This window comes from Archangium sp. (assembly GCF_036277355.1).
Taxonomy (GTDB): domain Bacteria; phylum Myxococcota; class Myxococcia; order Myxococcales; family Myxococcaceae; genus Archangium.
The window spans coordinates 1-55283 of sequence record NZ_DASUNC010000119.1; the positions used below are offsets into that span (position 1 = coordinate 1).

Sequence of the window (55283 nt, forward strand, 5' to 3'; positions counted from 1 at the left end):
GTCTCCCCGGCACCACGCAAGACTCGCTTCCGGCTGGCGGCCTCCTTTGCCGGGCGGGGTTTGAACCCGCAGGGTCCCTTCGTGAAGTTTCCGCTCCTACATCGCTTCCTCCTCACCCAGGCTTCGCCTGGCGCACTCCAACTGTTGGACAGGTTCGTGAAGAACGCGCCCAGGAGGCGCACAACTCCGCTCCAGCGCCCCCCTCTCAGTCGCGCATCTTCCGGTAACAGCTCCGGCACAGCGGCTTGTTCATGGTGGCCGGGAAGTCATCGCCACAACCATGACAGTAGCTGTCTTCGTAGTCCGCGTTCCCGTACTCGGCCCACTTCTGGTAGTGGTCCCAGCAGTATGGCTTCTCGGGGTCGAGTTCGATCTCCACGGCGCACCGGATGCAGAACCCCTGCACCACTGCGGGAGCGCGAGAACGCTCCGCCTGCCTGGCACTCCTGGGAGCGCGGGTGTCTCCGTCAGCCTTGATGCCAAAGCGCCTCTGGATGTCTTCGCGAGAGAGCAGGTGCGGCTCGATCTCCTTGCGAATGAACTCCCGCACCTCGGAGACATCCGCTGGCTCCTGAGACCAGAGCCCCACCTCGATGCTGGAGAGGAACGAGGAAGAGAGCAGGTTCAACGAGGAGATGATGACCTCGGACTCCGACCAGTACAGCTTCGCATGAAGCTTGGGGAGGAGGCGGATCTGAAGGCCCCGCTCCTTGAGCTCCTGGAGATACTCACTGAACGTCCGGGCAAAAGCCTGGAGATCGTCATCGAGCCGGAAGATCAGGGTGACGGAGACCTTGTTGCTCAGCGCCGCCCGGATGGCCTGTCCGATCCGGTCCTCCTTCCCCAGCGTGACGTAGGGGGAGACGAGAACCACGTGCTTGCGCGCGTTCTTGATGAGCGAGACGAGCTTGCTGATGGTCTCGTCGGTGTTCAGGAGGGTCAGGTTCATGGTGTCACTCGATGTTTTCGATGGAGGCCACGGACTGCCCAAGACCCTTCATTCGATCCACACGCCGGTGTCCTCGGCGTGCACCTTCTCGATGCGGATGCCCATCATCTCGTCCAGCAGCTCCTTGGCCAGCTCGCGCGACTCCCTCATCAGGTCCGAGCGCCCCTTGTCTCGCCCCTCGTTGTAGAGCCCGAGGATGATGCTGCCCGAGAGCACCACCGACTCGTACAGCTCCTGCTTGTCCCGGTCCGACATGCGCCGGTCCTTGAGCCCCATGCCGATGGCCGCGTTGATCTGCTCCAGCATGGACTGCTGCTGCACGCCCGTCAGCTCCTGGCCATTGCGGAGCGCGCAGAACGAGGACGTGAAGAGGAAGTTGAAGGCCCCCGCGAGGTTGTTCTTCAGCTGCGGTTGATCCTGTTGATCCAACGTCTGCTCATACCCCTTGTACAGCTGCAGCAGGGCGCCCTCGAGCCCCGCGCGCTCCTCCGGGCCGAGCGACTTCACGCTCTCGGCGAGCCGCTTGGGCAGGACGGGGTCGGTCACCTTGCGGAACGAGGACACCGCGAGCGGCAGCATCACCGCTCCCTCGGACGGAGGGTTCTTCAGACGCTCGGCACTGGCCTTCCACTGCTTCTGGAAGGAGGGTTTGAAGTTGCCGTGGATGAAGGTGTTGCTGTCGTAGTGCCTGTAGGGGCTGAGGGATGGTGCGCCCTCCGGCCTCGCGGCACCGAGCAGGAGGAGCCCCGCCACCATGACGGGAATCATCCTCAAGAAGCTATTCATCTCCCCCTCCACAAGAATGACGGGAACGTCGAGCCCACCGGATGCGCCTGCCTCTTCCCTCCGGCCCCTGCTCCCGGTCGGCCGCGGAGCATCATCGGAAAGGATGGGAGCGGGCAAGCAAGTCTGCTAGCAGCATCACCATGCGGCTCACCCTCCACCGTGGCGTCAGCCTCGCCGTCCTCGCCTCCGCTCGTACGGAGGCCGAGCACCACGAGGACCTGGGGTGCAGCATCCAGGGCCCCACCGCACGGCCCGTGCGGCACGCCCATGTCCCTCTCAAGCAACGCCTCGCCGAGCTGGGACCCGAGCGCTCGCTTCGGGAAGCGAAGGCGCTCGTGCGTTGGCTGGAGGAGACGCCCGGCTATGCCGCGCTCTGCGACGAGGGCCGGCGGCGCGGAGGCCGGCGCCCGCTGCGCCACGAGGTGCTCTTCCCCGACGCGACGCGGCACAAGCCCCGCATCCTCCACCTGCGCCAGGAGGAGCAGGGGCTCGACTTCCCCGTGAAGGCCCGCGAGTGGCCCGCCCTCGCCGAGCTCTTCGCCTCGCTCGCGCGCGGTGCCACCCGCGCCGAGCTGCGCACCCTCTCGGCCGTGCCCGCCGTGGGCGAGCTGCTCGCGGACATGTCCAGCGCGGGCTGGCTCGTGCGCCACGACGGCCCCATGGACGTGCCCGCGCCCGGCGCCCTCTTCGTGGGCCACAACACCGTGCTGGTATCGAGCGCCCAGGCGCGCGTCCTGGTGGACCCGTACTTCCGCCCCGCGAGCCGGCTCGACCGGCCGGACTATCCGCCCATGCAGCCGAGGGACCTCGGGCAGGTGGACGCCGTCGTCATCACCCACTCGCACGGAGATCACTTCCACCTGGGCTCGCTGCTGCAGCTGCCGCGCGACACACGCATCTTCGTCCCCGCGGTGGAGCGCGAGAGCCTCTTCTCCACCGACTGCGTGCTGCGGCTGCAACAGCTCGGCTACACCCGCGTCGAGGCGCTGCGCTGGGGCGAAGAGCGGCTCGTGGGCGACATCACCGTGCGCGCCCTGCCCTTCCACGGCGAGCAGCCCACCGACGGCGAGGGCCTCTACCCGGAGCTCTTCAACGAGGGAAACACCTGGCTGGTGCGTGCGCCGGGCTTCTCCGCCGCCTTCTTCGCCGATGCCGGGCACGACGTGCGCGGAGACATGCGCACCGTCTGCCGCGCCCTGCGGAAGGAAGCGCCCGTGGACGTGCTCTTCTGCGGCGTGCGCGGCTTCCGGCTCGAGCCCCTCTTCTTCGGCTACACCACGCTGGACGCCTATCTCGTGGACGTGCCCGTGGAGGCGCTCGGGAAGCCACAGCAGCTCATGGCCGGGCCGGAGGAGGCGCTGCACTATGGCGAGCTGCTCGGCGCGCGCTACGTGGTGCCCTGCGCGGACGGAGGCGCGCCCTGGTACTGGCGCGAGGGCATGGGGCCGCGCTACCCGGGCTACCCGGGCGAGCCGGTGAGTGGCGCCAGCACGATGGACGAGAATCCCGACGCGGACCCGTACCCCGAGCGGTTGAAGCAGGTGCGCCGGCAGGTGGGGCACGGACCCCAGGCGCTGCTGATGCGCCCCGGCGAGGCGTTCGCATGGCAAAGCCGCAAGGCACCGGAGCTCGTCCGGTACCCCGGTTTCGAGTGGCCCTTCGGCGGCATGCCGGCGCGGCGCGGAGCGTGACGCGGCTCGCTCAGCTGCCGGGTGTCATCGGCTGCTGGGGCTCCAGGTCCTGCACGGGATTCTCCGGGAAGGACTGCAGCTTGAGCAGACCCGAGAGCACGTGCAGCTTCTCGTGGACGGACTCGTTGCTGAACTCGTGCAGGTCCATCAACGCCTGCGCGTAGTCCGTGAGTGCGTTCAACCACTCGCGCAGACTCTCCGGGCTCGTCGGTTTCGCGCGAGCGTCCTCGATGCGTGCGAAGGCTTCGTGCAGCCGGTCGGCCGCGTCGTCCAGGTGCTTGGGCAGTGCCATGGTCGTCTCCTCCGTCCCCTTCACCATGGGACTCCCCTGTCCCCGGGTGCCAGGGCCGCCACCCGTGCTGGAGGGCCCGGCGGACACGCCACGAGGCGCTCCCCTCCGGCGCCCCGTGGGAACCTGGCGGCCATCCACCCCCGCGCGCCGGGCCGATGGGCGGGCATCCGAGCTTGAAACCCCGGGAACGGCATGCAGCCGCGCCGGAGCGGACGAATCCTCCACCTTCGTGACGCGGCCCGTCATGGCCGCGACAAAAAGGACAAGGAGAGGGCCATGAAGGGACGCGAGCGCGTGTGCAAGAAGCACATCAAGCAGGCGGGCTGGAGCATCGCCAACGAGGGCCAGCGGGAGCAGGGCTACCACCTGGAGCTCCAGGGCCCTCGCGGCGAGCAGATGAAGGTGGATGCGCCGAGCAAGGCGCGCGCCTACCGCCACGCGGAGCGGCAGGTGAATGGCTCGGAGCCGGGGACGGCGCTCTGGGCGAGCCCGAGCTGACACCCCCTGCCTGGGGAGCGGCCGGGCGGGCAGGAGCCCCCGAGGGTCCTCCTGCCCCCGGAAATCCGCATCCCTAACCTACCTGCCAGGACACCGAGAGCGTGCCATGACCGTTCAACAGACCGACAATCCGACTGTGGGGCAGGACAGCAGCCAGGACTCCTCCAGGCCGTTGAGCAAGCCCAGCAAGGCGCCGCCCCCGATGCAGGCGGACCAGCGTCCTCCCATCGAGCGTGGCGCGCACCTGCTGGCGCTCAGCACGCTCAAGAACGCGGAGATTCCCTTCGTGGTCGCGGGCGCCTACGCGCTGCACCTCTACACGGGCATCTACCGCGACACCAAGGACCTGGACCTCTTCCTCAAGCGCGAGCACGTGGAGCGCGCCATGGAGGCCCTGGGCTCCATGGGCTTCCAGACGAAGATGCACGACCCCGTATGGATCGCGAAGGCCTACGCCAACGACGAGTACTTCGCCGATCTCATCTTCAGCTCGGGCAACGGCGTGGCCATCGTGGATGACCATTGGATCGACGAGGCCCACCCGGGCGTCATCCACGGGCTGCCCATCCTGGTGGCGCCGCCCGAGGACATCATCTGGTCCAAGGCCTTCGTGTGCGAGCGCGAGCGCTTCGACGGCACGGACATCAGCCACCTCATCCTCGCGCGCGGCAAGCAGATGGACTGGAAGCACCTGATGCGGCGGTTCGACCCGCATTGGGAGGTGCTCCTGGCCCATCTCACCTTCTACCGCTTCAGCTACCCGGGCCAGAGAGACCATGTGCCCCGCTGGGTCTGGGACGAGCTGCTCGAGCGGGCCCGCAACCAGCACAACGAGCCCGAGAAGAAGAAGCTCTGCCGGGGAATGTTGATCGCCAAGGGGCAGTACAACGTGGATGTCGAGCACTGGGGTTACGCCGACGCCCGCCTCGAGGAGGTCGCGACGTTCCGCGACTACGTCGAGCCCAAGAAGGGCTGAGGCACACGACGAGCCCCTTGCCTGGCAGGCCGTTCACCCCTAGCAAGGGGGCTCCTCGCTCCCCGGAAGCCGTGCCCCGATGTCCCTCTCCACGCTGTGCCTGCGCTGTGGCCTGTGCTGCGACGGCACCCTCTTCACCCATGTCCCGCTCCGGCGCACCGAGGCCGGCCCCCTCAAGGCCCTGGGGCTGCCCGTGAAGGAGCGCGAGGACGGCACGCCCCTCCTCCCGCAGCGCTGCGCCGCCCTGGACGGGAAGACGTGCACCGCCTACGCCCAGCGCCCCGAGGGCTGCCGCCGCTACCACTGCCACCTCTTCAGCGCGCTCTCCGAGGGCGAGGTGTCCCTCGAGGAGGCACTCGCGGTGGTGGATGGGGCACACGCCCTGCTCGCCGCCGCCGGTGGAGAGAAGGGCCCCGGGCTGGAGGACTACCTCGACAAGCACTTCCGCGGCCGGCACCGGCGCTACACCGCGCAGTAGCCCGCCGCCCCGGGCCCGCTCACCCCTTCGGGTTGGCCACCAGGTCGAAGTCCGGAATGTGCTCGCGCATGTACTCGCGCATCCGGTTGATGAGCGCCGCTTCGATCTGCCGGGCCCGCTCGCGGCTCACCCCGTACTTGTCGCCGATGTCCTGGAGCGTCAACGGCTCGTCGGCGATCAGCCGGTTCTCGAAGATGTAGCGCTCCTTGCCCTCGAGCGACTTCGCGAACTCCTGCATCTTCTCGCGGAACAGCGCCTTGAGCTGCTCGTTGCCCAGCCGCTCCTCCGCCCCCACCGACGAGGACGGCAGGAACCGGTCCATCCGCGTCGCCGACGAATCGTCTCCTCCCACCGGCGCGTCCAGCGACATCTCGTCGTGGCCCAGCCGCTGGTCCATCTCCACCACGTCCTGCTCGGTGACGTTGAGGCGCTCGGCCAGCATCTTCGGCGTCACATCGAAGCCCTGCGCCATCAACTTGTCCTGCTCCTGGCGCAGCTTGAAGAAGAGCTTCCGCTGGGCTTCCGTCGTCCCCAGCTTCACCATCTTCCAGTTGTCCATGATGTAACGCAGGATGTAGGCGCGTATCCACCATGCGGCGTAGGAGCTGAGCTTCACCCCGCGCTCGGGGTCGTACTTCTTCACCGCCTGCATCAGCCCGATGTTGCCCTCCTGCACCAGGTCCAGCAGGGACAGGGGGTTGCGGTGGTACTCGTGGGCCAGCTTCACCACCAGTCTCAGGTTGGACGCCACCAGGCGGTAGGCCGCCTGCACGTCCCCCGTGTCCCGGTAGCGCCTGGCCAGTGCCGTCTCCTCCTCGCGGGAGAGCAGGGGGTGGCGCAGCACCTCGTTCATGTAGGCCTGGAGGGGGTCGGTCCGGGCCAGCCCCGTCTCGCCCGCCTTCACCAGGGCCGCCCGGGGGGGGGCGGCGACCTCCTCCACCTCGGCCTCCACCTCCTCCAGCTCCTCGGGGGCGGGCTCCAGGGCGTCCGGTTCCGGCTCGGCGGATTCGGCCTCCACCGCCTCGGCCTCCTCGGGGGGCGGGGCAGCGGAGGGCTTCTTCGCCCGGCTCCGGGTCCCCGTTCCTCCCGTCTTCTTCCTCCCAATCGCCATGAGGGGTTCCTTAAGCAAAGTGAGCCGATTGTTGCCAGAGCCTAATGCAGGGGTTATGCCCCAAGCTTGATGAGCGACAACCAATCTCCGGAGCAGCCGGAAACCACTGCCGAAGCCCCGTCGCGCCCCGCCGAGTACGTCGCGGACGTCAGCTTCGATGACCTGAACCTGTCCGAGCCCCTCCGTCGCGGCATCACGGACCGTGGCTATACCAACCCCACCCCTGTCCAGGCCAAGGCCTTTGGCCCCGTCATGGCGGGCAGGGATCTCATCGTGCGCAGCAAGACCGGCACGGGCAAGACGGCCGCCTTCGGCCTCCCCCTGCTGGAGAAGATTTCCGCCGAGGACAAGCGGGTGCGCGCCCTCATCCTCTGCCCCACCCGCGAGCTGGCGCTCCAGGTGTCCGAGGAGCTGGCCGCCCTGGGCAAGCACAAGGGCGTCAAGGTGGCCGCCATCTACGGCGGTGCCTCCATGAAGCAGCAGGAGGACGCCCTCGAGGAGGGCACGCAGATCATCGTGGGCACGCCCGGCCGGGTGTTCGACCACATCAACCGCGGCAACCTCAAGCTCGAGGGCTGCAGCCACGCCGTCCTGGATGAAGCCGACGAGATGCTCAACCAGGGCTTCTACGAGGAAGTCACCCGCATCCTCGACCGCCTCCCGAAGGACCGCCAGGTGCTGCTCTTCAGCGCCACGGTGCCCACGGACATCCAGAACCTCATTGCCCGCTACACGACGAACGCGGAGACGCTGCTGCTCTCCGGCGACGTCTTCACCGTCGAGCACATCCACCACATCCGCTACGACGTGTCGGACGCGCTGCCCAAGCCGCGCAACCTCATCTACGTGCTGGAGGCGGAGGAGCCGCAGAACGCCATCATCTTCTGCAACACCCGCGACGACACGGCGCTGGTGACGGCGGTGCTCAACCGCAACGGCTTCGACGCGGACCTGCTCAACGGGGACCTGCCGCAGAAGGAGCGCGAGCGGGTGATGGGCAAGGTGAAGCGCGGGGAAGTGGCCTTCATGGTGGCCACGGACATCGCGGCGCGCGGCATCGACATCTCCGGCCTCGAGTACGTCATCAACTACTCGCTGCCCGAGGACCCCGCCGTGTACCTGCACCGGGTGGGCCGCACCGGCCGCATCGGCAACAAGGGCACCGCCATCAACCTCTTCTCCGGCCGCGAGCTGGCCACGTACACCACGCTGGAGAAGAAGTACGGCATCAAGTTCGAGAAGCGCGAGATGCCCGCCCCCGAGGAGGCCATGCGCCTGTGGGCCGAGCGCCACGTGCGCGAAATCCGCGAGGCCGCCTCCGACTCCATCTTCGAGGGCTTCCTGCCCCTGGCCGCGCAGCTCAAGGCGCGGCCGGACGCGGATGACCTGATGGCCTTCCTGCTGAAGTACTTCTTCAGCCACCTGCGCATGGAGAAGGCCCAGGCCGCCCAGCAGGGCGAGCGCCCCGAGCCGCAGGAGGCCAGGCACGAGGGCCGCCGCAAGGACCGCGAGCGCGACCGCGAGCGTCCCCGGGACCGCGAGCGGGATCGGGACAGGCCGCCGCGCCGCGAGGAGCGCCGGGAGTCCCGTGGGGAGCCGTCCGGCGAGTCGCGTGAGCGTGGCGAGCGCGGAGCGCGTGGCGACAGGCGCCGTGACCGTCCCGAGCGGGGCGAGCGCGGCCCCGCGTCCTTCGAGGCCGGCCCCGGCGAGGTGAAGCTGTGGGTGAACCTGGGCACCGAGGATGGCCTGGGGCCCGGCAGCATCGTCACCGCCCTGGAGGAGTCCGGCGCCCCCGCCAACAAGGTGGTGCGTGCGGACCTCAAGCCCGGCTTCTCCTACGTCTTCATCGCCGAGGAGGACCTGGCGGGCTTCGAGGCCCTCACCGGCAAGACGTACAAGGAGAAGACGCTCAAGGTGGAGAAGAGCCGGCCGCGCGGCGAGCGGGATCCGAACCGGCCGCCGCCCTCTCCGGACGCCGGCCCTGGCGAGGTGAAGCTGAAGTTCAACCTCGGCATGGACGATGGCCTGGACGAGGCGAAGTTCATCGCCGCCCTGGAGGCCGCTGGCGCTCCCGCGGGCAAGGTGAACAAGGCGGTGCTCCGCCCCGCGTACGGCTACGCCTACGTGCCCGAGTCCGAGTCCGGGGCCTTCGAGGCGCTCAACGGCAAGCAGCACGGCGAGAAGGCGCTGAAGGTGGACAAGCACCGGCCGCGTGGCATGCGCGAGCGTCCGCCGCGCCGTGAGCGCACCGAGCGTCCCGAGTCCACGCCCGAGGTGCCCGGCCAGGCGCGCCTGTGGGTGGGCCTGGGCCGCGACACGGCGCAGGACGAGGCCGCCGTCACCAGCACCCTGGAGTCCCTGGGCGCCCCGGCGGGCAAGGTGCAGCGCGTGGAGCTCAAGCCCACGTACTCGTACGTCTTCGTCGCCGACGAGGACGTGCCCGCCTTCGAGGCCCTCAACGGCAAGCAGCACGGCGAGAAGACGCTCAAGCTGGAGCGGGCCCGGCGCCGGTAACTCCCTCTCCCCTCGGGAGAGGGCGGGGGTGAGGGTATCCGCCCCCGTTCTCCAGCCCGTGGCACACGGTGTGGGCCACGGGTTCAACCCGGGGTCCGTGGCACCCTCACCCCGTCCCTCTCCCGGAGGGCGAGGGGAAATGGGCGCGGGCGAGGGGAAATGGGCGCGGGCGAGCGGAAATGGGCTCGAGTCGGCGCCTGGGTCTGGGGCATCCTTCGCGGACCCGCCCGAGGGCGATTAGACTCGCCCCGCCGTGTCCGACGACAGCGCCTCCCCTCCTCCCGACCATCAAGCCACCCTGCTGACCCTCGAGCGTCGGCCGGAGGCCGCTGCTTCCCCGGCACCGAAGTCCTCCCAGGAGCTCTTCGCCGGGCGCTACGTCCTCGAGGCGCTCGTGGGCCGCGGCGGCATGGGTCACGTCTACCGGGCGCGCGACGTGCTCGTCGGTGACGTGGTGGCCCTCAAGACGCTGGAGCTGGGCAAGGAGCCCGGCACGGACGCCCTCGAGCGCTTCCGCCGCGAGGTCCGCCTGGCCCGCCGCATCGCCCACCCCCATGTGGCGCGCATGCACGACCTCGGCGAGCACGCCGGGCAGAACTACCTCACCATGGAGTACGTGGAGGGCCAGGACCTGCGCTCGCTCATCGCGCGCGAGGGGCCACTGGCGCCCGTGCGGGCCGCGCGCATCGCCCTCGCGGTGTGCGAGGGCCTGGCCGCCGCCCACGCCGCCGGTGTGGTGCACCGCGACCTCAAGCCCGCCAATGTCCTCGTGGAGAAGGGCGGACGCGTCGTCCTCACCGACTTCGGCATCGCCCGGGCCCTCGTGGACGAGGCCGCCCGGAGCACCCAGGGCACCGCCGGGACTCCCATGTACATGGCGCCCGAGCAGCTCACCGGCGGCGAGATGGACGCCCGCGCCGACCTCTACGCCGTGGGGCTCATGCTCTACGAGATGCTCACCGCGGCCCCGCCCTTCTCCGGGGACTCGCCCATGGCCGTGGCCTTCGCCCGCCTGCGCCAGCCCCCGCCGGACCCGCGCGCCAAGACGGCCGTGCCGGACGCCCTCGCCGAGCGCGTGCTGCACTGCCTCGCCCGCGACCCCGAGGAGCGCCCCGCCAGTGCCCTCCAGCTCGCACAGTCGTTGCGCGCATGGCTGGAGGAGCTCGGCGAGCAGCCGCCCACGCTCTCGGTGGCCCCCACGCTGGCCCCGCTTCCAGTACCACCCCGGGAAGACCCCACCGTCGTGCGCTCCCTCTCCGGGACGCTCACGGCCACCGGTGAGCTGGGCCTGGCCATCCTCCCCTTCCGCTTCCAGGGCGCCCAGGAGCTGGAACACCTCGGCGAGGGACTCACCGACGCGCTCATCGACGTGCTGTCACGCACCCGGGGCGTCCGCGTGTCCGGCAGCGGTGCCACCGCGCGCTTCCGCAATGAGCGCGAGCCCCGCACCGTGGGCCGCGAGCTGGGCGTGGGCTTCCTCGTCGACGGCACGGTGCAGTCCTCGGGTCCCACGGCCCGCGTCTCCATCCGCCTCGTGGAGACGGCCCACGGCACCCAGCTGTGGAGCGGCCGCTTCGAGGACGCCTCCCCGGACGCCTTCGAGCTGCAGGACCGGTTGAGCCCGCGCATCGCCGAGGCGCTGCGCCTCGAGCTGCGGCTCGCCATGCACCGGGACGCCCTGCCGCCGGAGGCGCTCGCCCTCTACCAGCAGTCCTTCCGCCAGGGCTACACGCCCAGCTACGCCCCGGACGTCACGCTCGGCTGGCTGGAGCAGTGCATCGAGCTCGCGCCGGACTTCCACCCCGCGCTGGCGCTCCATGCCATCTTCTCCCTGAGGGCCTGGTACGTGGGCGGCTCGAGTCCCCAGCACAACTGGGAGGCCCTGGCCCGCGCCAGCGTCGCGCGCCTGGAGCAGCGCTCGCCGCAGTCCGCCGAGGCGCACCTGACCCGGGCCATGATGGCCTCACAGGACGGAGACTGGCGCAAGGCCGTGCTCGCCGCGCGGGCCTCGCTGGAGGCCGCCCCCACCTTCCCCCTGGCGCTGCAATTCCTCGGCAGCCTCCAGTGCGAGGCCGGCCGCGCCGACGAGGGGCTCGTCCACCTGCGGCGCGCCTATGAGCTCGACACGCGGTTGGGCTTCAGCCTGTTCGAGTTCGCCCGCTGCAATGCGCTCCGCGGAAACATGGAGGACTACCGCCTGGCCAGCGAGCGGCTCGCCACGTTCGGCACCTACCGCGTTCCCTGGCTGATGCTCCGCCTGCGCGTCTGCGCCTGGACGGGAGACCTGGAGGGCGTCCGGCAGCTCCGGCGCGCGCTGGAGGACGAGTCGCTCGGTCCCTCGAAGTTCGGGGTCCGCTACGCCGCCGCCGTGCTCGGAGAGGTGGACTCCCTCGCCTCACTCGCCCCCCTGGATGAGTTCCTCGCCAGGTCCCCGAGCCCCCGGTTCGCCTCGTTCCAGCGCCAGCTCGCCACCGAGCAGCTCTGCCTCACCGGCCACCCGGAGAAGGCCCTGGAGTACTTCCTGCGCGCGGCCGAGACGGCCCTCATCGACCTGGAGTGGATCGACCGCTGCCCGGCGCTCGCCCCCCTGCGTGCCCTGCCGGGCTTCGCCGAGGGCCGCCGGCTCGTGCGCGCCCGCGTGGAAGCCATCTGGAACGGGTGAGTGAAAAATAATCGAAAATCCCGTGTCGATCTCCGCGGTCCTCGTTCGACGTCAGGGTAAGAGCCCGGGAGAAACCCCGGCAGCCACCCACGAAGGAGAGACGGCGATGAAGGTCATGGTTCTGGTCAAGGCCACGAAGGACAGCGAAGCGGGCGTCATGCCGAGCACGGAGATGCTGACCGCCATGGGGAAGTACAACGAGGAGCTGGTGAAGGCCGGCATCATGCTCGCGGGCGAGGGGCTCCATCCCAGCTCGAAGGGCGCGCGCGTCCGGTTCTCCGGCACCAGGCGGACGGTGATCGACGGGCCCTTCACCGAGACCAAGGAGTTGGTCGCCGGCTTCTGGATGTGGCAGGTGAAGTCGATGGAAGAGGCGATCGAGTGGGTCAAGCGCTGCCCCAATCCCATGCTCACGGACAGCGAGATCGAGATCCGCCGGGTGTTCGAGGCGGACGACTTCGGTCCCGAGCTCACACCCGAGCTCCGGGAGGCCGAGGAGCGCCTGGCCGCGGAGCTGGCCGCGAAGGCCGCGAAGGCGTAGCCGGGCTCCTTCCCGCTCTTGCACGGGCGGCCGAAGCTGTTCTGATCGGCCGCCATGACGGCCACCGAGACGCAACGCGCCATCCACGCGGTCTGGAGAATCGAGTCGGCCCGGCTCATCGCGGGACTCACGCGGTTCGTGCGGGACGTCGGGCTGGCCGAGGAGCTCGCGCAGGACGCGCTCGTGGCCGCGCTCGAGCAGTGGCCCACGTCGGGTGTGCCGGACAAGCCGGGCGCCTGGCTCATGGCCACCGCGAAGCGCCGGGCGATCGACCAGTTCCGCCGGAACAAGCTGCTCGAGCGCAAGCACGAGGAGCTCGGCCACGAGCTGGAGACCGAGCGGACACCGGACCTCGAGACGGCGATCGACAATGACGTGGGCGATGATCTCCTGCGCCTGATGCTCATCGCGTGTCATCCGGTGATCTCGACCGAGGCGCGCGTGGCGCTCACGTTGCGCCTGCTCGGAGGCCTGACCACCGAGGAGATCGCCCGGGCCTTCCTGGTCCCGGAGCCGACGGTGGCCCAGCGCATCGTGCGGGCCAAGCGGACCCTCTCCGAGGCGCGCGTCCCCTTCGAGGTGCCACGCGGAGACGAGCTCACCGCGCGGCTGTCATCGGTGCTGGAGGTCCTCTACCTCATCTTCAACGAGGGCTACTCGGCGACGGCCGGGGACGACTGGGTCCGGCCCGCGCTCTGCGAGGACGCGCTTCGTCTGGGCCGCATCCTGGCCGGGCTCGTTCCCGAGGAGCCGGAGGTCCACGGATTGGTCGCACTGATGGAGCTCCAGGCCTCGCGGCTGAGGGCGCGGGTGGGGCCCTCGGGAGAGCCCGTCCTGTTGATGGAGCAGAACCGCTCGCGGTGGGATCGCATCCTCATCCACCGCGGTCTCGCGGCGCTGGAGCGGGCCGAGAAGCTCGGGGACGAACGAGGCCCCTACGTGTTGCAGGCCGCGATCGCCGCCTGTCACGCGCGCGCCCTCACGCCGCAACAGACGGACTGGGCGAGAATCGCGGCGCTCTACGCGGAGCTCGCCGAGCTCACGTCCTCGCCCGTGGTGGAGCTGAATCGCGCGGTCGCCGTGTCGATGGCGTCCGGGCCCGCGGCGGGGCTCGAGATCGTGGATGCGCTGAGCTCGGAGCGTGCGCTCGAGGGCTACCACCTCCTGCCGAGCGTGCGCGGGGACCTGCTCGCCAAGCTCGGACGGCTCGACGAGGCCCGTGCGGAGTTCGAGCGCGCGGCGTCGCTCACGCGCAACGCACGCGAGCGCCAGTTGCTGCTCGAGCGCGCGGCGGCGTGCAGGACCCCCCACTAGGACGACGCATTCCCCGGCTTCGCCCGGCGCGCCCGGTGGTAGTGCGCGACACACAGCTCCTTGGCCAGCACCGGCTTGCCACAGTCCGGCTCCTTGCAGCGCGGCGTCTCCTCGGCGGGTCGCCCTTCAGGCGCCCGCACGGCGAACATCGCCTCGGCCACGGCCAGCAGCCGGTCCACCTCCGTGCGCGTCAGCTCGTGCGCCCGGGCGAACTCCACCAACCGGTGCGCCCCCGCCGCCTCGTCCTCCTCCACCCGGAAGAGCTCCGCCAGGGGGACGCCCAGCGCCCCGGCCACCTGCACCAGCGTCTCGTAGCTGGGGCTGCGCTCGCCCCGCTCCAGCAGGGAAGCGAAGCTCACCGAGATGCCGCTGCGCTCGGCGAACTCCTCCTGGGTCAGGCCCCGCCGCTCGCGCAGGCCGCGAATCCGCCGCGCGAGCCCCTGCAGGTGCCCGCTCGCATCCTGGGCTGGCGGGGAACTGGAGCGCATCGCCAACCCATGCTAGCGCACCCCATCTGTTAAGGTCTCGCGCCGTCGTCGGTCCTCCCCACGGGAGCCGACCCAGGAGAGCACTCCGGACATGCACGCCCTCGAAGGGATTCACTACTACTTCCGCAAGGCCGCGCGCATCATGGACGTGGGCGAGCGCATCGAGACGCTGCTCGCCACCCCCCTGCGCGAGGTCAAGGTCCAGGTCTCCATCGAGCTGGACAACGGAGAAATCCGAACCTTCATCGGCTACCGCACCCAGCACGACAACAGCCGCGGCCCCATGAAGGGCGGCCTGCGCTACCACCCCACCATCACCCAGGACGAGTGCGTGGCGCTCGCCTCTCTGATGACGTGGAAGACGGCGGTGGTGAACCTGCCCTACGGCGGCGCCAAGGGCGGCATCGCGGTGGACCCCACCCAGCTCTCCATGAAGGAGATGGAGCGGCTCACCCGCAAGTACGTGGACCAGATTCAAGACGTCATCGGTCCCACCCGCGACATCGCCGCCCCCGACGTCAACACCAACCCCCAGGTGATGGCGTGGATCATGGACCAGTACTCGCGCTACCACGGGCACTCGCCGGCCATCGTCACCGGCAAGCCCGCCGAGCTCTACGGCACCAAGGGGCGTGACTCGGCCACCGGGCGCGGCCTGCTCTACATCACCCGCGAAATCCTCCGCGACGCGGGCATGCCCATGAAGGGCACGCGCTTCGCCATCCAGGGCTTCGGCAACGTGGGCAGCCACACCGCGCAACTGCTGTGGCAGGACGGGGGCGTGGTGGTGGCCGTGTCGGACGTGTACGGCGGCGTCTACAACCCGCAGGGCCTGGACATCCCCGGCCTCTTCGAGCACGTGAAGCGCACCGGCACCGTCACCGGCTTCGGCGGCGGCCAGGCCTGCGCCAGCGGCGACGTGCTCGTCTCCGACTGCGACGTGCTCATCCCCGCCGCGCTCGGCCATGCGCTCCACCGCAACAACGCCAACGCGGTGCGCGCGCGGCTCGTCATCGAGGGCGCCAACGGCCCCACGGACCCCGAGGCGGACGAGATTCTCGACAAGCGCGGCGTGCTGGTGGTGCCGGACATCCTCGCCAACGCGGGCGGTGTGACGGTCAGCTACTACGAGTGGGTGCAGAACCTGCAGCACCTCTCGTGGGAGGAGGACCGGGTGAACGCCGAGCTCGAGCGGACGATGAAGGAGGCGTACGACCGGGTGGCGCAGCTGGCGCGCTCGCGCAAGGTGTCGTTGCGCACCGCGGCATTCATCCTGGCCATCGGCCGCGTGGGCAAGGCCACGGTGCTGCGCGGCATCTGACAGGGCGGCCGGGCAACCGGTGGCCCGAGGCGCCCTCCCCTTTCGTCCCGGCGGCGCATCGGTTATCAGCGCGTCACACGCCCATGGTCACGCTCCAGCAAATCGAAGACGCCCAGCAGCGCATCGGTGAAGCCGTCTACCGCTCGCCCTGCCCCCGGTCGGAGCAGTTCAAGGAGCTCACGGACTGCGCGACGCTGAACTGCAAGATGGAGAATCTGCAGCGCACCGGCGCCTTCAAGGAGCGGGGAGCGCTCAACAAGCTGCTCACGCTGTCGCCGGACGAGCGGGCCCGCGGTGTCATCGCCGCCTCGGCGGGCAATCACGCGCAGGGGCTCGCCTACCACGCGGGCCGGCAGGGCGTGAACACCACCATCGTCATGCCCGAGCGCACCCCGCTCATCAAGGTGACGCGCACGCGCGCGTACGGCGCCAGGGTGGTGCTGCACGGGGCCAACTTCGACGAGGCCTACGCCGAGGCCCTGCGCATCCAGGACAAGGAGAACCGCGTCTTCGTCCACCCCTTCAATGATCCGCTCATCATCGCGGGGCAGGGCACCATCGGCCTGGAGCTGCTCGAGCAGTGCCCGTACATGGACATGGTGGTGGTGCCCATCGGCGGCGGCGGGCTCATCTCCGGCGTGGCGTGCGCGCTCAAGGAGACCAACCCGCGCATCAAGGTGATTGGCGTGCAGGCCTCGGCCATCGCGAGCATGAAGGTCTCGATGGACGCGGGGAAGGTGGTGGAGCTGCCGGCGGGGACCACCATCGCGGACGGCATCTCGGTGAAGCGCCCGGGCGACTACACCTTCGAGATGATCCGCCGCTACGTGGACGACATCGTCACGGTGGACGAGGAGGAGATCGCCAACGCCATCCTCCTGCTGCTGGAGCGGGAGAAGTCGGTGGTGGAGGGCGCGGGCGCGGTGGGCCTGGCGGCGCTCATCAACGGGAAGATTCCCTCGGCGCGCGGGCGCAAGGTGGTGATGCTGCTGTCCGGCGGCAACATCGACGTCAACCTCGTCAGCCGCATCATCGAGCGCGGCCTGGTGAAGGACGGGCGGCTGGTGCGGCTGGTGGTGCGCATGCCGGACCGGCCGGGGATGCTCGCGCGGCTCACGGCGGAGATCGCCCAGGCGGGCGCCAACGTGGTGGAGATCTACCACAACCGCGCCTTCTCGAAGGCGGGCCTGGGCGAGGTGGCCGTGGAGGTGACGCTGGAGACGCGCGGCCGCGGCCACATCGAGGAGCTGATGGGCGGCCTGGGACAGAAGGGCTGGCAGGTCTCGGAAGAGACCTGATTTCATTCCGGGGCACGGGCTCGGCGATACTGCGGGGCCATGCGCGCCCTGCTCCTCCTCGCCCTGCTGTCCTCCAATCCGCCCACGCCCGCGCAGGCCCAGAAGCTCGCGGCCCAGCGTTCCTGGGAGGACCTCTACCTCGCCTGGTCCTCCGTGGACCCCAAGGGCTACTCCCCGCCCGATCGCCGCACCATCGCCGCCTCGCTCCTCAAGGGCTGCGAGGCCCTCGCCACCTCCGATGCCGTGATGGCGTACTCGCTCGGCGAGCGCGCCGTCCTCTACGACGAGACGGCCCCGGGCCTGCGCTGCCTCGCCCGCACCTCGCTCGCCACCGACCAGCGCGGCACCGCCGAGGACGCCCTGCGCCGCGGCCTCGAGCACTTCCCCAAGGACGGCTACTTCGGCCTGGAGCTGGGCAAGCTCCTGCTCGAGGACAAGGATCCCCAGGGCGCCGCCGCGGCGCTCGGCAAGGTGCCGCCGCGCTCGCCCGAGGCCGCCAGGGCCCGCGCGCTCCTGCAGAAGGCCCGCAGCGCCTCCAGCGAGGAGAGCGCCGCCCTGGCCCAGGCCCGCGCCATCGAGCGGCGCTTCACCGGCGAGACCGACGACACGAAGGGCTCCGTCCAACCCGCCTCCGGCTCCACCTCCACCGGCCTGTCCTATGAGTCCGGCGTGGCCTCGGACGGGATGCGAACCCGCTCCAACAGCCGCTTCGTCGTGAAGTACTTCAACAACGCACGCGACTTCGGCCAGCGCGCCGAGTACGAGGGCCGCATCGTCGCCGCGCTCGACGAGGCCCACTTCCACACCCGCGACGTGCTGGGCGAGACGCGCGAGGCGCCCGTGGACGTCATCCTCTACACCCGCGAGGAGTTCCGCACCCACCAGGGCGCGGCCCTGGCGCGCATGGCGGCCGGGCTGTACTCGGACGGCGCCATCCGCATCAACGACGCCGCCGAGCTCACCCAGCAGACCAAGGCCACGCTCGTCCACGAGTACGTGCATGCCGTGGTGGATGACCTGGTGCGCGCCGCCGAGGGCGGACAGCGCGTCCCCATCTGGCTCAACGAGGGCCTTGCCGAGTACGTGGAATGGCGCTACCTGGGCAGCGACAAGCCGCCCCACGCGCTGGCCACCCGCATGCGCGGCGCCGCCCAGACGGGGCAGCTCCCGCGTCTCTCGGACATGGCGGGCGGGGCCCTCATCCAGCAGCGCGACCCGGCCCTGGCCTATGGGACGTCGGCCGTGGCCGTCCGTGAGCTGCTGAACGAGGGAGGGCCCGCCCGGCTGCTCGAGCTCATCCGCGAGGTGGGCCAGGGCGCTCCCTTCGAGGAGGCCCTCCGGCAGCGCTACGGCCGCGGCGTCGCGGAGCTGGAGGCGTCCGTCCAGGCCACTCTCTCGCGGAGGTAGCGAGCGGGCGGATTCCGTGTTCGCGAAGTTTACCCCTCCCCTCGAGTCCCCTACACTCGCCCACGGAAATTTCTTGATATGGCGCTGCGGCAGGAGTCCCGGCCCCGGGTCCGCAGCGAGGTGACGATGTCCGACACGCGCGCGGCGATGAGGGAGTTTCGCTTCCTGGACGAGAAGCGGACGCGGGGGAATCTTTCCCCCTCGGAGGAGGCTCGTTTGAACGAGCTGCGAGGGCACCTGGGCGACCCGGGCCTGCTCGCGCAGGAGCAGTCCGTCCAGGACCCCGCGCAGCAGCCCCAGGGCTACTACGGCGCCGATGGCCAGTGGTACGCCTACCCCGCCGGTTACGACCCCAATCAGGGCTACGACCCGAACCAGGGCTACGCGGGCTACGACCCCAACCAGGGCTACGCGCAGCAGCCCCAGGGCTACTACGGCGAGGACGGCCAGTGGTACGCCTACCCCGCCGGCTACGACCCCAATCAGGGTTACGACCCCAACCAGGGCTACGCGGGCTACGACCCCAACCAGGGCTACGCGCAGCAGCCCCAGGGCTACTACGGCGCCGATGGCCAGTGGTACGCCTACCCCGCCGGCTACGACCCCAACCAGGGTTACGATCCCAACCAGGGCTACGCGGGCCAGTCCGCCCAGGGTTACGACCCCAACCAGGGCTACGCCGGCTACGACCCGAACCAGGGTTACGACCCGAACCAGGGCTACGCCGCCCCGCACGCCGAGACCTCCGCGGCCGAGGAGCCCCAGGCCTACGCGGCCGATGCCGCCCCGCAGCAGGAGCCCGCCCACGCCTCTCCGGTGCCCGGTTACGTGCCGCAGCAGCCGCATCCGATGCCGGATCCGGTCAAGCTCAGCCTCGAGACCGAGAACCTCGAGGTCCCCGCGCTGAACGAGCCCGCGCCCTGGGAGGAGCCCACGCCGGAGCCTGCCGACGCGTCCGGGTCGTCGGTCGAAGACGATCCGATGCGGTTCGACGAGCCGGAGCCCGCCTCCGAGGACGTCTTCGAGGTGACGGACACCGACGTCTCGCCCGTCAGCGAGGCCATCCCCGTCCCCGAGAACGTTCCCGAGTCGGTCGCCATCCCCGTCCCCGAGAACGTTCCCGAGTCGGTCGACATGAGCGACTGGAACGACGTCACCGCGCCCTCGGCGGCCTCGCTCGCGTCGCGGCAGTTGGAGCACGACATCACGGCCTCGCCGGAGAGCTCGGGTCCCATCGAGCTGGGCGAGGACGACTTCTCCTCGCTCAACTCCGACCTGCAGACGCCTCCCGCCGCCTCGGCGCCGCCCGTGGCCGAGGAGCCGCCGCAGACGCCCTTCCGCACCATCGAGATCCAGCACTCCGACATCGAGCTGATCGATGGCGAGGGCGAGGCGCCGCTCGCCGCCGAGCCGGTGCTCGCCGAGGAGCCCTCGCCGCCTGTCTCCGAGGAGTGGGCCTCCGCGCCGCTCGCGGTGGACGCGGAGCCGGGCACCGCGCAGCAGTCCGAGGACGCGTCCGAAGACCCGATGGAGATCACCGCGTCGTACGCGATCCCCGTGTACTCGGAGACCTCGCCCGACGCGGAGCCCGTCCCCACCCTGGACGCGAACGACGTGCAATCCGAGCCCGCCTCGGCGAACGGCACGCCCACGTTCGACGTCTCGGAGCTCGAGGCCTCGCCGGAGCAGGACGCGGCCTCCGCGGCCGAGACGCCGTGGGAGACCTCCGCCGAGGAGCCCGCGGCCGATGCGGGCTCGGAGCCGCCCACGTTCGACATGGCGGAGGTCGGTGCCGAGATGGAGCCCGCGCCGGAGCCCGCGTACGGCGCGCACGTGACGACGTTGGATCTGAACCCGGTGCAGGTGGCGCCCGACCTCCAGGCGGACACCGTCGAGGTCGCCGATTCGTTCGAGCCCGAGGCCACGCGGCCGTCGGACTGGGGCGTGCAGACGGATACGCTCGAGGCGACGCCCGCGGACGAGCAGACGTACGACACGGGCAACCCGGGCGATGCCGTCCCGCTGGCCAGCGCCTCGGACTTCCTGGGGCACTCGGAGCAGCCGGGAGCGGCGGTGTCGGACGAGCCCGTGCCGCTCGAGACGACGGAGACGAGCTGGAGCGGGAACGAGGCTGGAAGCACCGGCGAGGGCATGCAGCTGGAGAGCGCCGCGGAGTACATGAGCACTCCGGAGTTCGCGACGGCCAGCGCCACGTGGGGCCACCAGCCGGAGACGCCCGCCGAGCCCGAGAGCACCTCGGCGTACGGCGCGCCCCTGAGCGCGGACGACGGCCAGCCGGCCCCCGAGGCGCAGGCGGAGTGGACGACGTCCGCCGACGGACAGGCCGCCATCGAGGTGCAGGGCGAGTGGATGACCTCCGAGCCCGCCGCTGCCACCGAGGCTCAGCCCGAGTGGGCCACGCCCGCCGAGGAGCAGCCGGTGATGGAGGCCCAGGCCGAGTGGGCCACGCCCGCCGAGGAGCAGCCCGCCGCCGAGGCTCAGCCCGAGTGGGCCACGCCCGCTGAGGAGCAGCCCGTCATGGAGGCTCAGCCCGAGTGGGCTACGCCTGCCGAAGAGCAGCCCGCCGCCGAGGCTCAGCCTGAGTGGGCCACGCCCGCTGAGGAGCAGCTCGCCGCCGAGCAGCAGCCCGTCATGGAGGCCCAGCCCGAGTGGGCCACTCCTGCCGAGGAGCAGCCGGTGATGGAGGCCCAGGCCGAGTGGGCCACTCCTGCCGAGGAGCAGCCTGTTCTCGAGGCACAGACTGAATGGGCTACGCCCGCCGAAGAGCAGCCCGTCATGGAGGCCCAGCCCGAGTGGGCCACTCCTGCCGAGGAGCAGCCTGTTCTCGAGGCGCAGACTGAATGGGCTACGCCCGCCGAAGAGCAGCCCGTCATGGAGGCCCAGCCCGAGTGGGCCACTCCCGCTGAAGAGCAGCCCGTCATGGAGGCCCAGCCCGAGTGGGCCACTCCCGCTGAAGAGCAGCCCGCCGCCGAGCAGCAGCCGGTGATGGAGGCTCAGCCCGAGTGGGCCACGCCTGCTGAAGAGCAGCCCGTCATGGAGGCCCAGACTGAATGGGCTACTCCTGCCGAGGAGCAGCCTGTTCTCGAGGCACAGACTGAATGGGCCACGCCTGCCGAAGAGCAGCCCGTCATGGAGGCCCAGGCCGAGTGGGCCACGCCCGCTGAAGAGCAGCCCTCTGCCGAGCAGCAGCCTGTCATGGAGGCTCAGCCCGAGTGGGCCACTCCCGCTGAAGAGCAGCCCGTCATGGAGGCCCAGGCCGAGTGGGCCACTCCCGCCGAAGAGCAGCCCGCCGCCGAGGCACAGCCCGAGTGGGCCACGACCGCAGAGGAGCAGCTCGCCGCCGAGCAGCAGCCCGTCATGGAGGCTCAGCCCGAGTGGGCCACTCCTGCCGAGGAGCAGCCGGTGATGGAGGCCCAGGCCGAGTGGGCCACTCCTGCCGAGGAGCAGCCCGCTGCCGAGCAGCAGCCGGTGATGGAGGCTCAGCCCGAGTGGGCCACGCCAGCTGAAGAGCAGCCGGTCATGGAGGCCCAGCCCGAGTGGGCCACGCCTACTGAAGAGCAGCCGGTCATGGAGGCCCAGCCCGAGTGGGCCACTCCCGCTGAAGAGCAGCCCGTCATGGAGGCCCAGCCCGAGTGGGCCACTCCCGCTGAAGAGCAGCCTGTCATGGAGGCCCAGCCCGAGTGGGCCACGCCCGCTGAAGAGCAGCCCGTCATGGAGGCCCAGGCCGAGTGGACCGCTCCCGCCGAGCAGCAGCCGTGGATGGCCACCGCCGAGCCGACGGAGAACGCCGAGCCGCAGGCCGAGTGGGCAACGGGTGGCACCACGCAGGACTGGAACGCCTCCGCGGACGGGCAGACCGGGTGGAACGCGCCCGCCGAGGAGGTCCAGCCCGAGTGGGTGACGACGGAGTCCTCCGAGGCTCCGGCCGCTGCATCCGAGTGGAGCGCCCCGGCGGCGGAGCAGCCCGTGATGGAGGCGGCGCCCGAGGAGCAGGCAACGGCCTGGTCCAGCGCTCCCGCCGAGACGTCCTGGGGCGAGCCCGCTCCGGAGGCGTCGAGCTGGGAGGCGCAGCAGGCCGGTGGCACGCAGACCGACTGGAACACGCCCACCTCCGAGAGCCAGGGCGAATGGGGAGCCTCGGCCCACGATGCCGAGCCCCAGAGCTCCGGCCGTGACGCATCCCTGTTCGGCACGAGCAGCACCTGGTCCTCCGAGGAGCCGGAGCCCGAGGCGCAGCCCCACTGGTCCGCCCAGGAGCAGGCGCCCGCGTGGGGTCAGAGCGACGCCCTCGCCACTCCCGCCGAGGAGCTGGCCAGCGCCCAGCCTCCCGCCTTCGATCGGCCCACGACCGAGAACGACATCCCCATCATGGAGGCCGAGCCCGAGCCCGAGCTCCCCGTCATGGAGGCCGAACCCGAGCCGACGGAGATCGATCTCACGGAGGACAGCGTGGAGCCGCCCGCCGTGGCGGCACCGGTCATCGCTCCGCCTCCGCCGCCGGCTCCCGTGGCCGCCGCCCCGGTGGCCCGGAGCGCACCGCTGCCCGTACGGCCTCCGGCGCCTCAGGTGGCATCGCGAGTCGCCGCCCCTCCCCCGCCGCCTCCCGCCCCCGTGGCGGCCCCGAGGGCTCCCGCGGCCGTGTCCGCCGCGCCGGTGGCGCAGGTGATCGTGCCCGGTGCGCCGCCGCCCCGCCCGACGCTCAACACGCTCCCGGCCGTGCAGTCCGCCTCCTCGGCCAGCGCCGTCATGGCCCCCGTCAACGCCTTCATCGAGGGCGAGCACCGGGTCATCATCCACACGGTGGAGGGCCAGGTGAAGCGCGGCGCCATCCGGGACGTGGACCTGCTCGACGAGGTCATCCCGCTCGAGCAGCAGACCGGCTTCGCGCCCGAGCGCATCCCGGTCACCCGCGTGAAGGCCATCTTCTTCATGCTCGCCACGGGCAGCCGTCCGCCGCAGACCGAGGGCCAGCAGAAGGTCCGCGTCACCTTCACCGACGGGCGCCAGGTGGCCGGCTTCTCCAACGACTACAAGAATCCGGGCCAGGGCTTCTTCGTCATTCCCGCGGACATGCGCACCAACACCTCGCGCATCTTCATCTACCGCGCGAGCGTGCAGGCCGTCGCCGAGGGCTGAGCCCCGCCCCACCGCCAGTGGCCGGACGCGCCGGCGGTTCCCGCAAATGAAAGAGGGGCCTCGTCTCCGAGGCCCCTCCGGGCTCACGCCCTGCCCTGCTTCAGGCCGGCTACTTCTTGGCCGGAGCAGCGGCCGGCTTGGCCGCCGGAGCCGCCGGAGCCGCCGGAGCCGCCGCGGGGGCCTGCTTCTTGTTCAGCTCCAGGTCCAGCGTGATGGAGACATCCTCGCCCACCGCCACGCCGCCGGTGTCCAGCACCTTGTTCCAGCCCAGGCCGAAGTCCTTGCGGTTGATCTTCGTGGTGGCCACGCCGCCGCGCTTGGTGTTGCCCCAGGGATCCTTCGCCTCCGTGGTGAAGCCCTCCACGTCCAGCACCACCGGCTTGGTCACGCCGTGCATGGTGAGGTCGCCGGACACCTTGAGGTTGTCCCCGGCCTTCTCCACCTTCGTCGACTTGAAGGTGATGGTGGGGTACTTCGCGGTGTCGAAGAAGTCCGGGCTCTTCAGGTGCTCGTCGCGCTTGGGCTCGTTGGTGTTGATGGTGGTGGCGTCGATGACCGCCTGCACGGTGGACTTGGTGATGTCCTTCTCGTCGATGTTGGCCGTGCCAGTCACCTTGGCGAAGGCGCCGCGCACGTTGGACACCATCATGTGCTTCACGGAGAAGTTCGCGGCCGAGTGGGCCGAGTCGATCTCATACTCGGCGGCGAAGGCCAGCGACGGGGCGGCGAGCACGAGGGCGGCAACGGCGGGCTTGAAGGACAGCTTCATGGTGTTTCTCTCCAGTGGAACTGCGTACAACGGGTTTCAAACGCGAGGGCGGACGCTACCCCGGTGAAATCTCGGGCCGCGAGTTTCTGGCGGACCCCAGCGGAGCAGCACCTCTCGTGGGAACCATCTAGCAACCCCCGGGCCAGGAAACCCGACCTTTCAACCCCTCGAAATTCCTGGACTGTCCCACTTTGGCTCGCGCGGGGGCTCTCAAAACGATAGAGAGCCCCATCATCCTGAGAGGGAGGAGCCGATGGCGCCGAGGCTGGAGCTGAACCTGAACGAGCTGCTGACGTTCGATGCGAACGGAGGGCTCATCCACTTCGCGGGCCAGCGGGTGCTGCTGTTGGACCCGGTGGCGTTGGGGCTGCTGCGCAAGGAGCTGATCGGCACGGTGGGGATGATGGCGGCGAGGGGAATCCTCACGCGGCTGGGCTTCGCGCACGGGTGGCGGACGGCGGAGACGATGAAGAACGCCTTCCCGTGGGAGGACGAGTCGCAGTGGCGCCGCGCGGGAGGGCGGCTGCACACGCTGCAGGGGCAGGTGGTGCTGGAGCCGGTGGAGCACCGCGCGGAGGACGGCCCGGAGCCCTTCGCGGAGGCGCTGTGGCACCACTCGTACGAGGCGGAGCAGCACCTGCTGCACCTGGGCAAGGCGGAGGAGCCGGTGTGCTGGGCGCTGACGGGCTTCGCCAGCGGGTACATGAGCTACTGCAACGGCAAGCCGGTGTACTGCATCGAGACGCGCTGCGTGGGCAAGGGGGACCCGGTCTGCCAGATCATGGGCAAGCCGGAGGAGGAGTGGAGCCCCGAGTGCAAGGAGGCGCTGCGCTTCTACGAGACGCAGTGCATGGAGGGGGCGCTGGCGCAGGTGACGGAGGCGCTGAAGCAGGCCGAGCGAAAGCTGAGGGCGAAGCGGCAGACGCTGGCGCGGGTGTCGGGCGTGCCGGAGGACCCCGCGGGCATGGTGGCGCGCACCGAGGCGATGAAGCAGGTGCTGAGCCTGGCGCGGCGGGCGGCGAAGGTGGACTCGACGGTGCTGATTACCGGTGAGAGTGGCGTGGGCAAGGAGCGGGTGGCGCGGCTCATCCACGAGGAGTCGGGGCGGGCGCACAAGGCCTTCGTGGCGGTGAACTGCGCGGCGGTGACGGAGAGCCTGCTGGAGAGCGAGCTGTTCGGCCACGCGCGAGGGGCCTTCACGGGGGCCACGCACGACAGGCCGGGGCTCTTCGAGGCGGCGCACGGGGGCACGCTCTTCCTGGACGAGGTGGGCGAGGTGCCCGCGTCGATGCAGGCCAAGCTGTTGCGCGCGCTGCAGGAGAAGGAGGTGCGGCGCGTGGGAGAGAACCAGAGCCGCAAGGTGGACGTGCGGGTGGTGGCGGCGACCAACCGCAACCTGGCGGCGGAGGTGGTGACGGGGCGCTTCCGGCAGGACCTCTACTACCGCCTGCGAGTGATTGAATTGAAGGTGCCGTCGCTGAGGGATCGGAGGGACGACATCCTGCCGCTGGCGCGCATGCTGTTGGCGGAGGCGACGGAGCGGTTGGGGCGGAGGGTGTCGGGGCTGTCACCGGAGGCGGCGGACCAGCTGTTGCGGTACGGGTGGCCGGGCAACGTGCGCGAGCTGGGCAACGCCATCGAGCGGGCGGTGGCGCTGAGCGAGGGCAACCGGGTGGAGCGGGACGATCTGCCGGAGGAGGTGCGCGCGGCGCCGCCGAGCCTGGTGCCGGGGGAGTCGCCGCGGACGCTGGAGGCGATGGAGCGCGAGTACATCCTCGCGGTGCTGGCGCGCAACGGAGGGAACCGGGCGCGCACGGCGGAGCAGCTCGACATCGGGGTGGCGACGCTCTACCGCAAGCTCAAGCAGTACGGAGAGCCCGAAGTCCCCAACTGAGCACGGCCCTCACCACCGAGCACCCTGGCCCCATCCGAGCCCACCACCCCTCTCCCCCTGGGAGAGGGACGGGGTGAGGGTATAGGACTCCCGGGTTCCTCCCCGTGAGCCCCACCCGGAGCTAATTCAAATACCGGTCATCCGGGCGCTCCTCGGAGATGACGCGCAGGTGGCGCGAGCGCCCACGGAGCTGCCGCTGCAGCCGCCAGTGCTGGAGGCGGAGCATGAGGGTGCGAGGGCTCCCGCCGCGCACGGCGATGAAGGTGATGCCGAGCGCGAAGATCTCCGGGACCTGGCTGATCCAGCTGCCGGCGAGCGAGTTGAGCAGGACGAAGAAGGCGCCGATGCCGGCGAAGACGTTGCCGGTGATGGGGATGCCCCAGAAGTTCGTCTGCCCGCGGCCGATGGACAGGCCGTAGGCCACCCAGGCGATGGTGCCCATCACCCAACCCCCGGGGTACGGCATGGCGCGCAGCTGCGGGAAGAACAGGGACAGGAGGACGGTGAGGAAGCCCGCGAGCACCGTGCCGCCCAGCACCACCCACAGCAGGCGCTTGGAGCCCCAGCTCATCTCCAGGCCGCCGCCGATGGAGTAGAGGGCGAAGGCGCCGAAGATGATGCCCAGGGGGCTGAGCTCGACGAAGCCGTAGGTGAAGGGCTGCCAGAGCATCAGCCCGGGGAAGACGGCCCCCGGGGTGAGCACCAGCAGCGCGCCCACGGAGCGGACCGCCAGGGACAACACCGAGCCCACCACCAGCCCGATCGCCAGCCTGGCCGCCGTGGATTCCACGCTGGGGAAGCCGACCCCCCCGCCTCCGCCGCCAAAGCTCCGCATCGGTCGCATCCAACCCTCCTGACTCGGGACACCCGAGAGTCGTCCAAAGGTGGTGGAACACCGCCCGCTTCGCAACCGTTTCCGTCCACTTCCGGGCGTGCCAAAAGCGAAGGGCGCCCATCCCCGCTTCAGGGGAGAGCGCCCAGGGGCCATGTCGTCACCGGCAGGACGTCCCGCTCAGGACTTGTGGCGGTAGAACAGGGTGATGGTCAGGCAGTGGAACTCCTTGTCGGAGGACTGCGTGACGATCTTGTCCACCACTTCCAGGTTGGAGTTCTCCTTGAGCCACTTGGTGATGTTCTCACCCATGTTCTCGCGATCGCGCGCGAGCGTCGTGGAGAACACCTTGACACCCGTGAAGTTGATGACGGCCATTCCCGACCCTCGTGTAACCGAAGAGATTCCGCACGTTTACCGCGAGTCTTGACGCCCATCAAGGAAACGGCCCGAAATTCCGGCCTTTTTCCCGCCCGGCACACGACACTCCTACCCGCCAGGAGGGGAAGGCGACCCGGGACGTAGGGCGCCTCCCCGGGTCCACCTCACCGGGAGGCCGCGGCGCGGCGAGCCTGGCAGGTGAGCTCGTCCTTGCACGAGGGCCCGATGCCGTCCGGGTGGGCCCCCAACGGCGTCTTGTCGCTCTCCTCCACGCCACACACCACACACTTGCGCTTGCGGTTGCGGCGCTCGGCGCGCCGCTGCTCGGCGATCGCCTTGGCCCGCTCGCGGGCCGCCTTCGCATCCAGCTCGTTGCTCATCGTCATGGGTTCCGTTGGATTCGTCTGGGTAATCAGAGGGCCCTGTTCAGAGAGCTTCAATGAGCAGGGCGATGCCCTGACCGCCGCCGATGCAGGCCGAGCCGATGCCGTAGCGGGCGCCCCGGCGCTTGAGCTCGTAGGCGAGCGTCATGGTGATGCGCGCGCCCGAGGCCCCCAGCGGGTGGCCCACGGCGATGGCGCCGCCATTCACGTTCGTCTGCTCGCGCGGCAGGCCCAGCTCCTTCTCCACCGCGAGGTACTGCGGGGCGAAGGCCTCGTTCACCTCGAAGAGGTCCACGTCCGTCAGCTTGCACTGGGCGCGCTCGAGCAGCCGGCGGATGGCCGGCGCCGGCCCAATCCCCATCACCTTCGGGTCGCACCCGGAGATGCCCCAGTTCACCAGCCGGGCCAGGGGCTCGAGGCCGTGCTTCTCCACGTAGCTCCGGGTGGCCATCACCATGGAGCCCGCGCCATCGCTGATGCCGCTGGCCGCGCCCGCGTGCACCACGCCGTCCTTCTTGAAGACCTTGGGCAGCTTCTTCAGGCCCTCCACCGTGGTGTCCGGCCGGTTGTGCTCGTCCCGGGCGAACTGCGTCTCGCCCTTCTTGCTCTTGAGCGTGACGGGGCAGATCTCCTGCGCCAGACGGCCCGACTCCTGGGCGGCGGCGAAGCGCTTCTGCGTGAGCACCGCGTACTCGTCCACCGCGTCCTGGGAGAGCTGGTAGTCCACCGCGAGCTGCTCGGCCGTCATCGCCATGGGCTGCCCGGTGTAGCTGTCCGTGAGCGACGTCCACAGCATGTCCTCCATGCCGCCCTTGCCCAGCGGAAGGCCCCAGCGGGCGCCGCGGATGACGTGGGGGGCCTGGCTCATGGACTCGGTGCCGCCGGCCAGCACGCAGTCGGCCTGCTCGGTGAGCATCATCTCCGCGGCCGTGACGAAGGCCTGGAAGCCCGAGCCACACAGCCGGTTGACGCCCAGCGCCGGCACCGGCACCGGCACCCCGGTGCGCAGGCCCACGTGCCGGGGCAGGTAGATGGCGTCCGCGCTCGTCTGCACCACGTTGCCGTAGATGACGTGCTGGATGGACTCGGGAGAGACCTTCGCCTGCTCGAGCGCGGCCCGGGCCGACTCCACGGCCAGGTCGGTGGCGCTCAGCTCCTTCAGCGAGCCGCCGTACGTACCGAAGGCCGTACGCTTACCGGACAGGAAGTAGATTTCTTCGCTCTTGGACACGCTCTTCATCGCGGGACGGCTCCAGACGGGCTGAAAAGATTCGTTCTTCCTACTCCCCAAACGGGTGCCGTGCACGCTCCAGGTGCATCAGACCGGGCGTCCGCCTCCCAGGAAGAGAGCGGCGACGATGGCAAGGGCCACGACCGTCCACAACAACCCCTGGAGGTTCTGTCGACGAATCTCCCTTTGTCCGAGCCCCCGGTACCATGCCTGCCCCGACCGCAACCGCTCTTCCCAGGTGAAATCTTCCGACGCCGGGAGCCCCTGCAACCGCACGCGGTGGGCCTGGAGCAGCCGCTCGGGAGGGACCTCCGGGAAGCCCCCTGAGCGATAACGGCCGGGGAGCTCGAAACCCGGCCGCGCGTAACCGGCGGTGAGCACGAACCCCTCCGGAGCGAGCGGGGTGAGGAGATAGAGGCGGGGCTCGCCCCGGGGTGAGAAATGAAGGGTGGCGAAGGTGTGCTGCCCCGGGTGCGCGAAATCGTAGGAGGCGGTGCCCTTCTGGAAGCGGGGCTTCTCCACGTGGCTGCCGAGCGGGACGAAGCCCAGGGCCTGGAGCTGGCCAGCCAGCGTGGCGAGCTCGGGCGGTAACTGCATCCGGTCCGCGGGGGCCACCGGCAGGACGCGGACGCCGCCGGGGGACACGAAGAGAACGGCCCGCCAGAAGTTGAGGAGCAGCAACTTCACGGCCATTCCCAACACGACGAGCACGAGCAGCAGCTCGGCGAGAGGGCTCATGACGGGACTCCCGGGGACATGAGGCGCGCACCCTAGTCCATCCGCTCCAGAAGGCCCGGCGGTCTTCAGTGGTAGACGTCTACCACTGAGGTAGGACATAAAACCACATGACTGGTAGACGTCTACCAGTCCGCACGCCCGCTGAGCGGGCCTGCGGGAATAGCCACTGTCCAGGCGTGCACATCGTCTCCGGCAGCGGGGCAACGGCTGCGCCGCGGGAGGACGGTGATGCGAGCGAGGAGACTCTCGAGGCTGGCCGGAGCATTGGCGGTGGTGGCGCTGGCGGGGTGCGGTGCGTCGAAGAAGCCGGAGGACGGCACGAGCCAGGCCTTCACCACGCTGAAGGACGCCACGGTGACGCTCTTTCCCGGGCACTGCGCGGGCGTGGTCGTCGAGGACGGGCGCCATGCCCTCACCGCCGCGCACTGCATCGACGTGGCCCCGGGCGAGCGCCAGCCGGTGGTGCTGCGCAGCGGGCGGATGCTCAGCGGCGTGGTGAAGGTGGTGGACTCCGTCCGGGACGTCGCCGTCATCCGCTTCGACGAGGCGTCCCCGGTGCGCCCGCTCCACGTGGCCACCGCCATGCCCATTCCCGGGGAAGGGCTCCTCTTCTTCGGCCGCACCGACCGGCCCAACGAGCCGCAGGAGGTGGAGTTGAAGCGGCTCGGACGCTGCCCCTCGCTGCCGGGCGTGCCCCAGGCGCTCTTCACCAGCCTGACGGGAGAGAAGGGAGACTCCGGCGCGCCGGTGGTGGACCACCAGCTCCAGGTGGTGGGCCTGGTGCATGGAGGCGCGGCGTGCAGCATCGCGACGCCCACGGCCGACATGACGCCCGTGTTGAACACGCTCGTCGCGGAGCTGGCCCGGCCCGGTGCCGGGCAGGGCGTCGGCGGCAGCGGCGGCGCGGGCCAGTAGTCCCCTCTCCATCGACGCGGCGGCGGCGCGGGTGGCCCAGGACATCAACGCGCGCGCCCGGGCGGCGGACAACCCCGGCCCCTCGCAGGACACGTCCTGGGAGGCCCGCGTCGAGCGCGGCGAGGAGTGGGAGGAGCAGGACGACAAGGCCTCGGACCCGCGCGACGAGAAGACGGCGAGCCCCGTGGACCGCGACCGGAAGCGCTGACCCGCCTCGCGCGGGGGGAGCGGGCCCCTCGAGGAGCCCGTTCACACCCCATGCAGACCCACGCGGACCCGCGCCTGGCTCACCCGGTATTCCGCCAGCCTCCGCCGCACCTCGGCCATGTCCAGGGCGCGCGCCTGCCGGATGACGTCCTCCACCATCGGCTCCGGTAGCACGCCCACGTGGTGGAGCAGCAGGAAGCCGTCGCGGAACACCATCAGCGTGGGCAGCACCTGCACCCCCATCACCTCCACCAGCTCCGGCTGCCCGTTCACCTCCACCCGGGCGAAGGTCACATCCGGGTAACGCTCGGCCATCCCCTCGAAAACAGGGCCGAAGACGAGGCAGGGCGAGCACCACTTGGCCCACCAATCAATGAGCAGGATGCCGGGCCTCCCCAACGTCGGTCCGAAGCTCTTGCTGTCCAGGGACACCACCGGCATGGGACTCCTCCAACCCAAGCGGGCCGTACCTCACCCGACCTGAAGGTAGGAGCCAGGAACCCCAGCGGAAGATTCACCTCGCGGACTGAGGAAAAGACGACCCGTGCCCCTTCCTAATCCCCGCGAAGCGAGCGAAACTGAACAGGTTCGCGCTCGTGAGTGTGGGCCCGTGAGGACCCCCGGTGAAACCGGAGCGCGCCAGCAGGCCCGTCGTCCTGGAGAGCCCCGTGAAGCCCAGAGTCCTGATCGTGGATGACTCGTGGTCCATGCGCCAGACGCTGCGGCTGTTGCTGGCGCCGGACTTCGACTGCGCGCTCGCCGAGAATGGCATGTCCGCGCTGGAGCAGGTGCGCCAGAGCCCGCCGGACCTCATCGTGTCGGACGTGAACATGGACGGCATGGACGGCTACGCGCTGTGCCGCCAGGTGCGCGCCGAGCCCGCGCTCCAGGCCGTGCCCTTCCTCTTCATCAGCGGCCACCCGCCCCGCCCGGGCATTCCCGAGGCCGGTGACGCCTACCTCATCAAGCCCGTCCAGCCCGCCGTCCTCATCGCGCGGCTGCACGAGCTGCTCCAGCCGCGCCCGCTCGCCGCCGTGGCCCAGAGCTGAGCGGGCCTCAATTCCACAGGAAGCTGTCCGCGCCCCGGTGGGACACCGCCAGCCGCGCGAGGTACTCGCGCTCCTCCCGCACCATCCGCCGGAAGGACTCGAGCAGCAGCGCCACCGAGACGAAGGCCACCGGCATCCAGAGGGCCCAGGCGCCCACCTGCAGCAGGATGCCCACGTAGATGGGATTCTCCAGACGGCGGTAGAGCCCCGTCGTCTGTGGCTGGGCCGGCAGGTTGGCCGCCACCGAGTACGACCGGGCGCGCATCAACTGAATCTCCCCCGCGAGCTCCATCCCCAACCCCAGGGCCTGCACGAAGACCACCCGCCAGCCCCACCCGCCCGGCAGCTCGAAGGCGAAGAAGAACGGGGCGAGCAGCAGCAGGGCCGGCAGCGGCATCGCCCGCGGCATGATGATGCGCTGGCGCTCCTCCGGCGGCGTGCGCCCCATGACGACGGCTTCGTTGATCAACAGGCACACGAAGAGGATGCGGCTGACGGTGAAGGCACTCATGTCGTGGGATTCCACCACACGGCGCCCTTGCCCTCGATGGCCCGTGCCGCGCGCTGGCGCACGTCCGCCATCTGCGCGGAGGTGAAGGGCTGGAAGGCCGCGGCGGCGTGGAGCGCGGCGTCCTGCTCGTTGGGGAAGCTCATCCCCATCAGCGCCACATCTGGATCCAACGTGAGCGTGTAGCGCACGCACTCCTCCACCCCGAGGTGGGGCAGCGAGGGCGCCCCCGTCTCGGCCCCACCCGAGCTCACCTTGCCGCGCGGACGGGCCTGGAGCGGCCGCCCGTAGCCCTCGGTGTCCCCGAGCAGCTTGCCCGCCCCGAAGGTCTTGAAGGTCACCGTGCCCACGCCCCTGGCCTTCGCCAGGGGGAGGATCTCCTGCACGTAGCGCGGGTGGACGTAGGGCCCCACGGGGAACATCACCACGTCACAGCGGCCGGACTCGAGCGCGGCGCGCAGCACGTCCGGGTGGTGGCTGGAGATGCCCCGGAAGCGCGCCTTGCCCTGGCGCACGCACCGCTCCAGCTCCTCCATCCCCCCACCGGGCGCGGCCAGCTGCTCCCACGTCTCCAGCTTGGAGAGGTTGTGGAAGACGAAGAGGTCCACCGCCTCCAGCTGGAGCCGGCGCAGGCTCTCCTCCACCTGCGGGGTCACCGGCTGCTCCAGGAAGTCCACCTTGTCGATGACGAACATGCCCTCGCGCCGGCCGCGCAGGGCCTCGCCGACGATCTGCTCGCTGTAGCCGTCCTCGTAGCCGGGGGCGGTGTCCACGACGTTGAGCCCGGCATCCATGGCGCGGTGCAGCGTGGCCACGCACCGCGGCAGGGGAACGGAGCGGTCGGCCAGGTCCCCGATGCCCACCGCCGTGGCCCGGAAACCGGTGCGCCCGAGCTGCCGTCGAGCCTGGAAGCGGGGAAGCGGTCGTTCATCTGCCATGGGAGCCTCAGTCCGGGTGATGGATGTGATGTTCGAAGGTACGGGTTCTACATACCCCGAGGATTCAACCCCTGGGACGACGGGCTATGCTCCGCCGCCCTTTCCCCGATTTCTCCCCCCGAGGAGCTCCGCGTGATCAACGCCAACGTCCGCGTCCCAACGCCGCAGAACGAGCCCGTGCTCTCCCACGCGCCCGGTAGCCCCGAGCGCGCCCAGCTGCAGGCCACGCTCGCGCGCATGGCCTCCGAGCAGATCGAGATTCCGATCGTCATCGGTGGCAAGCGCATCAAGTCCAGCAAGACGGACACGGTGCGGATGCCGCACAAGCACTCGCACGTGCTGGCCACGCTGCACGAGGCGGACGCCAGCCACGTGGAGCAGGCCATCCAGAGCGCGCTGTCGGTGAAGGACGAGTGGGCGCGGATGCCCTTCGTGGATCGCGCGGCCATCTTCCTGCGGGCCGCGGAGCTGCTGGCCACGAAGTACCGCCCCATCCTCAACGCGGCCACCATGCTGGGCCAGTCCAAGACGGCGCACCAGGCGGAGATCGACGCGACGTGCGAGGCGGTGGACTTCCTGCGCTACAACGTCTTCTTCGCGCAGCAGCTGCTGAGCGATCAGCCGGTGAGCCCGGCGCAGACGTGGAACATGATGGACTACCGTCCGCTGGACGGGTTCGTGTTCGCGGTGGCGCCGTTCAACTTCACGTCCATCGCGCTCAACCTGTGCGTGGCGCCGGCCATCATGGGCAACGTGGTGCTGTTCAAGCCCTCGAACACGGCGGCCTACAGCAACTGGTACAACATGGAGCTGCTGCGCGAGGCGGGCCTGCCCGACGGCGTCATCAACATGCTGCCGGGAGACGGCCCCACGGTGGGCAACCCCGTCCTGTCCAGCCCGCACCTGGGCGGCATCCACTTCACCGGCTCCACGCCCACCTTCCAGGGCATGTGGCGCACGGTGGGCGAGAACATCGGCCGCTACAAGCAGTACCCGCGGCTGGTGGGCGAGACGGGCGGCAAGGACTTCATCTTCGTGCACAACTCGGCCGCGGATGACCTGGACGCGGTGGCCACGGCCATTGTCCGCGGCGGCTACGAGTACCAGGGCCAGAAGTGCTCGGCGGCCTCGCGCATCTACGTGCCGGAGTCCATGTGGCCCAAGCTCAAGACGCGGCTGCAGGAGATGATCGCCGAGCTGCGCATGGGCGACGTCACCGACTTCCGCAACTTCATGGGCGCGGTCATCGACGAGAAGTCCTTCAAGCGGACGTCCTCGTACATCGAGCTGGCGAAGAACAGCGGCTCGGAGGCGACCATCCTCGCGGGCGGCGAGGCGGACCGGAGCGAGGGCTGGTTCATCAAGCCCACGCTGGTGCAGCTGACCAACCCGCGTCACCGCATCATGCACGAGGAGATCTTCGCGCCGGTGGTGGGCCTGTACGTGTACCCGGACGCGAAGTTCGAGGAGACGCTGCGCGAGTGCGACTCGTGCGCGACCTACGCGCTGACGGGCGCGGTGTTCGCGAGGGATCGCAAGGCCATCGGCACGATGATGCGCGAGCTGCGGCACGCGGCGGGCAACTTCTACATCAACGACAAGCCGACGGGCGCCGTGGTGGGCCAGCAGCCCTTCGGTGGCTCGCGCGCCTCGGGCACCAACGACAAGGCGGGCTCCATGCTGAACCTGGTGCGCTGGACGTCGCCGCGCACCATCAAGGAGAACCTCGTCCCGCCTACCCGCGTCCCCTATCCGTACATGGGGCAGTAGGCGCGGCGGGACTCGCGCGGGGGAGGTGGACCGTGAACGTCGTCCCCTTCCCTCGCGCGGAGGGGCTATGCTGCCGCGCCATGCCTACTCCCCATATCTCCGCCGCGCCGGGAGACTTCGCCGACGTGGTGCTCATGCCCGGCGACCCGCTGCGCGCCCGCTACATCGCCCAGCGCTTCCTCCAGGACACGCGCGAGGTCACCTCGGTCCGCAACATGTACGGCTTCACCGGCACGAGCCGCGGCCGCAAGGTGTCCGTCATGGGCCATGGAATGGGAATCCCCTCCATCTCCATCTACGCCACCGAGCTCATCCGCGAGTACGGCGCCCGCGTCCTCATCCGCGTGGGCAGCTGCGGCGCCCTGCGCCAGGACGTGAAGCTGCGCGACGTCATCATCGCGCTCGCCGCCGGCACCGACTCCAACGTCAACCGCATGCGCCTCAAGGGCCAGGACTTCCCCGCCGTGGCCGACTTCGCCCTCGCCCGCCAGGCCGTCGAGGCCGCCGAGAAGCGCAAGCTCGCGGTGCGCACCGGCTCCGTCTTCAGCTCGGATCTCTTCTACGCCCCGGGCGGGGAGAACTACGAGGTCCACGAGCGCATGGGCATGCTCGCCGTGGAGATGGAGGTGGCCGGCCTCTACGGCGTGGCCGCCGAGTTCAACGCCCGCGCCCTGGCGCTGCTCACCGTGTCGGACCACCTGCGCACCGGCGAGAAGCTCAGCGCCGAGGCGCGCCAGAGCTCGTTCGACGAGATGATCGAACTGGCCCTGGACGTGGCCACCGCTCAGTAGGCGCCGGTGCGCCGCAGCACGGCCGGCAGCGTCCGCAGCAGGATTTCCAGGTCCAGCCAGAGCGACCAGCGGTGGATGTACTCGCAGTCGAGCCGGACCACGTCCTCGAAGTCGGTGATGGAGCTGCGGCCGCTGACCTGCCACAGGCCGGTGATGCCCGGCAGGGCGCCCAGCCGGCCGAAGTGGTGCTCGCGGTAGTTGACCAGGTCCGACTCGAAGAAGGGCCTGGGCCCCACCAGCGACATCTCCCCGCGCAGCACGTTGATGAGCTGGGGCAGCTCGTCCAGGCTCCACTTGCGCAGGAAGGCGCCCACGCGGGTGACGCGCGGGTCATTGGGAATCTTGAAGAGGCGCGCGTCACCGCTGGTGTTGAGGTGGGCCAGCTTGGCCTTCTCCGCGTCGGCGCCCACCCGCATGGTGCGGAACTTCATCATGCGGAAGATGCGGCCGCCCTGCCCCACCCGCTCCTGGGCGAAGAAGACGGGCCCGCGCGAGTCGAGCTTGATGGCGATGGCGATGAGCGACAGCAGCGGGGAGATGGCCAGCAGCCCCAGGCCCGCGCACACCAGGTCCACCCCGCGCTTGACCCACATCTGCTGCGCGCGCAGCGAGGGGACGGTGAGCTCCATGAAGGGCAGCGAGCGGTAGGAGATGGGCGAGGGGCGCACCCAGCCGAGCCGGTCATAGCGGGACACGGCCAGCAACCGGACGCCGGCGGACACCACGGCCTCCATGAGCAGCTTCATCTGCGCGTCGTCCACGAAGCCGCAGAGCACCACGGTGTCCACGGCGTTGTGCTGCAGCACGTTCCAGAGGTCATCCACGGAGCCGAGCACCTTGCCCTGGCCGTCGTCGCTGGGAAGCTCGGGCACGGAGGGGGAGACCCACCCCACCACCTCGAGGACGCCGAAGTGCGCCAGACGCTTGTGCACCCGCTGGCTGGCCGGGTCATCTGGAGAGCCCACCAACATCACCCGCTCGGCGGGGGAGTGGAAGGCGGGGATGCGGATGAGCCGGGCGACGAGCTGGTCGAGCAGGAAGCGGTTCAGCATGACGGCGGCGCCCAGGCCGCCCACCGCGGTGAAGTAGTGCACCACCACGGGGGCGATGCCGCGCAGCCACAGGTCTCGCCAGAGCACCAGGCCCACCGCGAGCAGCACGCCGCTGAAGACCCGCCGCAGCGAGCGCCAGTCATCTCCCGAGCGGTAGGCCCCGGCGATGAGCAGGCCCACCACGAGCGCGCCGCCCATCTGCCATCCCCCGGCGGAGCCGAGCGGGGGCACGGCCCAGCGGGTGGCCGCGTCGAGGGGCTCGAGCTTCTGGCTGGTCTGCACGACGTTCAACGCGGCGCGGACCATGAGGAAGGCCGCGATGTCGGCGAGGATCAACAGGAAGGTGCGCGAGGTGGCCCTCAGGGCGTGCATGAGCAGCGTGCGGGCGGCACGGCGCTGCAACACGACGCGAGGAGGAACCAGCCAGAGCGGCTTGGTGGGGACCGCGACCGCCAGGAATCGGCCCGACGCGGTGGTCGTCCCGGGGGGAGGGACAGGCGAGGCAGGGGGACTCACCCGCATATTTTGCCACTCGGCTCGCGGGCGAGTCCATGCTTGATCTGGAATAAAGACCCGACCTGCCGGGTTGGAGCGCCCTCGTGCTCGCTCGGCCGCTACATGCCAGACGGCATATTCCGATCATGCCGGGCACCGCGTGCCGGAGCCGTTGAACCCTTCACGCCTCCGCCATGACGGACATCCTGTCGAACGGATGTCTTGACAAGATAGCGGAGGGGGTTCATGTTGCCGGGCGTCATGAGCTTCGCGCCCTTCGCCTGCCGTCGAATGTGGATGCCGAGTGGTGGGCCTCTGCCCGCCGCCGGTTGACCGACGTTCGGCGACCCGAGGCGAAGCAGAGCGGAGCCCACCATCCCGCGAGGGTCGGTGGGCTCAGTCGTTTCATGGCCTCCGGTGCCCTCGTGGCTTTTCCAGCCCACCCGAGGAGCACCTCCATGAGCACGAATCCGTCGCAGTCCAAGCACTTCGAGACCCTGGCCCTGCACGCCGGCTACGAGCCCGATCCCACGACCGGCTCGCGCGCGGTGCCCATCTACCAGACGACGAGCTACCGCTTCCGCAACGCGCAGCACGCGGCGGACCTGTTCGCGCTCAAGGAGCCGGGCAACATCTACACGCGCATCATGAACCCCACGACGGACGTCTTCGAGAAGCGTATCGCGGCGCTCGAGGGCGGCGTGGGAGCGCTGGCGGTGGCGTCGGGACAGGCGGCGGAGACGCTCGCCCTCCTGAACATCCTCAAGGCGGGGGACGAGCTCGTCTCGGCGACGAGCCTGTATGGGGGCACGTACAACCTGTTCAAGGTGACGCTGCCGCGGCTGGGCATCCAGACGCGCTTCGTGGACGCGAACAAGCCGGCCGAGGTGAAGGCCGCCATCGGGCCGAAGACGAAGGCGCTCTACATCGAGGCGGTGGGCAACCCGCGGTTGGACATCCCGGACTTCGAGGCGCTGGGGGCCATTGCCCGCGAGGCGGGCATCCCGCTCATCGTGGACAACACGGCGCTGTCTCCGGCGTTGTTCAACCCGCTGAAGCACGGGGCGAACATCGTGGTGCACAGCGCGACGAAGTACATCGGAGGCCACGGGACGTCGATTGGCGGCGTCATCGTGGACGGAGGCACGTTCCCCTGGGACAACGGACGCTTCCCCGAGTTCACCGAGCCCAACCCGGGCTACCACGGGCTGAGGCTGACGGAGGCGCTCGGGGCGGCGGCGTACATCGGCAAGGCGCGGCTGGAGGGACTGAGGGACCTGGGTCCAGCGCTGAGCCCGTTCAACGCGCATGCGTTCATCCTGGGACTGGAGACGCTGAAGCTGCGGGTGGAGCGGCACTCGGAGAACGCGCTGGCGGTGGCGAAGTGGCTGCGGCGGCACCCGAAGGTGGAGTGGGTGCGCTACCCGGGGCTGGAGGAGGATCCATCCTTCGCGAACGCGAAGAAGTACCTGCGCAACGGAGCCGGCGGACTGGTGACGTTCGGGGTGCGAGGGGGCGTGGAGGCGGGACGCAAGCTCATCGATGGCGTGAAGCTGTGGAGCCTGCTGGCGAACATCGGTGACACGCGCTCGTTGATCATCCACCCGGCGAGCACGACGCACCAGCAGCTGACGCCCGAGGAGCGGTTGAGCACGGGAGTGACGGACGGACTGGTGCGTCTGTCGGTGGGACTGGAGCACCTGGACGATCTGCAGGCGGACCTGGAGCAGGCGCTCGCCGAGGCCTGAGGACTCGGGGTCAACACCCCGCCCCATCTCCCATTCTCATTCCCCTGCCCCAGTGCCCTACCCACGCCCCTCTCCCCTCGCCCTCCGGGAGAGGGACGGGGTGAGGGTGCCCGCATCCCAGGTTGGCACCGTGTCTGCCCCCTCTCCCTCTGGGAGAGGGCTGGGGTGAGGGTCTGCATCGCACGCCGTGAATCCCATCTCACGAGGAACCCGCCATGTCCCCGTCGCCCTGTGTGTTCGACCTCTCACTGCCCGACCTGCCGCTCGAAGCAGGGGCGCGGGTCATGTCCCACGTGGCGCGAGGCTGGTGGTGGGGCCCCGAGCAGGACCTGCCCTGGCTGCGCGCACGAGCGCACGTACTCCCGAAAGAAACGGTGCGGGAGAACGCGCTGCGAGTCGTGCGCCGCACGAAGGAGGAACTCCACCGGCTCACCACCGCTCCACGGAACCCGCCCCCAGTGAAACCGGACGCCACGGTGCCCACGGTGCTGCTGGTGCACGCACTCACGGGAGACATGCGAGCGGGAGGCGAAGGCGGATGGTGGGAACCTGTCATCGGGCCTGGGCGGGCGTTGGATCCGGAGCGGGTGCGGCTGCTGTGCTTCAACAACCTGGGCTCCTGTTACGGGAGCTCGGGGCCGGCGGACGAGGGCTTCCCGAGGCGCGTGGATGACCGCCGCTTCGGCCCACCCGAGCCACTGCCGAAGGGAGACCTGCGGCAGAACGAGCACCAGCTGCCGGCCACGGTGACGCCGTGGGACCAGGCGCGCGCCATCCTGCAGGCGCTGGACACGCTGGGCCTTGAGCGTGTCTCCCTGGGGGTAGGAGGCTCGCTGGGAGGGATGATCGTCCTATGCCTGTCGGTGCTGGCGCCGGAGCGCTTCGAGCGCATCTGTCCCATCGCGGCGGCGGAGGAATCGAGCCCGTGGGTGGTGGGCTGGAACCACGTGGCGAGACAGGCGCTGCTGCTGGACCCGCAGTTCCCCGAGGCCCCCGCGCGAGGCCTGGAGCTGGCGAGGCAGCTCGCGATGCTCACCTACCGGGCGGAGCCGGGCCTGCAATCGCGTCATGGGAGGAACCCGCCACGTCCGTGGTCCTCGCGGGCGCTCCATCCCATCCAGAGCTACCTGGAGTACCAGGGCGCGAAGCTGCGAGCGCGCTTCGACGCGCGGACGTACCTGGCGCTGCTGGGAGCGATGGACCACCACGACCTCGCGCGCCCTCCCGAGGGGGACACGGACGGACCGTGGGGCGTGGCCCGCATCCGCGCGAGCGCCCTGTGCGTGGGAATCGACAACGACCAGCTCTTCTACCCCGAGCACATGGAGCGGCTGACGGAGCGCCTGCGGGCGCACGGACGCCACGCGGAGTACGCCGAGCTCTCCAGCGCCCACGGACACGACGGCTTCCTCATCGAGTGGGAGCCCCTCGACGGGCTGCTGCGGCGTGCGCTCGCCCTGCCCCACGCTTCGGGCGCGGGGTCCACGGGCACGTCCACGGGAGAGGACTCCCCCTCCACGCCAGGAACGGTGGAGGAGGTGTGCCCGGCCGCGCTGCACTCGGCGGCGTATGCAGTGTCCACTCGGCCCGCTCCTTGCTGAGAAGTAGCGCGGGGGCAGTTGACCGGAGAGGTCACCCGTCGCAGGCTTGAAGGCATGGGACGGCACACACGAGAGCGTGAGGACGCCTTCCCCCGGGCGCCCACACAAGAGGAGTGGGAGGCGATGGGGACGGAGGAGCGGGAGCGGGTGGTGGCGTCACTGCCCGGTGAGGTGACGTGGGACGAGATGGCGATGCCGGAGGGCGACAAGCACCTCCGGGCCAAGGTGCGCACGCTGGATCTCCTCGAGGGCTACTTCAGCCACCAGCGGCGCAAGGTGTACATCGGCGCGGAGCTGCCCATCTACTACCCGGGCGAGCGGCGCTTCGCCCCGGACCTGCTGGTGGTGCTGGATGTGGAGGCGCACGAGCGGGAGAAGTGGGTGGTGAGCCACGAGGGCAAGGGGCTGGACTGGGTGCTGGAGGTCCACGTGGGGGGCGACCGGAAGAAGGACGCCGAGTACAACGTGGAGCGCTACGCGCGGTTGGGGATTGCCGAATACTTCATCTACGACCGGGCCCGGGAGCGGCTGGAGGGGTACCGGCTACAGGAGTCCGGGGTGAAGCGGTACGAGCGGATGGAGACGAAGCAGGGCCGCTACACCTCGGAAGTGCTGGGGCTGGAGCTGGAGGTGGTGAACGCGCGATTGCAGATATGGGCGGGCAACGCGCTGCTGCTGGAGTCGGGGGAGCTGGTGGAGCGGATGCGGGAGAAGCTGGAGGAGGTGCAGCGGCGGGTGGACGAGGAAGCGCGGCTGCGCGAGCAGGAAGCCCGGCTGCGCGAGCAGGAGGCACGGCTGCGCGAGGAGGCGGAGCGCCGCATCGCGGAGCTGACGGCCGAGTTGGAGCGGCTGCAGCACCGCGAGGAGTGAGGGCCGGGCTCAGCTATCGCCGTGATGGGAGTAGACGGGGGCGTCCGGCTCCAGCGTGAAGGCGCGCAGCTGCTTGTAGTCCTTGTACTCGGCCTGGAGCGTCACCATGTCCCCCGCCTCGATGCGCGTGTCACCGGAGGGGTGCAACCACTCGTCGCCCTTGCCTCCCCGGCGCATGGACAACGCCAGCCCTCCGAAGCGGTCCCGCACCTCGGAGATGGTCAACCCCGGCAGCCCCGCGCGCGCCTCGAAGACGGACACCACCATCAGGTGCGTGCCGATGCGGAACGAGTGGACGATGCGTGGATCCAACGCCGCCAGGGCCATGGCGGGAGCCGCCAGCGACGAGCTGCTCAGCGCCTCGGCCTTGAAGGTGTCGCGCACCTTGGCCACCAGGTCGTCGTCGAAGAGGCGGATGACCACGCGGATGTCCGGATTCATCCGCCGCGCGTCCAGCGCGATGTTCAGGTTGGCCAGGTCATCGTCCGTGGCGCAGACGATGGCCGCCGCCTTCCTCACGTTGGTGCGCGGCAGGCACTGGGGGCTGCGGATGTCGTCGATGAGCAGCGGCACCTGCTCGTCGCGCAGCACCGCCACGAAGGCCGCCTCCTCGCGCTTCTCCACCACCACCACGTCCTTGCCCAGCGAGCGCAGCTGCACCACCACGCGGTACCCCACGCGCCCCGCGCCGCACACCACCACGTGCCCCTTGAACGTCTCGGCGATCACCTCGAACCACTCCTTGTCCTGCCGGTGCCTGGCGAAGAAGAGATAGGCGAAGCGCACCACCCCGTCGACGAGCACCGCGATGCCCACCGGCGGGATGAGCATGTCGAGGAACATCAACAGGCTGTCATCCACGTCCAGCGAGGGCTGCCCGTAGAGCAGGAAGTAGACGTGGCGCAGCGCCTTGCCCAGGCTCACCCCGTGCCCGTCCGCCCCGACGTGGCGCCAGCGGTACAGCAACGGCATGCAGCCGAAGAGCAACACCGCCATGAGCACCGTGGTGCGGAAACGGCGCAGCAGCGCGAACAGGTAGCGCAGATTCATCGCCAGGCGGAGGCGGGGAGTCACCATCGGCTGCCTGCGTACCACGGCCGTGGCACCTCGACCACCCACCGGACGCGTGACACGATGTCAGACATGAGCATCCTGGTGGGAGCCTTCGCGGTGCTGGTGGGCCTGAGCTGTGCGTACTGGCTCCTGGGAATCTGGGGCTTCGTGCGGTTGGAGCGAGGGCTGCCACGCCTGGGAGCACCCGGCGTTCCCGAGCCGGCCCGGTGTCCCCGGGTGTCGCTCGTCATCCCCGCGTGCAACGAGGTGGACACGCTGGAGGCCGCCGTGGCCTCGCGCCTCGCCCAGGACTACCCGGACCTGGAGCTGGTGCTCGTCGATGACCGCTCCAACGACGGGACGAGCGCCCTGGTGGACCGGCTCGCCGCCGCGGACACCCGGGTGAAGGCCCTCCACATCACCCACCTGCCCGAGGGCTGGCTCGGCAAGCTGCACGCGCTCCACCGGGGCGCCGAGGCCGCCACCGGCGAGTGGCTGCTCTTCACGGACGCGGACGTGCACTTCGCTCCGGACACCGTGCGCCGCGCCATGGCCCTGTGCGAGGCCCGCTCCTGGGACTTCCTCACCGTGCTCTTCCTCCTGCGGCCCACGTCCTTCCTCCTGGACGCCGCCGTCTCCACGACCATGCGGATGATTGGCACCGCCGCACGGCTCCACCGCGTGGCGGACCCCGATTCCTCCGCCTCGATGGGGGCCGGGGTCTTCAACCTCGTGCACCGCGACATGTTCGCGCGCACCCGCGGCTTCGAGTGGCTCAAGCTGGAGATCGCCGATGACGCCGCCCTCGGGCAGATGGTCAAGCGCGCCGGGGGCCGCTGTGGGGTGGCCCACGCGCTCGGCCACGTGAGCGTGGAGCTCTACCCCACCCTGGGCGCCATGGCCCGGGGTTGCGAGAAGGCGGGCTTCGGCGTGATGGGGCAGCTCAGCAACACGCGGCTCGTGCTCTCGTGCCTCACCTACCTGCTCATCGAGACCGCGCCCCTGCTCGCGCTGGCACCCGGGTGGCCCGCGTGGCTGCGCGTGATGGGTCTGGTGGGCACGGGGACGGCGCTCGCCACGTGCGCCCTGGCCAGCCGCGTGCTGCGGCGGCCCCTGGGGCCCACGCTCGTGTTCCCGGTGGGCACGCTGCTCTTCGTGGTCTTCCTGCTGCGCTCGGGGTGGCTCGGGTGGCGCCGCGGCGGCATCGTGTGGCGCGGCACCCTGTACCCCACGCAACTGCTGCGCAAGGGAATCCGCTTCGAATCGCCGCTCTGAACCGTCCCCTACTTGTCCCGGGCGAGGACGCCGCAGGCCACCCGTCCCCCCGAGTTGCCCGTGGGATCCGTCACCTGGTCGTCCGCCTGGGCGTGGATGACGAGCGCGGTGCCATCCGCGTCGAAGATGGAGAGCTGTCCCTCGCCGAGCGTCACCCGGTTCGTCGTGGCCTTGTAGGAGGCCTTGCCGCTCGCGTCCGCCTCCAGGTTGGGCAGGTCCCCGGCATGCGCGCCCGTGGGGGAATCCAGCCCATGCTGCTTGTCCAACGGGTTGAAGTGGCTCCCCGCACTGGTGAAGCCCGGCGCCTCGCACAGGCCCACCTGGTGGAAGTGGATTCCGTGAAGGCCCGGCTCCAGTCCCGTGGCCTCCACCTGGAGATCCACCGCGTCGCCCCGCTCCACCAGCGTCGCCGTGCCGATCTTCTCGCCGCTCGCGTTCATCAGATCCGCCGTCGCGCGCTCCCCACCACAGCCCGCCAGCGCCAATCCTCCTGCCAACCACAGCAGCTTCCGCATGACTGTTCCTCCCCGTGTAACCGTCCGCACCGGCAGCATGAGACACCGGCCTCGGCGAGGGACTGGAATCGTGGCGGCTCTGTCCGCCGCCCGACGCGGACCCCGTTCTATGCTCCCCGCATGACACGAAACCTGTTGGCCGTACTCACCACGCTGATGGTGGTGGGCTCCGGATGTGACAAGGAGCCCATGGGGCAACCTGGAGAGCAGCCCGGGGAAACGCCCATCTCCACCCCGCAGAACACGTGGAGCTGGGTCGACTTCTCCAACTCCACCTGCGACGAGGGCACGCCCACGGGCATCGGCGCCAACCTCACCGACAGCAAGAACCTCCTCATCTTCTTCAATGGTGGTGGAGCCTGCTGGGACGCCGTCACCTGCCTGCAGCTCAACACCTCCGCGCACGGGCCCTTCACCCGGACCCAGTTCGACGCGTTGTTCTCGCGAATCAGCTCCGGCTCCGTCTTCGACCGGCAGCTCGCCAACAACCCGTACAAGGACTGGAACTACTTCTTCGTCCCGTACTGCACAGGCGACCTGCACATCGGCAACGCGGACGCCGTCTACACCAGCGGCTCCACCTCCAGGACGATCCGCCACAAGGGCCGCGCCAACACCGAGGCCTTCCTCGCCCGCATCGCCGCCACCTTCCCCAACCCCGAGCAGGTCCTCGTCACCGGCTCGAGCGCCGGAGGCTTCGGCGCCGCCCTCAACTACGACCTCATCCGCTCCACCTTCCCCAACGCGAAGGTGTTCCTCCTCGATGACTCCGGGCCGCTCTTCAAGAGCAATGCCATGTCCGCCAACCTCCGTGCCGCCTGGGCCAAGGCCTGGAACTACGACGCCGTCATGGATGCCCTCGACCCCGCCGTGAAGGCGGATTACGCGGAGCTCTACCCCGCGCTCGCCCTGAAGTACCCCAACGACCGGATGGCCCTGCTGTCCTCGGCGCAGGATCAGACGATCCGCACCTACCTGCAGCTCTCCGCCTCCGCCTTCGAGACCGCGCTGCTCGACCTCGACAGCACGGTGCTCTCGCCGCTGCCCAATACCCGCTCCTTCATCACCGCCGGACAGGGCCACACCATGCTGCTCAACCCCGGCTCGCAGAGCTCACAGGGCGTGGTCCTGCTGGATTGGCTCAATCAGATGCAGAGTGGGAGTGATGAGCAGTGGAGGTCCGTGCGGCCGTAACGCACGGCTCACAGTCCCTTATCAACCCAGGAGCCTCGATACCCTCACCCCGTCCCTCTCCCGAGGGGAGAGGGGATGTTGGGGGCGAAGGGGCTCTCGGGTGATGTGCGCGCTGAAGTGGTTCAGGCTCCCGTCGTCGGGGTGATGCTCGTCTCGGCTTCCTGCTTCGCCCGCCTGCGCTCGATGAGCCACACCGCCAGCACGCCCATCTCGTAGCAGAGCAGCATCGGGCCGGCCATCAACGACAGGTTCACCACGTCTCCCGTCGGCGTGAGGATCGCCGCCGCGATGAGGCACACCACGAACGCGTGCCGCTGGTACTTCATCAGGAAGCCCGCCCTCACGATGCCCACCAGGCCCAGCAGCGCCATCACCAGCGGCAGCTCGAAGATGATGCCGAACGACAACAACAGCAGCAGCACCAGCGACAGCTGCTCGTTCATCGTCAGCATCGGCTTCGTCCACGCCGCCGCCACGTGCCGCGCCTTGCCCAGCGCCAGCTCCTTCTCCAGCCGCCACAGCCCCGCCAGCTCCTCGGCCCGCGTGGGCGCCACCCCGGCCAGCAGGCTCGCCGCCTCGTCCATGGCCTTCGCCGACGCCCCGTAGTCCTCCTTCGCGTACGCCTCCACGGCCTCGGCCCGCTTCTCCACCGTCTGCCGCAGCACGCTGCGCGCCGGCACCCCGAAGCCGTCCGCCGCCGCGTCCAGCAGCCGCCCCAGCCCGTCCAGCCGCGCCTCCAGCTCCACGCTCTCCGAGGGCGGTCGCGTCGCCTCCGGCATCTGCCCCACCCCGTCCGCCTTCAGCGCCTTGCTCGCCTCCCCCGCCAGCTGGCCCGCCCGCTCCGCGTCACCAATCCGCAGGAAGCGCAGCGCGTCGTCCGCCCGCAGCCGCCCCACGTCCAGCCGCTGCGAGATGGCCAGCCCCTCCTCGTCGTTGAGGAGGAACTTGAACATCGACGGCAGCACCGCGAAGTAGCAGAACAGCGCTCCGGCCAGGAACGCCGACGAGCCCAGGAACACGAACGGGCCCGCGTACCGGCGCTCCTCCGGGTACAGCCCCGGCGCCACGAAGCCCCAGATCTGCATCAGGATGACGGGCGTCGTCAGGAAGATGCCGCAGTAGACGCCCACCTTCATGAGGACGTTCAGCTCCTCGATGCCGGAGGTGTAGACGAGCGCACGGCCCTCGGCCGGCAGCGCGTCCAGCACCGGCTTCATCAGGACGCCGAAGATGGGCTTGGCGAACACCAGGGCCGCGGCGCCCAGCACCAACACCGCGAGGGTGCACTTGAGCAGGCGGGAGCGGAGCTCCGTCAGGTGCTCCGCCAGACTCATCCGAAGGTCGTTGTCCACGGGCGCGAATCTCGAGGGCTAGCCGCCCTTGGGGGCGTTGCGCGCCACCGTGCCGGGGATGGGCTCCAGACGCGGAAGGGCGTCCGGCTCCGCCGTCCCGGCAGCGGATGGCTCGGCGGTGGGGGAAGAGGTGCCGGCGGCCTGGGCCACGGCCCCGGCGCTCTCCGGAGCGGTGGCGGCGGCCTGGGCCTCCGGAGCGCCAGCGGCGGCCGGCGGCACGGGAGCGGGCACCGGCGAGGGCAGCACCGCCGGGGTGGGCGGGTGCACCGGAGGCCGGGGCTCGTCCAGCATCTCCTGGTCCATCTTGTAGAACTCGCGCTCCACCACCGTGCGGACCTCATCGGTCTGCCGGCGGAACTCGCGCACGAACTTGCCGATGGTGCGCGCGAACTCGGGCAGCTTCTGCGGCCCGAGCACGAGCAGCGCCACCACCACGATGAGGATGAGCTCGCCTGCGCCGACGTTGAACATGAGCGGATGGCTCCAGGGGGAACCGCCGGGAGGTTATCGCGCCCCGGGCGGCGGGGTGCAACCCGATTGGACCGTGCCCCGATCGCCTGCCTCCCCGTCCCACGGCCCCTGGGGGCGGGCACGGGGCAAATCGCCCCTCAGGGCCGGGGAGCTCCGCCCCCGGGGCTCACGGGCACGGGCACTGCGGCGAGCGGGGTGGCGGCCACCTGGTCGCGCGCCAGCACACGGCGCTCCACCAGGAAGAACATGACGGGCGCCAGGAGCGTGAGGGCCATGGACACGAACACCACCCGCTGCATGCCCCCGAGCTGCCCGCCGGGCAGGTCCGTCAGCAGCTTCGAGGACAGGGAGGCCCCGGCCGCGGCGCCCAGGTGCTGCACGGCGGACTGGAAGGACATGAAGCGCGCGCGGATGGACTGCTCCGGCACGCGCGAGGTGAGCGTGCTGTAGGCCACGTTGCGCACCCCGTTGGACAGGAAGAAGCACGCGAAGATGGCCACCAGGGGCACGCCGGCCGGCAGGTGGATGAAGGACATGTAGAGCGTGCCGATGAACAGCAACGAGCCCACCGTGCCCACCCGGAAGGAGCCCAACAGGTCCACCGCCTTGCCCGCCAACCGCAGCGTCACGAAGCTCACCAGGCCGCCGACGAAGTAGATGAACTCGATCTCCTCGCGCGGATAGCCGAGGTTGCGCTGCACGTAGCCGGAGATGTTGGGGATGATGATGAAGCCGGCCAGGTTGAGCAGCGCCGTCATCCCGTAGGACAGGAGCACGTCCGAGCGGGTGAACAACTCCCTCACGCTCACCGTGGGGCCCTTCTGGCGCTCCAGGTGTCCACGCATCGGCGGCAGGTAGAAGATGGCCCCGGCCACCAGGAGCAGGCCCAGGCCCGCCACCGCGAAGAAGGGCATGCGCCAGCCCGCCCAGCCCGACACCTTCAGCGCCAGGGGAATGCCCAGCACGGAGGCCACCGAGAAGGCCCCCATCACCGCCCCCATGGCCCGCCCGCGCCGCTCCACCGGGATGAGGTCCGCGATGATGGACATGGACAGCGACGTGGCCGGGCCGCCGAACAGGCCCGCCATCGCCCGCGCCACCAGCAGCGACGTGAGCCCCGTGGCGAAGCCTCCCGCCGCCGTGGCCACCACCAACCCCAGCATGGCCACCGCCAGCGCCTTGCGCCGGTCGAAGCGGTCCAGGAAGTAGCTGCCCGCCACCCCCGCCACGCACCCGGCCGCCGTGTACGCCGCGCCGATGTTGCCAATCTGGCTGGTGGGAATGCCCAGCCCCGCCGCGAAGTCCGGCCCCAGCGGCATCACCATCACGAAGTCCAGGATGTTGACGAACTGGACCGCGCCAATCAGGAAGACGACCGCACGCTCTGAAACGGCTCGGGGCGAAGACATGGGGCCCCTCCTAATGGAGTGCCAGAGCGGGTGCACGCGATTCCTCGCGCGCCCCCATTCTCACACCTTGAAGCGCCGGATCTCGGCGCGGAGCACCTCGGACTGACGCTGGAGGCTCTCGATGGCCTCCTCCAGCCCCTTCACCGAGCGCGTCTGGTGCTCGGACACACCCTTGATGGCCTCCACCGCCTTGAGCACCTGCTCGCTGCCCTTGGTCTGCTCCTTCTGGGCGCGGTTGAGGTGGGTGACCATCTCGTTGATGTTCTCGATGGAGCGGGTGATCTGCTTGCTGCCGTGCGCCTGCTCCTGGCTGCTGCGCTGCACGTGCGCCGTAATCGCCTTCATCCGCTCGGCGCTGTTCATGATCTGCTCGCCGCCCTTGGCCTGCTCGTTGGAGGCCTTGGAGATCATCTGCACCGTCTCGGAGATGCGGTGGATGGCCTGCGTCACCTGCTTGCTGCCGCGCGCCTGCTCCACCGTGGCCCGGGCAATGGCCTTCACCATCTGCGTGGACTTCTGCGCGCTGTCGTTGATTTTGCGCAGGGTGCCCTCGGCCTCGCGGCCCAGCTGCACGCCCTCCTCCACGTTGCGCACGCCCTGGTTCATCACCTGCACCGCGTTGCGGCTCTCCTCCTGCACGCGGCTGATGAGGTCGGCGATCTCCTTGGTGGACGCGCCCGTGCGCTCGGCCAGGTCCTTGATTTCATCCGCCACCACGGCGAAGCCCTTGCCGTGCTCGCCGGACTGCGCGGCGATGATGGCGGCGTTGAGCGCCAGCAGGTTGGTCTGCTCGGCCACGTCGTCGATGACGTTGAGGATGTTGCCGATTTCGGAGATGCGCCGGCCCAGGCTGTCGATGACGCCCGAGGCGCCGAGGCTGGACTCCTTGATGCGGTCCATGCCCTGCATCGTCTTGCGCAGGGCGTCCACGCCCGTCTTGGCGTCCTCGGACACCTGCTCGGACAGGCGCGCCGTCTCGTTGGCGTTGGCCTCCACCTGGCCGATGGAGCTGTCCATCTGGCTGATGCTGGAGGACGTCTCCTGGGTGGAGTCGCGCAGCTCGTCGATGTTCTTGGCGACCTCCTTGATGGAGAACGTCATCTCCTCGATGGCGCTGGTGGTCTCCTCCACGCTGGCGGCCATGGCCTGGACGTTCTCGGCCACCTCGTCGTTGGTGGCGGCCATCTCCATGATGGAGGAGCTGCTCTCCTCGGCGCTCTGGTAGAGCACCTCCACGTTCTCCGCGATGCCGCGCAGGGACGCGAGCATCTGCTCCATGGACGAGGACGTCTCCTCCACGCGGCCCTGGATGGTGGAGGCGCCCGAGGACACGGTGGTGCCGGCGCGCGAGAGCTGCTCGATGACGCCGGAGACCACCTCGGACACGCCGCGCACCTGGCCGAGCGTCTTGCGCAGCGACTGGCCGATGCCATCGAGCGCCTCGGCCAGCTGGCCCAGCTCGCCACCGCCGCCGGTGGCCTCCACCGAGACGCGGCTGGTGAGGTCTCCCTCGGCCATCCGGCGCGCCACCGCCATCATGCGATCCAGGGGCCGGAGGATGAGCTTGTGGGTGACGATGTAGATGAGGCCCACCACCACGGCCAGGCCGATGACGAAGGCCGCCGCCAGCAGCAGGGTGAGCTCACTGAGGATGTCGCGCAGGGGCGCGAAGTCCACCGCCACGATGATCCGGCACCCGCCAGCGCCACACCTGGGGCCCTGCGCGGACTCGGACAGGAGCCTGTCCCCGTTGGGCAGCGTGAGGGACGAGGGAGACTCCGGCCGGAAGAGCTGGCCGATCAGGTCGTTGAGCCGCTCGGGCCGGACGCCCCCCTCCAGGAGGATGCTCCGGTCGCTGGAGACGATGGCGGCGTAGGTGAAGTCCTTGTCCACGTCGGACACGCCCACGATGGCCTGCATGGCCAGGGTGTCGGCCTGCACGTCCAGGGAGTCCGCGCCCGGCCGGATGAGGACGCTGGCGAGCTCCCGGGCCTTGGCGTGGCCATGCTCCACGAGCCTGGACTCGAGGTAGTTGGAGACCAGCCAGGAGATGGAGAAGTGGAGGGCCCCGAGGATGAAGACAAGGGCCAGGGTGAAGGTCGCGAAGAGGACGACCCGGAGACCGGGTTTTGGCAGGCGTCGGAGCAAGGCCTCGGGACTGTAGGAAGGTTGACCCTCGAAGGGCAAGAAACCGGCGGTGCGCCCCCCGGAGAGAGAGGGAGCAGGCGCGAGGAGCCCATCCGCTCCATACTGGACGGGTGGGAGCCCGCTCCATGACCCAGACGCTGCTGCTGACCGACCCCCTCTTCCTTCGTCATGACCCGGGCCCGGAGCACCCCGAGTGTCCGGAGCGCCTGTCGCGCATCCTGGAGCTGCTCAACATGGAGCCCATCCAGGGAACCGAGCGCAGGGCCCCCCGCCCGGCCACCGAGGAGGAGCTGGCGGCGGTGCACACGCAGCGGCTGCGCGACTCGCTGAGGGCGATGCGCGGCCGGCACGAGGTGATCGACCCGGACACGCTGACGTCCCCGGACTCGTATGACGCGGCGGTGCTGGCGGCGGGGGCATCGGTGCAGGCGGTGGAGGAGGTGCTGGCGGGGCGGGCGCGCAACGCCTTCGCGCTGGTGCGGCCCCCGGGACACCACGCCGAGCCGGACCGGGCCATGGGCTTCTGCCTGTTCAACAACGTGGCCATCGCCGCGGAGGCCGCGCGCCGCCAGGGGGCCGAGCGGGTGCTCATCTTCGACTGGGACGTGCACCACGGCAACGGCACGCAGGCGGCCTTCTGGACGCGGCGCGACGTGCTCTACATGTCGGTGCACCAGTACCCCTACTACCCGGACTCGGGCGCGCCCTTCGAGGTGGGTGAGGGCCCGGGGGCCGGCTACACGCTCAACTGTGGAATGCGGGGGGGCGCGACGGACGCGGACTACGGGGCGCTCTTCCAGGACCTCTTCCTGCCGGTGGCGCAGGCGTACAAGCCGGACCTGGTGCTGGTGTCCGCGGGCTTCGACGCGCACCACGATGACCCGCTGGCGGACATGCGGCTCACCGAGCGCGGCTTCGCGGCCATGTGCACGGCGCTCCGGGAGGTGGCGGAGAGCGCATGCCAGGGACGGCTGGTGCTGATGCTGGAGGGCGGTTATTCGCTGGAGGGGCTCTCGCAGTCGGTGCACGCTTGCGTGGAGGTGATGGCGGGAGAGACGAAGGACAGCTTCCCGAAGGGGGTCTCGAGGGAAGCGGCGGCGGCGCTCCAGCGCAGCCGTGAGGCGCTCAAGCCCTACTGGTCCGTGCTGGGCCGGTGAGGCGCGCCGGAGTGGAGACCCGGATGACGTTCACAGGTGCCGGGGTGAGACGTGGATCGTGAAGCCGTGGAGAAGTTGCAGCGCGCGGGCCTGAAGGTGGAGCAGCCGGAGTTGCTGCGCGTGCCCATCCAGCGCGACGAGAACAAGCGGGTGGTGACGGTGCGCAACGAGGTGCCGGTGATGGGCAACGAGGGCCTGGTGCTCGTGGCGCTCAAGCCCATCTCGCAGCTGTGGACGGGCTCGGCGGTGCCGCCGGACCTGTCGCGGACACCGCCGCCGCAATACCAGCCCTTCCTCCTGCTGCTGGAGTCGACGGCCGCCAACTACTGCGCGGCCCAGGGCCGGCCCGAGACGGATGACGAGTTCGAGCGGCTCTTCCGCCAGCTGCGCCGCAGGCCGGACGGGACGGACGCGCACCCGCTCTTCTCGTACCTGCAGGGCGCGGCGCGGCTGTACATGTCGCTGCGCGACGTGAGCCAGGCCGAGTTCGAGGCGGTGGTGAACCGGCTGAGCCAGTCGGCGAAGTGGCATTCCACGCACACGGGCAGCACCAACTACCACCGCGAGGTGCTGCACGGGGTGTTCGGCGCATGATCGACCTGTACACGTGGGCGACACCGAATGGGCACAAGGTGTCCGTGACGCTGGAGGAGCTGGGGCTGCCGTACACGGTGCACCCGGTGAACATCGGCAAGGGCGAGCAGAAGCAACCGGGGTTCCTGAAGCTCAACCCCAACGGACGCATTCCGGCCATCGTGGACCGCGAGGAGGGAGACTTCGCGGTGTTCGAGTCGGGCGCCATCATGCTCTACTTGGCGGAGAAGACGGGGAAGCTGCTGCCGGCGGACCGCCAGGGGCGCTCGCGGGTGACGCAGTGGCTGATGTTCCAGATGGCGGGCGTGGGCCCCATGCAGGGACAGGCCAACGTCTTCTTCCGGTACTTCCCGGAGAAGCTTCCCGCGGCCATCGAGCGCTACCAGAACGAGACGCGGCGGCTGTACACGGTGCTGGACACGCGGCTGGGCGAGAGCGAGTACCTGGCGGGCGAGTACAGCATCGCGGACATCGCCAACTGGGCGTGGGTGCGCGTGCATGACTGGGCGGGCGTGTCCATCGACGGGCTGCCGAACCTGCGGCGCTGGCTGGCGGCCATCGAGCAGCGGCCCGCGTCGCAGAAGGGACTGGCGGTGCCGCACGTGGTGAAGCTCGACACGTCCGCCGCGCAGGACCAGGCCATCAAGTCGGCGCAGAGCATCGTGCAGAGATAGGAACACGGAGATGGAGCGGGCCGGCCTCGCGCGAATACGCTGGGCCGCATGCGACTCCTGCTCCCACTCCTCGTGCTGCTGACGGCTTGCGCGACCTCAACACCCACCGTGCCGCAGGACGAGGGACCCGAGACCGTGTCCTCCTCCTGGGAGGAGGCTCGCGCGGACCCGACCTGCGTGGTGCCGCTGTGTGACGGGGAGCGCTGCGCCATCTGGCGTTGCCAGGATGTGGTGGATGTGGAGGAAGAGAAGGCCCCTCCCATCCTCCTGGCGAGGGGAACCCTCCCAGTGGCCCGCCCGCCCATGGTGTTCCGGCCAGTGCCGGGGGGACTTCTACCCCCAGCGAACTCCAATATCACGACGGAGTTGCGCTCTCCGCTCGCGGACACGCCCGAGCGCTGGTGGGGGCACCCCGTGGCGGCGCCCACCTCCGCGGATCCCGTCTTCGAAATCCCCTGGCACAACTGGAAGACGCGCGACCGGTTCGTGCCCAAGGAGCTGCGCCACTGGATGTGCAGCATCCCGCCACGGGAGCCCTACGAGAAGCACCACATTTTTCCTCAACAGAAGCTCCTGGCCGATTGGGTCAACCGCCGGGGCATCGACATCCACGCCTTCACCGTCCGCCTGCCCAGGAGCTTCCACCAGTGGCTGCACAGTGGAGGGCCCGAGGGCGGCCAATGGAATGAGGCCTGGCGGCAGTTCAGGAAGCAAAACCTCTACACGGCCAAGGCCGAGGACATCTGGCGGTTCGCGGGCGAGCTCATGCTGCGATTTGGCGTAAATGGCCCGCTCGTTCCCTTCTATTGCGACTGACCAGGGAACCAAGAGCAAGCACATGGACTATTTCATCATTCAGGAAGACAGGTCCGCGGGTTACACGGGCTCTGTTGATGCCTCGCACAAATGGGGCCTGCCGGGCGTCCACTGCCCCTCATGTCAGGACGCATGGAGCGGCGGCGCCAACGCATACCCTTCGGTTGATTTGACGCCGGTAGCCGCTCTGGCCGATTTCGAGCCCCCCCGGGCCGAATCCCTTGAGGAGTACGAACGGCTATGCGCGCTGATACGTCCCCTGCTGCCGCCAGGTGCGCAATTGGAGCCAGGAGCGGGATTCGGACCGCTCGAGGGCAAGGCCCAGGGCAGTTTCGGGCAATTGTTCATGTACTTCGACGAGGTGCTGTTGATTCAGCGCGAGGCCCTGAACAAGCTCCAGGCAGAGGGACTCCAGGGCATCAAGGGCTGCCCTACTGCTCTCCGCTTCCGCCAGCGCAACTCGCCCGAGCTGCTCGAGTTGGAGCTCCTCCCCGTGGGCCGAGTGCATCCCAAGTGCCTTCCCCCCAACCCTCAGCCCCCCTGTCCCCGCTGTGGCCGCCTGATGCACCCCCTCCCGGATGTCCTGATACTGGACGCCTCCACCCTTCCCGCGCACCTCGACTTGTTCCGGCTGGGGGACTACTGCAACGTCACAATCTGCACCGGGCGCTTCGTGGAGGCATGCCAGCGTCTGGGATTGGATGGCCTTGTCTTCCAACCCGTGGAAGTGGCAGCGACACAGCCATGACGCTCGCCGCGCTGCTCATCCTCGTTCCCATCCGCACTGCTCGTGGCGACTGCCGCGACTCCCCCGCCAACCATCAGCCCATCCGCGCCCGAGACATGCATCGAGTCCTACGTCACCCGTGCTCCAGGACTCAGGAAGGCGCCCGGAGTAGCCTTCGCCGAGATGGAGCGGGCCGGCCTCGCGCGACTACGCCAGGCCGCATGCGACTCCTGCTCCCGCTCC

The 55283-nt window shown here is 69.9% G+C and carries 49 protein-coding genes; 28 read left to right on the forward strand and 21 right to left on the reverse strand.

The window, feature by feature from the left end; all coding sequences use genetic code 11:
* Window positions 1-205 precede the first annotated feature (205 nt).
* Window positions 206-949: a phospholipase D-like domain-containing protein gene (locus VFZ09_RS29960; RefSeq protein ID WP_329731117.1), complete on the reverse strand. Its 744-nt coding sequence runs from the start codon at window positions 947-949 to the stop codon at window positions 206-208.
* A gap of 48 nt (window positions 950-997) precedes the next feature.
* On the reverse strand, window positions 998-1735 hold the full coding sequence (locus tag VFZ09_RS29965) for a DUF6683 family protein (protein WP_329731118.1): 738 nt from the start codon (window positions 1733-1735) through the stop codon (window positions 998-1000).
* A 140-nt stretch (window positions 1736-1875) separates the two neighbouring features.
* Between VFZ09_RS29965 and VFZ09_RS29970 the strand changes: the two genes are divergently transcribed.
* A complete protein-coding gene (locus VFZ09_RS29970) occupies window positions 1876-3426 on the forward strand; it encodes an MBL fold metallo-hydrolase (protein WP_329731119.1) in 1551 nt (516 codons plus the stop codon).
* Between the two features lie 10 nt (window positions 3427-3436).
* On the opposite strand, the gene VFZ09_RS29975 is transcribed toward VFZ09_RS29970, so the two are convergent.
* On the reverse strand, window positions 3437-3718 hold the full coding sequence (locus VFZ09_RS29975; protein WP_329731120.1) for a hypothetical protein: 282 nt from the start codon (window positions 3716-3718) through the stop codon (window positions 3437-3439).
* 276 nt (window positions 3719-3994) lie between these two features.
* Between VFZ09_RS29975 and VFZ09_RS29980 the strand changes: the two genes are divergently transcribed.
* The 3 genes from VFZ09_RS29980 (at window position 3995) to VFZ09_RS29990 (ending at window position 5670) form a co-directional block, all read left to right on the forward strand.
* Entirely contained in the window at window positions 3995-4216 is a 222-nt protein-coding gene (locus VFZ09_RS29980; RefSeq protein ID WP_329731121.1) for a hypothetical protein, read from the forward strand.
* A gap of 106 nt (window positions 4217-4322) precedes the next feature.
* The gene (locus VFZ09_RS29985; protein WP_329731122.1) at window positions 4323-5192 is read left to right on the forward strand and encodes a nucleotidyltransferase; all 870 of its coding nucleotides are present in this window, start codon (window positions 4323-4325) and stop codon (window positions 5190-5192) included.
* 79 nt (window positions 5193-5271) lie between these two features.
* Window positions 5272-5670 carry a YkgJ family cysteine cluster protein gene (locus VFZ09_RS29990; protein ID WP_329731123.1) on the forward strand — a complete coding sequence of 133 codons (399 nt, stop codon included), beginning with the start codon at window positions 5272-5274 and terminating at the stop codon, window positions 5668-5670.
* Between the two features lie 19 nt (window positions 5671-5689).
* On the opposite strand, the gene VFZ09_RS29995 is transcribed toward VFZ09_RS29990, so the two are convergent.
* A complete protein-coding gene (locus VFZ09_RS29995) occupies window positions 5690-6781 on the reverse strand; it encodes an RNA polymerase factor sigma-32 (RefSeq protein ID WP_329731124.1) in 1092 nt (363 codons plus the stop codon).
* 69 nt (window positions 6782-6850) lie between these two features.
* On the opposite strand from VFZ09_RS29995, the gene VFZ09_RS30000 reads away from it, so the two are divergent.
* The 4 genes from VFZ09_RS30000 to VFZ09_RS30015 all read left to right on the forward strand — a co-directional run bounded on the left by VFZ09_RS30000 (window position 6851) and on the right by VFZ09_RS30015 (window position 13812).
* The gene (locus VFZ09_RS30000) at window positions 6851-9295 is read left to right on the forward strand and encodes a DEAD/DEAH box helicase (RefSeq protein ID WP_329731125.1); all 2445 of its coding nucleotides are present in this window, start codon (window positions 6851-6853) and stop codon (window positions 9293-9295) included.
* Between the two features lie 253 nt (window positions 9296-9548).
* Complete coding sequence (locus tag VFZ09_RS30005; protein WP_329731126.1) at window positions 9549-11957, forward strand: protein kinase domain-containing protein; 2409 nt, start codon at window positions 9549-9551, stop codon at window positions 11955-11957.
* Window positions 11958-12063: 106 nt separating this feature from the next.
* A complete protein-coding gene (locus tag VFZ09_RS30010) occupies window positions 12064-12498 on the forward strand; it encodes a YciI family protein (protein WP_329731127.1) in 435 nt (144 codons plus the stop codon).
* 54 nt (window positions 12499-12552) lie between these two features.
* Window positions 12553-13812, forward strand: a complete 1260-nt coding sequence (locus VFZ09_RS30015) for an RNA polymerase sigma factor (protein ID WP_329731128.1) — start codon at window positions 12553-12555, stop codon at window positions 13810-13812.
* Here the strand turns inward: VFZ09_RS30015 and VFZ09_RS30020 are convergent.
* Window positions 13809-14300, reverse strand: coding sequence for a helix-turn-helix domain-containing protein (locus tag VFZ09_RS30020; RefSeq protein WP_329731129.1), 492 nt, complete (start codon window positions 14298-14300; stop codon window positions 13809-13811). The genes VFZ09_RS30015 and VFZ09_RS30020 overlap by 4 nt on opposite strands.
* Window positions 14301-14391: 91 nt before the next feature.
* Between VFZ09_RS30020 and VFZ09_RS30025 the strand changes: the two genes are divergently transcribed.
* The 4 genes from VFZ09_RS30025 to VFZ09_RS30040 all read left to right on the forward strand — a co-directional run bounded on the left by VFZ09_RS30025 (window position 14392) and on the right by VFZ09_RS30040 (window position 23483).
* Entirely contained in the window at window positions 14392-15621 is a 1230-nt protein-coding gene (locus VFZ09_RS30025; protein ID WP_329731130.1) for a Glu/Leu/Phe/Val family dehydrogenase, read from the forward strand.
* A gap of 83 nt (window positions 15622-15704) precedes the next feature.
* Entirely contained in the window at window positions 15705-16919 is a 1215-nt protein-coding gene (gene ilvA, locus VFZ09_RS30030) for a threonine ammonia-lyase (protein ID WP_329731131.1), read from the forward strand.
* Window positions 16920-16958: 39 nt separating this feature from the next.
* Window positions 16959-18326, forward strand: a complete 1368-nt coding sequence (locus tag VFZ09_RS30035) for a peptidase MA family metallohydrolase (RefSeq protein WP_329731132.1) — start codon at window positions 16959-16961, stop codon at window positions 18324-18326.
* A gap of 78 nt (window positions 18327-18404) precedes the next feature.
* Complete coding sequence (locus VFZ09_RS30040; RefSeq protein WP_329731133.1) at window positions 18405-23483, forward strand: DUF6982 domain-containing protein; 5079 nt, start codon at window positions 18405-18407, stop codon at window positions 23481-23483.
* Window positions 23484-23592: 109 nt separating this feature from the next.
* On the opposite strand, the gene VFZ09_RS30045 is transcribed toward VFZ09_RS30040, so the two are convergent.
* Window positions 23593-24252 carry a YceI family protein gene (locus VFZ09_RS30045; RefSeq protein ID WP_329731134.1) on the reverse strand — a complete coding sequence of 220 codons (660 nt, stop codon included), beginning with the start codon at window positions 24250-24252 and terminating at the stop codon, window positions 23593-23595.
* Window positions 24253-24505: 253 nt separating this feature from the next.
* On the opposite strand from VFZ09_RS30045, the gene VFZ09_RS30050 reads away from it, so the two are divergent.
* The gene (locus VFZ09_RS30050) at window positions 24506-26146 is read left to right on the forward strand and encodes a sigma-54-dependent Fis family transcriptional regulator (RefSeq protein ID WP_329731135.1); all 1641 of its coding nucleotides are present in this window, start codon (window positions 24506-24508) and stop codon (window positions 26144-26146) included.
* 121 nt (window positions 26147-26267) lie between these two features.
* On the opposite strand, the gene VFZ09_RS30055 is transcribed toward VFZ09_RS30050, so the two are convergent.
* The 5 genes from VFZ09_RS30055 to VFZ09_RS30075 all read right to left on the reverse strand — a co-directional run bounded on the left by VFZ09_RS30055 (window position 26268) and on the right by VFZ09_RS30075 (window position 29711).
* Window positions 26268-26990 (reverse strand): DUF1751 domain-containing protein, encoded by a 723-nt coding sequence (locus tag VFZ09_RS30055; RefSeq protein WP_329731136.1) that lies wholly within the window; start codon window positions 26988-26990, stop codon window positions 26268-26270.
* 168 nt (window positions 26991-27158) lie between these two features.
* On the reverse strand, window positions 27159-27356 hold the full coding sequence (locus VFZ09_RS30060) for a hypothetical protein (RefSeq protein ID WP_329731137.1): 198 nt from the start codon (window positions 27354-27356) through the stop codon (window positions 27159-27161).
* A 167-nt stretch (window positions 27357-27523) separates the two neighbouring features.
* Window positions 27524-27739: a hypothetical protein gene (locus VFZ09_RS30065; protein WP_047862989.1), complete on the reverse strand. Its 216-nt coding sequence runs from the start codon at window positions 27737-27739 to the stop codon at window positions 27524-27526.
* A gap of 46 nt (window positions 27740-27785) precedes the next feature.
* Window positions 27786-28982, reverse strand: a complete 1197-nt coding sequence (locus VFZ09_RS30070; protein ID WP_329731138.1) for an acetyl-CoA C-acetyltransferase — start codon at window positions 28980-28982, stop codon at window positions 27786-27788.
* A gap of 78 nt (window positions 28983-29060) precedes the next feature.
* Complete coding sequence (locus VFZ09_RS30075) at window positions 29061-29711, reverse strand: hypothetical protein (RefSeq protein WP_329731139.1); 651 nt, start codon at window positions 29709-29711, stop codon at window positions 29061-29063.
* 228 nt (window positions 29712-29939) lie between these two features.
* Here VFZ09_RS30075 and VFZ09_RS30080 point away from each other — a divergent pair, with 228 nt between their 5' ends.
* A complete protein-coding gene (locus tag VFZ09_RS30080) occupies window positions 29940-30626 on the forward strand; it encodes a serine protease (protein WP_329731140.1) in 687 nt (228 codons plus the stop codon).
* The gene (locus VFZ09_RS30085) at window positions 30583-30834 is read left to right on the forward strand and encodes a hypothetical protein (protein WP_329731141.1); all 252 of its coding nucleotides are present in this window, start codon (window positions 30583-30585) and stop codon (window positions 30832-30834) included. The genes VFZ09_RS30080 and VFZ09_RS30085 overlap by 44 nt, the downstream gene beginning before the upstream one ends.
* A gap of 41 nt (window positions 30835-30875) precedes the next feature.
* On the opposite strand, the gene VFZ09_RS30090 is transcribed toward VFZ09_RS30085, so the two are convergent.
* A complete protein-coding gene (locus tag VFZ09_RS30090; RefSeq protein ID WP_329731142.1) occupies window positions 30876-31274 on the reverse strand; it encodes a thioredoxin family protein in 399 nt (132 codons plus the stop codon).
* A gap of 227 nt (window positions 31275-31501) precedes the next feature.
* On the opposite strand from VFZ09_RS30090, the gene VFZ09_RS30095 reads away from it, so the two are divergent.
* Window positions 31502-31882: a response regulator gene (locus VFZ09_RS30095; protein ID WP_329731143.1), complete on the forward strand. Its 381-nt coding sequence runs from the start codon at window positions 31502-31504 to the stop codon at window positions 31880-31882.
* Window positions 31883-31889: 7 nt separating this feature from the next.
* On the opposite strand, the gene VFZ09_RS30100 is transcribed toward VFZ09_RS30095, so the two are convergent.
* Together VFZ09_RS30100 and VFZ09_RS30105 are read right to left on the reverse strand one after the other, a co-directional pair.
* Window positions 31890-32393, reverse strand: coding sequence for a methyltransferase (locus VFZ09_RS30100; protein WP_329731144.1), 504 nt, complete (start codon window positions 32391-32393; stop codon window positions 31890-31892).
* The gene (locus VFZ09_RS30105; RefSeq protein WP_329731145.1) at window positions 32390-33328 is read right to left on the reverse strand and encodes an aldo/keto reductase; all 939 of its coding nucleotides are present in this window, start codon (window positions 33326-33328) and stop codon (window positions 32390-32392) included. Before VFZ09_RS30105 ends, VFZ09_RS30100 begins: the two co-directional genes overlap by 4 nt.
* A gap of 132 nt (window positions 33329-33460) precedes the next feature.
* Between VFZ09_RS30105 and pruA the strand changes: the two genes are divergently transcribed.
* Window positions 33461-35098: an L-glutamate gamma-semialdehyde dehydrogenase gene (gene pruA / locus VFZ09_RS30110; RefSeq protein WP_329731146.1), complete on the forward strand. Its 1638-nt coding sequence runs from the start codon at window positions 33461-33463 to the stop codon at window positions 35096-35098.
* 80 nt (window positions 35099-35178) lie between these two features.
* Window positions 35179-35889 (forward strand): purine-nucleoside phosphorylase, encoded by a 711-nt coding sequence (gene deoD / locus VFZ09_RS30115; protein ID WP_329731147.1) that lies wholly within the window; start codon window positions 35179-35181, stop codon window positions 35887-35889.
* Here the strand turns inward: deoD and VFZ09_RS30120 are convergent.
* Window positions 35883-37346 carry a sugar transferase gene (locus VFZ09_RS30120; RefSeq protein WP_329731148.1) on the reverse strand — a complete coding sequence of 488 codons (1464 nt, stop codon included), beginning with the start codon at window positions 37344-37346 and terminating at the stop codon, window positions 35883-35885. The genes deoD and VFZ09_RS30120 overlap by 7 nt on opposite strands.
* A 548-nt stretch (window positions 37347-37894) precedes the next feature.
* On the opposite strand from VFZ09_RS30120, the gene VFZ09_RS30125 reads away from it, so the two are divergent.
* The 3 genes from VFZ09_RS30125 to VFZ09_RS30135 all read left to right on the forward strand — a co-directional run bounded on the left by VFZ09_RS30125 (window position 37895) and on the right by VFZ09_RS30135 (window position 41655).
* Window positions 37895-39184 carry an O-acetylhomoserine aminocarboxypropyltransferase/cysteine synthase family protein gene (locus VFZ09_RS30125; protein WP_329731149.1) on the forward strand — a complete coding sequence of 430 codons (1290 nt, stop codon included), beginning with the start codon at window positions 37895-37897 and terminating at the stop codon, window positions 39182-39184.
* A gap of 215 nt (window positions 39185-39399) precedes the next feature.
* Window positions 39400-40785, forward strand: a complete 1386-nt coding sequence (locus VFZ09_RS30130) for an alpha/beta fold hydrolase (protein WP_329731150.1) — start codon at window positions 39400-39402, stop codon at window positions 40783-40785.
* Between the two features lie 54 nt (window positions 40786-40839).
* Window positions 40840-41655, forward strand: coding sequence for a Uma2 family endonuclease (locus VFZ09_RS30135; RefSeq protein ID WP_329731151.1), 816 nt, complete (start codon window positions 40840-40842; stop codon window positions 41653-41655).
* Window positions 41656-41664: 9 nt separating this feature from the next.
* Here the strand turns inward: VFZ09_RS30135 and VFZ09_RS30140 are convergent, their stop codons facing one another.
* Window positions 41665-42732: a potassium channel family protein gene (locus tag VFZ09_RS30140; RefSeq protein ID WP_329731152.1), complete on the reverse strand. Its 1068-nt coding sequence runs from the start codon at window positions 42730-42732 to the stop codon at window positions 41665-41667.
* Between the two features lie 66 nt (window positions 42733-42798).
* Here VFZ09_RS30140 and VFZ09_RS30145 point away from each other — a divergent pair, with 66 nt between their 5' ends.
* Window positions 42799-43983: a glycosyltransferase family 2 protein gene (locus tag VFZ09_RS30145; RefSeq protein ID WP_329731153.1), complete on the forward strand. Its 1185-nt coding sequence runs from the start codon at window positions 42799-42801 to the stop codon at window positions 43981-43983.
* Between the two features lie 8 nt (window positions 43984-43991).
* On the opposite strand, the gene VFZ09_RS30150 is transcribed toward VFZ09_RS30145, so the two are convergent.
* Window positions 43992-44498 carry a superoxide dismutase family protein gene (locus VFZ09_RS30150; protein ID WP_329731154.1) on the reverse strand — a complete coding sequence of 169 codons (507 nt, stop codon included), beginning with the start codon at window positions 44496-44498 and terminating at the stop codon, window positions 43992-43994.
* Window positions 44499-44633: 135 nt separating this feature from the next.
* On the opposite strand from VFZ09_RS30150, the gene VFZ09_RS30155 reads away from it, so the two are divergent.
* Complete coding sequence (locus VFZ09_RS30155) at window positions 44634-45692, forward strand: pectin acetylesterase-family hydrolase (protein WP_329731155.1); 1059 nt, start codon at window positions 44634-44636, stop codon at window positions 45690-45692.
* Window positions 45693-45814: 122 nt separating this feature from the next.
* Here VFZ09_RS30155 and tatC read toward each other — a convergent pair whose 3' ends face one another.
* The 4 genes from tatC to VFZ09_RS30175 form a co-directional block, all read right to left on the reverse strand.
* Window positions 45815-47026: a twin-arginine translocase subunit TatC gene (gene tatC, locus VFZ09_RS30160; RefSeq protein WP_329731164.1), complete on the reverse strand. Its 1212-nt coding sequence runs from the start codon at window positions 47024-47026 to the stop codon at window positions 45815-45817.
* Between the two features lie 36 nt (window positions 47027-47062).
* Window positions 47063-47515: a Sec-independent protein translocase protein TatB gene (gene tatB, locus VFZ09_RS30165; protein ID WP_329731156.1), complete on the reverse strand. Its 453-nt coding sequence runs from the start codon at window positions 47513-47515 to the stop codon at window positions 47063-47065.
* A 137-nt stretch (window positions 47516-47652) separates the two neighbouring features.
* Window positions 47653-48924 carry an MFS transporter gene (locus tag VFZ09_RS30170; RefSeq protein WP_329731157.1) on the reverse strand — a complete coding sequence of 424 codons (1272 nt, stop codon included), beginning with the start codon at window positions 48922-48924 and terminating at the stop codon, window positions 47653-47655.
* Window positions 48925-48984: 60 nt separating this feature from the next.
* Window positions 48985-50937, reverse strand: a complete 1953-nt coding sequence (locus tag VFZ09_RS30175; RefSeq protein ID WP_414640762.1) for a methyl-accepting chemotaxis protein — start codon at window positions 50935-50937, stop codon at window positions 48985-48987.
* A 260-nt stretch (window positions 50938-51197) separates the two neighbouring features.
* Between VFZ09_RS30175 and VFZ09_RS30180 the strand changes: the two genes are divergently transcribed.
* The 5 genes from VFZ09_RS30180 to VFZ09_RS30200 are packed head-to-tail and all read left to right on the forward strand — an operon-like array spanning window position 51198 to window position 55061.
* On the forward strand, window positions 51198-52229 hold the full coding sequence (locus tag VFZ09_RS30180) for a histone deacetylase (protein WP_329731159.1): 1032 nt from the start codon (window positions 51198-51200) through the stop codon (window positions 52227-52229).
* 51 nt (window positions 52230-52280) lie between these two features.
* A complete protein-coding gene (locus tag VFZ09_RS30185) occupies window positions 52281-52823 on the forward strand; it encodes a hypothetical protein (protein WP_329731160.1) in 543 nt (180 codons plus the stop codon).
* A complete protein-coding gene (locus VFZ09_RS30190; RefSeq protein WP_329731161.1) occupies window positions 52820-53497 on the forward strand; it encodes a glutathione S-transferase family protein in 678 nt (225 codons plus the stop codon). Before VFZ09_RS30185 ends, VFZ09_RS30190 begins: the two co-directional genes overlap by 4 nt.
* 48 nt (window positions 53498-53545) lie before the next feature.
* The gene (locus VFZ09_RS30195) at window positions 53546-54313 is read left to right on the forward strand and encodes a TIGR02269 family lipoprotein (protein WP_329731162.1); all 768 of its coding nucleotides are present in this window, start codon (window positions 53546-53548) and stop codon (window positions 54311-54313) included.
* Window positions 54282-55061, forward strand: a complete 780-nt coding sequence (locus VFZ09_RS30200) for a double-CXXCG motif protein (RefSeq protein ID WP_329731163.1) — start codon at window positions 54282-54284, stop codon at window positions 55059-55061. The genes VFZ09_RS30195 and VFZ09_RS30200 overlap by 32 nt, the downstream gene beginning before the upstream one ends.
* The last annotated feature ends 222 nt before the right edge of the window (window positions 55062-55283 follow it).

Coding starts and splice junctions, on each gene's coding strand:
- VFZ09_RS30000 (WP_329731125.1), top strand. CDS start 6,851: ATGAGCGACAACCAATCTCCGGAGCAGCCGGAAACCACTGCCGAAGCC.
- VFZ09_RS30200 (WP_329731163.1), top strand. CDS start 54,282: ATGGCCCGCTCGTTCCCTTCTATTGCGACTGACCAGGGAACCAAGAGC.
- VFZ09_RS30150 (WP_329731154.1), bottom strand. CDS start 44,498: ATGCGGAAGCTGCTGTGGTTGGCAGGAGGATTGGCGCTGGCGGGCTGT.
- VFZ09_RS30010 (WP_329731127.1), top strand. CDS start 12,064: ATGAAGGTCATGGTTCTGGTCAAGGCCACGAAGGACAGCGAAGCGGGC.
- VFZ09_RS30055 (WP_329731136.1), bottom strand. CDS start 26,990: ATGCGACCGATGCGGAGCTTTGGCGGCGGAGGCGGGGGGGTCGGCTTC.
- VFZ09_RS30035 (WP_329731132.1), top strand. CDS start 16,959: ATGCGCGCCCTGCTCCTCCTCGCCCTGCTGTCCTCCAATCCGCCCACG.
- VFZ09_RS30195 (WP_329731162.1), top strand. CDS start 53,546: ATGCGACTCCTGCTCCCACTCCTCGTGCTGCTGACGGCTTGCGCGACC.
- VFZ09_RS30025 (WP_329731130.1), top strand. CDS start 14,392: ATGCACGCCCTCGAAGGGATTCACTACTACTTCCGCAAGGCCGCGCGC.
- VFZ09_RS29995 (WP_329731124.1), bottom strand. CDS start 6,781: ATGGCGATTGGGAGGAAGAAGACGGGAGGAACGGGGACCCGGAGCCGG.
- VFZ09_RS29975 (WP_329731120.1), bottom strand. CDS start 3,718: ATGGCACTGCCCAAGCACCTGGACGACGCGGCCGACCGGCTGCACGAA.
- VFZ09_RS30100 (WP_329731144.1), bottom strand. CDS start 32,393: ATGAGTGCCTTCACCGTCAGCCGCATCCTCTTCGTGTGCCTGTTGATC.
- ilvA (WP_329731131.1), top strand. CDS start 15,705: ATGGTCACGCTCCAGCAAATCGAAGACGCCCAGCAGCGCATCGGTGAA.
- VFZ09_RS30135 (WP_329731151.1), top strand. CDS start 40,840: ATGGGACGGCACACACGAGAGCGTGAGGACGCCTTCCCCCGGGCGCCC.
- tatC (WP_329731164.1), bottom strand. CDS start 47,026: ATGAGTCTGGCGGAGCACCTGACGGAGCTCCGCTCCCGCCTGCTCAAG.
- VFZ09_RS30045 (WP_329731134.1), bottom strand. CDS start 24,252: ATGAAGCTGTCCTTCAAGCCCGCCGTTGCCGCCCTCGTGCTCGCCGCC.
- VFZ09_RS30130 (WP_329731150.1), top strand. CDS start 39,400: ATGTCCCCGTCGCCCTGTGTGTTCGACCTCTCACTGCCCGACCTGCCG.
- VFZ09_RS29990 (WP_329731123.1), top strand. CDS start 5,272: ATGTCCCTCTCCACGCTGTGCCTGCGCTGTGGCCTGTGCTGCGACGGC.
- VFZ09_RS29980 (WP_329731121.1), top strand. CDS start 3,995: ATGAAGGGACGCGAGCGCGTGTGCAAGAAGCACATCAAGCAGGCGGGC.
- VFZ09_RS30105 (WP_329731145.1), bottom strand. CDS start 33,328: ATGGCAGATGAACGACCGCTTCCCCGCTTCCAGGCTCGACGGCAGCTC.
- VFZ09_RS30040 (WP_329731133.1), top strand. CDS start 18,405: ATGGCGCTGCGGCAGGAGTCCCGGCCCCGGGTCCGCAGCGAGGTGACG.
- VFZ09_RS29985 (WP_329731122.1), top strand. CDS start 4,323: ATGACCGTTCAACAGACCGACAATCCGACTGTGGGGCAGGACAGCAGC.
- VFZ09_RS29960 (WP_329731117.1), bottom strand. CDS start 949: ATGAACCTGACCCTCCTGAACACCGACGAGACCATCAGCAAGCTCGTC.
- VFZ09_RS30140 (WP_329731152.1), bottom strand. CDS start 42,732: ATGGTGACTCCCCGCCTCCGCCTGGCGATGAATCTGCGCTACCTGTTC.
- VFZ09_RS30060 (WP_329731137.1), bottom strand. CDS start 27,356: ATGGCCGTCATCAACTTCACGGGTGTCAAGGTGTTCTCCACGACGCTC.
- deoD (WP_329731147.1), top strand. CDS start 35,179: ATGCCTACTCCCCATATCTCCGCCGCGCCGGGAGACTTCGCCGACGTG.
- VFZ09_RS29965 (WP_329731118.1), bottom strand. CDS start 1,735: ATGAATAGCTTCTTGAGGATGATTCCCGTCATGGTGGCGGGGCTCCTC.
- VFZ09_RS30125 (WP_329731149.1), top strand. CDS start 37,895: ATGAGCACGAATCCGTCGCAGTCCAAGCACTTCGAGACCCTGGCCCTG.
- tatB (WP_329731156.1), bottom strand. CDS start 47,515: ATGTTCAACGTCGGCGCAGGCGAGCTCATCCTCATCGTGGTGGTGGCG.
- VFZ09_RS30070 (WP_329731138.1), bottom strand. CDS start 28,982: ATGAAGAGCGTGTCCAAGAGCGAAGAAATCTACTTCCTGTCCGGTAAG.
- VFZ09_RS30050 (WP_329731135.1), top strand. CDS start 24,506: ATGGCGCCGAGGCTGGAGCTGAACCTGAACGAGCTGCTGACGTTCGAT.
- VFZ09_RS29970 (WP_329731119.1), top strand. CDS start 1,876: ATGCGGCTCACCCTCCACCGTGGCGTCAGCCTCGCCGTCCTCGCCTCC.
- VFZ09_RS30090 (WP_329731142.1), bottom strand. CDS start 31,274: ATGCCGGTGGTGTCCCTGGACAGCAAGAGCTTCGGACCGACGTTGGGG.
- VFZ09_RS30170 (WP_329731157.1), bottom strand. CDS start 48,924: ATGTCTTCGCCCCGAGCCGTTTCAGAGCGTGCGGTCGTCTTCCTGATT.
- VFZ09_RS30145 (WP_329731153.1), top strand. CDS start 42,799: ATGAGCATCCTGGTGGGAGCCTTCGCGGTGCTGGTGGGCCTGAGCTGT.
- VFZ09_RS30015 (WP_329731128.1), top strand. CDS start 12,553: ATGACGGCCACCGAGACGCAACGCGCCATCCACGCGGTCTGGAGAATC.
- VFZ09_RS30020 (WP_329731129.1), bottom strand. CDS start 14,300: ATGCGCTCCAGTTCCCCGCCAGCCCAGGATGCGAGCGGGCACCTGCAG.
- VFZ09_RS30065 (WP_047862989.1), bottom strand. CDS start 27,739: ATGAGCAACGAGCTGGATGCGAAGGCGGCCCGCGAGCGGGCCAAGGCG.
- VFZ09_RS30190 (WP_329731161.1), top strand. CDS start 52,820: ATGATCGACCTGTACACGTGGGCGACACCGAATGGGCACAAGGTGTCC.
- VFZ09_RS30180 (WP_329731159.1), top strand. CDS start 51,198: ATGACCCAGACGCTGCTGCTGACCGACCCCCTCTTCCTTCGTCATGAC.
- VFZ09_RS30075 (WP_329731139.1), bottom strand. CDS start 29,711: ATGAGCCCTCTCGCCGAGCTGCTGCTCGTGCTCGTCGTGTTGGGAATG.
- VFZ09_RS30080 (WP_329731140.1), top strand. CDS start 29,940: ATGCGAGCGAGGAGACTCTCGAGGCTGGCCGGAGCATTGGCGGTGGTG.